Source organism: Enterococcus sp. DIV0660C (assembly GCF_017316125.1).
GTDB lineage: Bacteria > Bacillota > Bacilli > Lactobacillales > Enterococcaceae > Enterococcus_B.
On the sequence record NZ_JAFLWA010000031.1, the window covers coordinates 1 to 57,671 of the forward strand.

At 36.7% G+C, this 57,671-nt stretch carries 48 protein-coding genes, 13 tRNA genes, 1 pseudogene and 1 riboswitch (1 of these 63 running past the window's edge); of the genes and pseudogenes, 44 read left to right on the forward strand and 18 right to left on the reverse strand.

Annotation, left to right across the window (positions count from 1 at the left end):
* Positions 1 to 5: 5 nt before the first annotated feature.
* From DOK81_RS08130 to DOK81_RS08190, 13 genes are all read left to right on the forward strand, one after another.
* Positions 6 to 77: transfer RNA gene (locus DOK81_RS08130), tRNA-Glu, on the forward strand.
* A gap of 15 nt (positions 78 to 92) precedes the next feature.
* Positions 93 to 165, forward strand: a tRNA-Val gene (locus DOK81_RS08135).
* Between the two features lie 9 nt (positions 166 to 174).
* A tRNA-Asp gene (locus DOK81_RS08140) sits at positions 175 to 247 on the forward strand.
* A gap of 32 nt (positions 248 to 279) precedes the next feature.
* Positions 280 to 355, forward strand: a tRNA-Phe gene (locus DOK81_RS08145).
* Position 356: 1 nt separating this feature from the next.
* A tRNA-Tyr gene (locus tag DOK81_RS08150) sits at positions 357 to 437 on the forward strand.
* Positions 438 to 447: 10 nt separating this feature from the next.
* Positions 448 to 521, forward strand: a tRNA-Trp gene (locus DOK81_RS08155).
* A gap of 2 nt (positions 522 to 523) precedes the next feature.
* Positions 524 to 596, forward strand: a tRNA-His gene (locus DOK81_RS08160).
* Positions 597 to 606: 10 nt separating this feature from the next.
* Positions 607 to 678 (forward strand) — tRNA-Gln (locus tag DOK81_RS08165).
* Between the two features lie 34 nt (positions 679 to 712).
* Positions 713 to 783: transfer RNA gene (locus DOK81_RS08170), tRNA-Cys, on the forward strand.
* Positions 784 to 802: 19 nt separating this feature from the next.
* Positions 803 to 887, forward strand: a tRNA-Leu gene (locus tag DOK81_RS08175).
* A gap of 59 nt (positions 888 to 946) precedes the next feature.
* Positions 947 to 1,019, forward strand: a tRNA-His gene (locus DOK81_RS08180).
* Positions 1,020 to 1,029: 10 nt separating this feature from the next.
* Positions 1,030 to 1,101, forward strand: a tRNA-Gln gene (locus DOK81_RS08185).
* Between the two features lie 24 nt (positions 1,102 to 1,125).
* Positions 1,126 to 1,210: transfer RNA gene (locus DOK81_RS08190), tRNA-Leu, on the forward strand.
* 574 nt (positions 1,211 to 1,784) lie between these two features.
* Here DOK81_RS08190 and DOK81_RS12325 read toward each other — a convergent pair.
* The 9 genes and pseudogenes from DOK81_RS12325 to celB form a co-directional block, all read right to left on the reverse strand.
* The gene (locus DOK81_RS12325) at positions 1,785 to 2,075 is read right to left on the reverse strand and encodes a hypothetical protein (RefSeq protein ID WP_242589956.1); all 291 of its coding nucleotides are present in this window, start codon (positions 2,073 to 2,075) and stop codon (positions 1,785 to 1,787) included.
* A 1-nt stretch (position 2,076) separates the two neighbouring features.
* Entirely contained in the window at positions 2,077 to 2,352 is a 276-nt protein-coding gene (locus tag DOK81_RS12330) for a phage integrase SAM-like domain-containing protein (RefSeq protein ID WP_242589957.1), read from the reverse strand.
* Positions 2,353 to 2,743: 391 nt separating this feature from the next.
* Positions 2,744 to 2,868, reverse strand: a pseudogene (locus tag DOK81_RS08200) (site-specific integrase); the annotation flags it as partial.
* Between the two features lie 456 nt (positions 2,869 to 3,324).
* Positions 3,325 to 3,549, reverse strand: a complete 225-nt coding sequence (locus DOK81_RS08205) for a hypothetical protein (protein ID WP_206909950.1) — start codon at positions 3,547 to 3,549, stop codon at positions 3,325 to 3,327.
* Between the two features lie 566 nt (positions 3,550 to 4,115).
* Positions 4,116 to 4,643 carry an adenylate kinase gene (locus DOK81_RS08210; RefSeq protein ID WP_206909951.1) on the reverse strand — a complete coding sequence of 176 codons (528 nt, stop codon included), beginning with the start codon at positions 4,641 to 4,643 and terminating at the stop codon, positions 4,116 to 4,118.
* Between the two features lie 366 nt (positions 4,644 to 5,009).
* On the reverse strand, positions 5,010 to 5,630 hold the full coding sequence (locus DOK81_RS08215) for a dienelactone hydrolase family protein (protein WP_206909953.1): 621 nt from the start codon (positions 5,628 to 5,630) through the stop codon (positions 5,010 to 5,012).
* Between the two features lie 29 nt (positions 5,631 to 5,659).
* Positions 5,660 to 6,631 carry a ring-cleaving dioxygenase gene (locus DOK81_RS08220; protein WP_206909955.1) on the reverse strand — a complete coding sequence of 324 codons (972 nt, stop codon included), beginning with the start codon at positions 6,629 to 6,631 and terminating at the stop codon, positions 5,660 to 5,662.
* 129 nt (positions 6,632 to 6,760) lie between these two features.
* On the reverse strand, positions 6,761 to 7,480 hold the full coding sequence (locus DOK81_RS08225; protein WP_206909956.1) for a GntR family transcriptional regulator: 720 nt from the start codon (positions 7,478 to 7,480) through the stop codon (positions 6,761 to 6,763).
* 125 nt (positions 7,481 to 7,605) lie between these two features.
* Positions 7,606 to 8,874 (reverse strand): PTS cellobiose transporter subunit IIC, encoded by a 1,269-nt coding sequence (celB, locus tag DOK81_RS08230; RefSeq protein WP_206909958.1) that lies wholly within the window; start codon positions 8,872 to 8,874, stop codon positions 7,606 to 7,608.
* 150 nt (positions 8,875 to 9,024) lie between these two features.
* On the opposite strand from celB, the gene DOK81_RS08235 reads away from it, so the two are divergent.
* From DOK81_RS08235 to DOK81_RS08245, 3 genes are all read left to right on the forward strand, one after another.
* Positions 9,025 to 10,419: a glycoside hydrolase family 1 protein gene (locus DOK81_RS08235; protein WP_206909960.1), complete on the forward strand. Its 1,395-nt coding sequence runs from the start codon at positions 9,025 to 9,027 to the stop codon at positions 10,417 to 10,419.
* A 148-nt stretch (positions 10,420 to 10,567) separates the two neighbouring features.
* On the forward strand, positions 10,568 to 11,974 hold the full coding sequence (locus DOK81_RS08240; RefSeq protein WP_206909962.1) for a C69 family dipeptidase: 1,407 nt from the start codon (positions 10,568 to 10,570) through the stop codon (positions 11,972 to 11,974).
* Positions 11,975 to 12,041: 67 nt separating this feature from the next.
* Positions 12,042 to 12,482 (forward strand): universal stress protein, encoded by a 441-nt coding sequence (locus tag DOK81_RS08245; RefSeq protein WP_206909965.1) that lies wholly within the window; start codon positions 12,042 to 12,044, stop codon positions 12,480 to 12,482.
* A gap of 109 nt (positions 12,483 to 12,591) precedes the next feature.
* Here DOK81_RS08245 and cls read toward each other — a convergent pair whose 3' ends face one another.
* Positions 12,592 to 14,043, reverse strand: a complete 1,452-nt coding sequence (cls, locus tag DOK81_RS08250) for a cardiolipin synthase (protein ID WP_206909967.1) — start codon at positions 14,041 to 14,043, stop codon at positions 12,592 to 12,594.
* Between the two features lie 348 nt (positions 14,044 to 14,391).
* Between cls and DOK81_RS08255 the strand changes: the two genes are divergently transcribed.
* Positions 14,392 to 17,067, forward strand: coding sequence for a cation-translocating P-type ATPase (locus tag DOK81_RS08255; protein ID WP_206909969.1), 2,676 nt, complete (start codon positions 14,392 to 14,394; stop codon positions 17,065 to 17,067).
* 91 nt (positions 17,068 to 17,158) lie between these two features.
* Positions 17,159 to 17,905, forward strand: coding sequence for a class I SAM-dependent methyltransferase (locus DOK81_RS08260; protein ID WP_206909970.1), 747 nt, complete (start codon positions 17,159 to 17,161; stop codon positions 17,903 to 17,905).
* 94 nt (positions 17,906 to 17,999) lie between these two features.
* On the opposite strand, the gene DOK81_RS08265 is transcribed toward DOK81_RS08260, so the two are convergent.
* A complete protein-coding gene (locus tag DOK81_RS08265) occupies positions 18,000 to 19,160 on the reverse strand; it encodes a hydroxymethylglutaryl-CoA synthase (protein ID WP_206909971.1) in 1,161 nt (386 codons plus the stop codon).
* Between the two features lie 184 nt (positions 19,161 to 19,344).
* Here DOK81_RS08265 and DOK81_RS08270 point away from each other — a divergent pair, with 184 nt between their 5' ends.
* Positions 19,345 to 21,795, forward strand: coding sequence for a hydroxymethylglutaryl-CoA reductase, degradative (locus tag DOK81_RS08270; RefSeq protein ID WP_206909972.1), 2,451 nt, complete (start codon positions 19,345 to 19,347; stop codon positions 21,793 to 21,795).
* Between the two features lie 152 nt (positions 21,796 to 21,947).
* Complete coding sequence (locus DOK81_RS08275) at positions 21,948 to 23,327, forward strand: phosphatidylinositol-specific phospholipase C domain-containing protein (protein WP_206909973.1); 1,380 nt, start codon at positions 21,948 to 21,950, stop codon at positions 23,325 to 23,327.
* A gap of 85 nt (positions 23,328 to 23,412) precedes the next feature.
* On the opposite strand, the gene DOK81_RS08280 is transcribed toward DOK81_RS08275, so the two are convergent.
* The 3 genes from DOK81_RS08280 to DOK81_RS08290 all read right to left on the reverse strand — a co-directional run bounded on the left by DOK81_RS08280 (position 23,413) and on the right by DOK81_RS08290 (position 25,487).
* Positions 23,413 to 24,126: a hypothetical protein gene (locus DOK81_RS08280; RefSeq protein ID WP_206909974.1), complete on the reverse strand. Its 714-nt coding sequence runs from the start codon at positions 24,124 to 24,126 to the stop codon at positions 23,413 to 23,415.
* Positions 24,127 to 24,373: 247 nt separating this feature from the next.
* Complete coding sequence (locus tag DOK81_RS08285) at positions 24,374 to 24,619, reverse strand: hypothetical protein (RefSeq protein WP_206909976.1); 246 nt, start codon at positions 24,617 to 24,619, stop codon at positions 24,374 to 24,376.
* Between the two features lie 16 nt (positions 24,620 to 24,635).
* Positions 24,636 to 25,487, reverse strand: coding sequence for an aldo/keto reductase (locus tag DOK81_RS08290; RefSeq protein WP_206909978.1), 852 nt, complete (start codon positions 25,485 to 25,487; stop codon positions 24,636 to 24,638).
* 178 nt (positions 25,488 to 25,665) lie between these two features.
* Here DOK81_RS08290 and DOK81_RS08295 point away from each other — a divergent pair, with 178 nt between their 5' ends.
* On the forward strand, positions 25,666 to 26,670 hold the full coding sequence (locus tag DOK81_RS08295; RefSeq protein WP_206909980.1) for a nucleoid-associated protein: 1,005 nt from the start codon (positions 25,666 to 25,668) through the stop codon (positions 26,668 to 26,670).
* A gap of 97 nt (positions 26,671 to 26,767) precedes the next feature.
* Here DOK81_RS08295 and DOK81_RS08300 read toward each other — a convergent pair whose 3' ends face one another.
* Positions 26,768 to 27,121, reverse strand: coding sequence for a YxeA family protein (locus tag DOK81_RS08300; RefSeq protein ID WP_206909982.1), 354 nt, complete (start codon positions 27,119 to 27,121; stop codon positions 26,768 to 26,770).
* Positions 27,122 to 27,412: 291 nt separating this feature from the next.
* On the opposite strand from DOK81_RS08300, the gene tuf reads away from it, so the two are divergent.
* Positions 27,413 to 28,600 (forward strand): elongation factor Tu, encoded by a 1,188-nt coding sequence (gene tuf, locus DOK81_RS08305; RefSeq protein WP_010719593.1) that lies wholly within the window; start codon positions 27,413 to 27,415, stop codon positions 28,598 to 28,600.
* Between the two features lie 68 nt (positions 28,601 to 28,668).
* On the opposite strand, the gene mprF is transcribed toward tuf, so the two are convergent.
* Both mprF and DOK81_RS08315 read right to left on the reverse strand, forming a co-directional pair.
* Entirely contained in the window at positions 28,669 to 31,263 is a 2,595-nt protein-coding gene (gene mprF / locus DOK81_RS08310; protein WP_206909984.1) for a bifunctional lysylphosphatidylglycerol flippase/synthetase MprF, read from the reverse strand.
* Between the two features lie 12 nt (positions 31,264 to 31,275).
* Positions 31,276 to 31,992, reverse strand: coding sequence for an alpha/beta hydrolase (locus DOK81_RS08315; RefSeq protein ID WP_206909986.1), 717 nt, complete (start codon positions 31,990 to 31,992; stop codon positions 31,276 to 31,278).
* Positions 31,993 to 32,203: 211 nt separating this feature from the next.
* On the opposite strand from DOK81_RS08315, the gene DOK81_RS08320 reads away from it, so the two are divergent.
* The 16 genes from DOK81_RS08320 (at position 32,204) to DOK81_RS08395 (ending at position 51,298) form a co-directional block, all read left to right on the forward strand.
* On the forward strand, positions 32,204 to 32,836 hold the full coding sequence (locus tag DOK81_RS08320; protein WP_206909988.1) for a lysozyme family protein: 633 nt from the start codon (positions 32,204 to 32,206) through the stop codon (positions 32,834 to 32,836).
* Between the two features lie 182 nt (positions 32,837 to 33,018).
* Positions 33,019 to 35,331, forward strand: a complete 2,313-nt coding sequence (locus tag DOK81_RS08325; protein WP_206910111.1) for a cation-translocating P-type ATPase — start codon at positions 33,019 to 33,021, stop codon at positions 35,329 to 35,331.
* A gap of 181 nt (positions 35,332 to 35,512) precedes the next feature.
* The gene (dnaG, locus tag DOK81_RS08330) at positions 35,513 to 37,351 is read left to right on the forward strand and encodes a DNA primase (protein ID WP_206909990.1); all 1,839 of its coding nucleotides are present in this window, start codon (positions 35,513 to 35,515) and stop codon (positions 37,349 to 37,351) included.
* Between the two features lie 23 nt (positions 37,352 to 37,374).
* Positions 37,375 to 38,484: an RNA polymerase sigma factor RpoD gene (gene rpoD / locus DOK81_RS08335; RefSeq protein WP_206909991.1), complete on the forward strand. Its 1,110-nt coding sequence runs from the start codon at positions 37,375 to 37,377 to the stop codon at positions 38,482 to 38,484.
* Between the two features lie 266 nt (positions 38,485 to 38,750).
* Positions 38,751 to 40,964, forward strand: coding sequence for a cell division site-positioning protein MapZ family protein (locus tag DOK81_RS08340; RefSeq protein ID WP_206909993.1), 2,214 nt, complete (start codon positions 38,751 to 38,753; stop codon positions 40,962 to 40,964).
* 168 nt (positions 40,965 to 41,132) lie between these two features.
* Positions 41,133 to 41,996: a S1-like domain-containing RNA-binding protein gene (locus DOK81_RS08345; protein ID WP_206909994.1), complete on the forward strand. Its 864-nt coding sequence runs from the start codon at positions 41,133 to 41,135 to the stop codon at positions 41,994 to 41,996.
* 108 nt (positions 41,997 to 42,104) lie between these two features.
* Positions 42,105 to 42,563 carry a Fur family transcriptional regulator gene (locus DOK81_RS08350; RefSeq protein WP_277988522.1) on the forward strand — a complete coding sequence of 153 codons (459 nt, stop codon included), beginning with the start codon at positions 42,105 to 42,107 and terminating at the stop codon, positions 42,561 to 42,563.
* 105 nt (positions 42,564 to 42,668) lie between these two features.
* Complete coding sequence (xerD, locus tag DOK81_RS08355; RefSeq protein ID WP_206909996.1) at positions 42,669 to 43,556, forward strand: site-specific tyrosine recombinase XerD; 888 nt, start codon at positions 42,669 to 42,671, stop codon at positions 43,554 to 43,556.
* Between the two features lie 18 nt (positions 43,557 to 43,574).
* Positions 43,575 to 43,925: a GNAT family N-acetyltransferase gene (locus DOK81_RS08360; protein WP_206909997.1), complete on the forward strand. Its 351-nt coding sequence runs from the start codon at positions 43,575 to 43,577 to the stop codon at positions 43,923 to 43,925.
* A gap of 17 nt (positions 43,926 to 43,942) precedes the next feature.
* A complete protein-coding gene (locus tag DOK81_RS08365; RefSeq protein ID WP_206909999.1) occupies positions 43,943 to 44,713 on the forward strand; it encodes a segregation/condensation protein A in 771 nt (256 codons plus the stop codon).
* The gene (scpB, locus tag DOK81_RS08370) at positions 44,697 to 45,272 is read left to right on the forward strand and encodes an SMC-Scp complex subunit ScpB (protein ID WP_206910001.1); all 576 of its coding nucleotides are present in this window, start codon (positions 44,697 to 44,699) and stop codon (positions 45,270 to 45,272) included. The genes DOK81_RS08365 and scpB overlap by 17 nt, the downstream gene beginning before the upstream one ends.
* Entirely contained in the window at positions 45,272 to 45,988 is a 717-nt protein-coding gene (locus DOK81_RS08375; RefSeq protein ID WP_206910003.1) for a pseudouridine synthase, read from the forward strand. The genes scpB and DOK81_RS08375 overlap by 1 nt, the downstream gene beginning before the upstream one ends.
* Positions 45,989 to 46,070: 82 nt before the next feature.
* Positions 46,071 to 46,196, forward strand: a riboswitch (FMN riboswitch).
* A 123-nt stretch (positions 46,197 to 46,319) separates the two neighbouring features.
* Positions 46,320 to 46,925, forward strand: coding sequence for an ECF transporter S component (locus DOK81_RS08380; protein WP_206910005.1), 606 nt, complete (start codon positions 46,320 to 46,322; stop codon positions 46,923 to 46,925).
* Between the two features lie 390 nt (positions 46,926 to 47,315).
* On the forward strand, positions 47,316 to 48,836 hold the full coding sequence (locus tag DOK81_RS08385) for a YfcC family protein (RefSeq protein ID WP_206910007.1): 1,521 nt from the start codon (positions 47,316 to 47,318) through the stop codon (positions 48,834 to 48,836).
* Positions 48,837 to 48,966: 130 nt separating this feature from the next.
* On the forward strand, positions 48,967 to 50,307 hold the full coding sequence (locus DOK81_RS08390) for a M20 family metallopeptidase (RefSeq protein WP_206910009.1): 1,341 nt from the start codon (positions 48,967 to 48,969) through the stop codon (positions 50,305 to 50,307).
* A gap of 250 nt (positions 50,308 to 50,557) precedes the next feature.
* Entirely contained in the window at positions 50,558 to 51,298 is a 741-nt protein-coding gene (locus DOK81_RS08395) for an alpha/beta hydrolase (protein ID WP_206910010.1), read from the forward strand.
* 196 nt (positions 51,299 to 51,494) lie between these two features.
* On the opposite strand, the gene DOK81_RS08400 is transcribed toward DOK81_RS08395, so the two are convergent.
* The gene (locus tag DOK81_RS08400; RefSeq protein ID WP_206910011.1) at positions 51,495 to 51,716 is read right to left on the reverse strand and encodes a ferredoxin; all 222 of its coding nucleotides are present in this window, start codon (positions 51,714 to 51,716) and stop codon (positions 51,495 to 51,497) included.
* A gap of 31 nt (positions 51,717 to 51,747) precedes the next feature.
* Here DOK81_RS08400 and DOK81_RS08405 point away from each other — a divergent pair, with 31 nt between their 5' ends.
* From DOK81_RS08405 to der, 6 genes are all read left to right on the forward strand, one after another.
* Complete coding sequence (locus DOK81_RS08405) at positions 51,748 to 52,782, forward strand: helix-turn-helix domain-containing protein (protein ID WP_206910012.1); 1,035 nt, start codon at positions 51,748 to 51,750, stop codon at positions 52,780 to 52,782.
* Positions 52,766 to 54,175, forward strand: a complete 1,410-nt coding sequence (locus tag DOK81_RS08410; RefSeq protein WP_206910015.1) for an ATP-dependent DNA helicase RecQ — start codon at positions 52,766 to 52,768, stop codon at positions 54,173 to 54,175. Before DOK81_RS08405 ends, DOK81_RS08410 begins: the two co-directional genes overlap by 17 nt.
* Positions 54,176 to 54,241: 66 nt before the next feature.
* A complete protein-coding gene (locus DOK81_RS08415) occupies positions 54,242 to 54,859 on the forward strand; it encodes an SAG1386/EF1546 family surface-associated protein (protein ID WP_206910018.1) in 618 nt (205 codons plus the stop codon).
* 41 nt (positions 54,860 to 54,900) lie between these two features.
* The gene (gene cmk, locus DOK81_RS08420) at positions 54,901 to 55,578 is read left to right on the forward strand and encodes a (d)CMP kinase (RefSeq protein WP_206910020.1); all 678 of its coding nucleotides are present in this window, start codon (positions 54,901 to 54,903) and stop codon (positions 55,576 to 55,578) included.
* 150 nt (positions 55,579 to 55,728) lie between these two features.
* Complete coding sequence (gene rpsA, locus DOK81_RS08425; protein WP_206910022.1) at positions 55,729 to 56,961, forward strand: 30S ribosomal protein S1; 1,233 nt, start codon at positions 55,729 to 55,731, stop codon at positions 56,959 to 56,961.
* 186 nt (positions 56,962 to 57,147) lie between these two features.
* Positions 57,148 to 57,671, forward strand: partial view of a ribosome biogenesis GTPase Der gene (der, locus tag DOK81_RS08430; protein ID WP_206910025.1) — the start only. It continues 787 nt past the right edge of the window; 524 of the gene's 1,311 nt are visible here — the first part of the coding sequence; the start codon lies at positions 57,148 to 57,150; the stop codon falls past the right edge of the window.

The window sequence follows — 57,671 nt, forward strand, 5'->3', positions numbered from 1 at the left end:
AGGCGGGCCCGTTGGTCAAGCGGTTAAGACACCGCCCTTTCACGGCGGTAACACGGGTTCGAATCCCGTACGGGTCATAACAATTGAATTTTGGAGGTTTAGCTCAGCTGGGAGAGCATCTGCCTTACAAGCAGAGGGTCAGCGGTTCGAACCCGTTAACCTCCATAATGAGTTGGTTCCGTGGTGTAGGGGTTAACATGCCTGCCTGTCACGCAGGAGATCGCGGGTTCGATTCCCGTCGGAACCGTCATTATTTATTCGATTGATTTAATTTCATTTGGCGCGGTAGCTCAGTTGGTAGAGCAACGGATTGAAGCTCCGTGTGTCGGCAGTTCGATTCTGTCCCGCGCCACCATGGAGGAGTAGCGAAGTGGCTAAACGCGACGGACTGTAAATCCGTTCCTTAGGGTTCAGTGGTTCGAATCCACTCTCCTCCATTTTATTAATAGGGGTATAGTTTAAAGGTAGAACAGCGGTCTCCAAAACCGTTAGTGTGGGTTCAATTCCTGCTACCCCTGCCATGGCGGATGTGGCGAAGTGGTTAACGCACCGGATTGTGGCTCCGGCACTCGTGGGTTCGATTCCCATCATTCGCCCTTTTTTTATTGGGGTATAGCCAAGCGGTAAGGCAAGGGACTTTGACTCCCTCATGCGTTGGTTCGAATCCAGCTACCCCAGTTCTATAAAATTTATAGATTGATAATCGTATAATGGCGGTATAGCCAAGTGGTAAGGCAGAGGTCTGCAAAACCTTCATCACCGGTTCAAATCCGGTTACCGCCTTAGTACAATTTATCGACATGCCGGCGTGGCGGAATTGGCAGACGCGCTGGACTCAAAATCCAGTGCCCGTTAAGGGCGTGCCGGTTCGACCCCGGCCGCCGGTATTACTAAGGTGTTTTCATCTTAGTTTTTTATTGGGTAATTAAATAACATATGTATGATGGCGGGTGTGGCGAAGTGGTTAACGCACCGGATTGTGGCTCCGGCACTCGTGGGTTCGATTCCCACCATTCGCCCTTTTTTTATTGGGGTATAGCCAAGCGGTAAGGCAAGGGACTTTGACTCCCTCATGCGTTGGTTCGAATCCAGCTACCCCAGTTGATTTAAAGTAAGTTTTACTATGCCGGCGTGGCGGAATTGGCAGACGCGCTGGACTCAAAATCCAGTGCCCGTTAAGGGCGTGCCGGTTCGACCCCGGCCGCCGGTATACATCAATGAACCCCTAGTGTAAGTCTATCTTACATTAGGGGTTTTCTTTTTATATTATGTGAAAACAGTAGTACCTATGCTGTAATATCATATCTAACTTTTCTCTTTATTTTAGGAGAAAAAAGGAGAACTCCATTTTGTACCATTATTTTTTTACATTTTTCTTTTTAATTTGTCTCTTATAGTTTTTCAAATAAAAAGGATTGGTCATTATGTAAAAAGAAAGATAGCTAATACTATGTTCAAACTTGAATTACAACTCATTTTTTGAACTATTTAATTAAATTGATTCTGGTAACTATTTTTTACTCCATATTATGTTCTGTATGAGTGTACCTGCTGACTAGAAAGAATAGTAAACTTCATTCTACTTGAAGTTCTACTATTTTCTATATCTATACAATTGCATTATTCAATTTATCGGCTAAGTTTTGTTGCTTATTTGGGTAGAGGTGTCCGTAAATATCATAGGTCGTATTAATTGAGGCGTATCCTATGTGTTCTTTAATGATGAATGGATCTTCCTCATTATCAATTAAAAATGCTACGTGGGAATGTCTGAGATCGTGAATTCAGATTCTTTTGAGAGTAGAGCTACGTTCTACTATGTCATCATATTTCTTTGATACCTTGAAACGTGTCATGATTTCGCGGACGAATTGAAAGACTTGGAGTTTCCCTGTATCTGGTACAAAAGGTGAGAGAAGCTCTTTTTGCTTGTTCTTCCACTGATACAGTTCATCAACTAATTTGTGATTCAGTGTGATTTGGCGGCTTCCTGCGACTGTGTTTGGTGAGTTAATGACCATACGACTTGTTAAATGAATCAACGTCTTACTTACTTCTAAAGAGTCACCTCTCAAATCAATATCTTCCCACGTCAGTCTTAAAAGTTCTCTCCATACGCATACCCGTCAGATAGGCTACTTTGAAGAAGAGTTGAAAAGGGTACTCTTCTGGGGTAAAAAGCGTCATGAATTCTTGAAATTCCGTTGGTGTCCAGTAGTCCATCTTTTTCTTTTTGACTGGTAACTTTTTCAGTTGTTGGCATGGATTTTCTTTTAGTATCCCATGTTTCACTGCAACATCAAGTAATTTCTTCATCTGAATCATGAGTTTATTGATTGTGTTATTAGACAAGCCCTTGTCTGAAAGGGAAGAACGAAAAGTTTTTAGCTCTTTGTGCGTCAGTTTTTTCTATCTTTGCTTTTGCAAAATAGGTTTTGATGTGTCGATTGTAGTTATACTCTTGTGTCGCCATGTAGCTTTCTTTTCTTTGTTCCTCTGTGTCTATTTCTACCACCAATGCATATAACATATCCATTGACATGATACTTGAGGCAAAAGAGGTATCGCCTAATTGAGTAACTCTTAGATGATTTTCTAGCTCGATTGCTTCTTTGCGAGTAGGGATATTTCGTTTGATGATACGATTAGCTTGCCTGTGATAGGGTATTTGACGTTTGATAAATCGATTACGCTTGCCAGTAACAGGGTTAAAACCATCTGAAATATCTACAATCCATGTCCTTGTTGCTTTGCCAAGCTTGAAAAGATGGTGTAGTTTCTACGTCCAGCTTTGAAGCTGTCTAAGAGGGTATCCTGTACCTGTCTGAGTACGTTTGAATGTACGTTAGTCGTTTGTCTTTTTGCCATAATAATGGTCTCCTTTATTCGTTATATTTGGAGGAACTAGAAAAATAGCTCCTATTCTATTGCAACAAAGAAGCCAAGCATTGTCAGTAAAGGATTTCCGAGGTGCCAAAATCTTAAAAGGACTCCTGTTTACTTTTATTCCACCACTGACTCATCGTTATTTAACTTCTCTAAGTATTCTACTAGGCAAGATACCCCCATGCTAGATAGAAACAAGTACAGGGAGTTCATATAGCTATCATTCAAATTAAAAAGCACTAGGAATAGCTCTATATAGCCATTCTTAGTGCTTTTATATTAGTTTTTCATTCAATTCTCTTTGTACTACTAGAATCACTTGTGCTAGTATCAGTCGTATTGGTTGAATCATCTGTACTATCCTGTGGTACTACGGGGTGTGCTTTCACAGCAGCTAAGGCAGTATTGATTGCCTCAATATGTGGTTGAAAGATTGTTTCAGTAGAAGTGTTTGTAAATAAAGGACGAAGACTGTACTTGCGGATTATCAGCTAACGCTTGTTCACCTGCTTTGATTGCTTGGTCAAGAGCGTCCACATAGTGTGATTGATACTTGTCTTTATTCAAGTAAGGTTTGGCATCAGTAATGGTTTGTTCAAGTAAAGCTCTGTTGTCTTCATCTACAGTTGGTGTATCAGTGTACCAGTTAACCGCAAAGCTCAATTCATTAAGAAATGTTTTCTTGTGTAAAGGACTACTAAATATTTATTAATATAAGTAGCTAGTAAGTACCCCAAGTATGACTAATAGCGTGATAGAAGTAGGAAAGGTGGATACTACGCTTCCCAGTAATACGTTATTCAGTGATCAAAATAGCTGAAAGCCAAGTGTACCAAGAAATTTGGTCTTTTAGTAGGTGAAAAGTCGGTCGTACCAATGGATTGCAGTGGTAGTGGTGAGAGCAGAAGCTGCCTCATTGCTGATACCCGAGGATAAGCAACTTACCTTTGGTCTGGTACGATTGCCAGCTATGATTTATACCTTTCAAATTTGGGGTATCTGCTATACATGGTAACTTTAAGTGTCTTACTCGTTGGGTGGTGTGGATTTAGTATCTAACCTTGAGCTATGAAAAATACCTTTGGTTTTCTAGTGGTTTGATTTCTTTGTCTTTATTTATCATAATTGAAAATCTAAGAGTCTCATTGGTTGAAACCATTCTTTTCGTATCTATAAAAGTCCCTTCAATATTTATAATTGGAGGGACTTTTTTAATAAGAACTAGCTGGTTAGAATTGGATTTTATCAACAATTTTTTGGATGTTATAGGTGGTGTCAATTAGAATATAGTTACATTTAAATTTTTTGCACATCTCTAGGTTAAATATGTTATCTTCTAAGGTTGAACTACTTGTACAATAAGAATCATCAATTCTTTGCTCAATTGTACTTGCATATTTTTTGATTTCCGAAAAATTCTTTTTTATATAATCTTGACTTAATATCAAACAATAATGTTTAATGGATGATAAATATGAATCATCAAATGAATCTTTCCAATTGAAAGGTATATAGACGCCTTCAATTATTAGGTTTTGTTTATTTTCAATTGCTGTCTTAATTATCTCTTTCGTTATATTCCATAGGTATTCAGTCATAACTTTATCATCTTCTACGGTAAGCTTCGTACTATCGCTCCGAATTAATCCCATTTTTAAGTGGTCTAACGATAAGTATGGATAGTTGACTTTTTCAAGTAGCTTTTGAGAAAGTAATGTTTTTCCGGTATGGGAAGCACCTGATATTAAAATAATCATTATTTATCCTCCTAGTGAAATTTAATGTTAACTCTATTTTACCATGTTTATGTTTATACACTTCTTTTGTTTATATGTTTACAAAAATACCCCCACTATCTATGGCATGAAATAGTAGGCAAGAAGTAGGACAACTTATCAAAGGTGATTGAAAGCTAAAAGGAGGAAATACCTATTTTTTCATACTAGGCAGATTTCCTCCTTACATTAAATTAGCCATAATCTACTGAAATTACATTTGTCATACTGTCAGTATATTTATCAAGCGTTTGATTGCTAATAAAAACTTAAAACGGACAACAGCGATGAAAACTTAGAGACAAGACTCTTGATATTCTTTAATCGTTAATGCCCAAAGTACCAAAATCAATCTTTTTGTATTCTATGTCTTAAATTGTTCAACCATGTTTTTGCTGATTTTATCTCTGCCATTGTCAACTCGTGACCTTGATTGAAAGAATAGACCGAAGAATGACTACCACTACTTTCAAATGCGTTCACTAGTTCATCAAAAGATTCTTTCGAAACAATGGGGTCCTCCTTTCCATACGAAAGCCAGACCATTTGTTTTTTTCCATCAGTCGAGTGATTGTTTGCGCCAAGTGACATTGGGTGAAAAAAGATTCCCTTCGATAGCTCATGTTCTCTTTCTAGTAATAGATGGGCAGCGATGTTTGCTCCGTTAGAATAACCAAGTAGTATCCAGTCTTCTAAAGGAATGTTTTCTTCCGTACTAATCTCTTTAATTTGCTTTAGTAAGCTATCTGTTTCATTTTCTAAATTATTGAGATCGAATTGATTGAGACCATGTCGCTTAAAGAAACGATTCATTCCATTTTCTTGGATGTTTCCACGAAAAGATAAAATTGTGCTGTCTGGATCAATATACCTCGCAAGTTCAAGTAAAGAATATTCATCTCCACCTGTACCATGTAATAGAATAAATTTTGCTGCATTTTTTGTTCCTTGCTCAAAAATGTAGTTCATATTGCTCACCTCGAGTTATTGTTATTCTGTTAACGTTGTATATTCGCATCGCTTGTATCAAAAGGTCGAACTATTTCTTCGATAGCTAGCCGTTTTTCTTCAAAAGCGGGTGGTAAAGATAGCTTTTCTCCCGCATGTTCTTTTCTTTCATCTTCAAAAAAACCAGGACCATCTGTTGCCAATTCAAAAAGTACATGTGAAGAGGCTAAAAAGTATTCAGATTGAAAATAAAAACGATCAACAAAACCAGAATCAGGTAATTCTACTTGTTGAATTTTTTGAATCCAGTGGCGTAAAGCTTGTTTATCAGCAACTCGAAGTGCAAGGTGATGAATATTCCCAAAACCTTCGATTGCATTGGGTAAATCATTGCGGACCTCAACAACAATAGTGGCACCATTTCCACCTTCACCAACTTCAAATTGATGGAAATTTCCTTCTTTAGCAGTTTCATGAAATCCAAGTAATGTTTTGAGAATGTGTTCAATACTTTGTAATTGGCTGACTCGAACAAAAACTGGACCAAGTCCGATCAGTGCAAATTGAGTAGGGACATTACTTTTTTTCCAAGGCGTGCCAGCAGCAACTCCATGATTTTGTTGATCTGAAATCAATTGATAGGATTGGTTATCGAAGTCTTCAAATTCCAGGTATTTTTTACCAAAGCGTTCCTTGATATTTGAGTGAGTGATTTGATACTTTGATAAACGTTCATGCCAAAAATTTAGTGCAGAGTCGTTGGGAACACGGAAAGAGACACGAGAAATACTGTTTGTTCCTTTAGAGCCTTTAGATTGATAAGGAAAGTCAAAAAAAGTCATATCTGTTCCAGGTGCACCATTTTCATCGGTAAAATATAAATGATAAGTTTCGATGTCATCTTGATTAACGGTTTTCTTTGCCAGTCGTAGTCCCAAAATATCAGTAAAAAAACGATAAATTTTGGTAGCATTGGAAGTCATAGCAGTAACGTGATGTAGACCTTTAATCTGTGTATCCATAATTATTCCTCCGAAATATACTTACAAAAAGTAAGTTTTATTTTTACAAGTATAGTAAGAATCCACAGATAATGCAATTATTCTGTCCTTTTAACAAAATAAAAAACGGTACCCATGTTGGGTCCGTTTTTAATTTGATTGAACATCTAAAATAGAATAGCTACGTACATCAAAACGATTGCGACTTGTTGAATATTCAATTGGTTGGCCATCTTTTAAATAAACGATTTGTTGAACTTCTAAAATAGGATCAGTTGCAGAACAATTTAAGTATTCTTGATCGAACTCTGTGCTTTTATCTGCAGAAATTGTTCGGTAAGCACCAGCAAAAAAAATATTTAAAGACTGATGTAAATAATCATAGATAGAAGATAACAAGTGCTCTCGTTTTAAACCGGGAACTAGATGGACAGGCATATAGGTATGCTCTAAAATATATGGTTCATTTTCTAAAATTCGTAATCGTTGAATATTATAAACAGGTTGTTCAGGTTGAATCATTAAATGCTCTTGTATTTGTTCATTTGGAAATTCAACATCAAACTGGATAATTTGACTAGCCAAAGACTGTTGACGTCGCGCCATTTGATGACTAAGCCCTTCATATTCATTTGCTGGGGAAGTATCTTTTTTGAAAAAAGGATGGTTCAAAACTTTTGTTCCAGAACCTCTTTGAGAATAGACAAGTCCTTCCATTGCGAGAATATTGATTGCTTTTTTGATTGTCATTCGGCTAGCGTCAAATTCTTTTACTAGGTCAGTTTGATTTGGTAAAAAACTATCTGGTGGGTATTTTTTTGAGCGAATACGATCTCTTAACGTGTTCGCTATGTCTTCATATTTTGGCACAACATTCACCTCTCTTTGAGTATAGCGAAAGTTGGAACAACGGACAACTGCTAGAAGAGAGAAGTAAAAAGAAAAAGACCAAACTCATTAGAAACTATCCAATGTTTTGGTCTTCATGTTGTTTTTTAAATGTCAGTCACTGGTTGTTTATCTAAAACTTTCAGGAATGGATACCAAATGAGTCCAACAACAATGAAATCAATCACTTGTAAAAGACCACCTAGCCATGAATTAGTTGCAAGAATACCACTAGCGACAATGGGAACAGTCCATGGTACAGAAACACCTGTTGGAGGAGGAACAATCCCAGCTGCCATTACTAAATAATTCAATGTAGTAACCACAAGTGGTGCAATTACCCATGGTATCAAAATCGTTGCGTTTAAAACAATTGGTAAGCCGAAAATAGCAGGTTCGTTGACATTAAAAATACCAGGTGCAAGGGCAAGCCGACCAACGTCACGATATTGCTTTTTCTTTAAGAAGAACGCCATAATCAAAACCACGGCTAATGTCATTCCAGATCCGCCGAGACCAACAGTAAATGTTTCCATGAAAGGTTTTGTGATAATGTGAGGAAGTTCTTTACCAGCTTGATAGGCTTCCAAGTTATCTAACATTAAAGTATTCCAAATTGGATCCATTACAGAATTGACAATAATTTGTCCATGAAGTCCGAAGAACCATAGAAATTGAACAAAAAATAAAGCAAGTAGGGTTGCAGGTAAGCTACTACCAAGTCCTGTTAAAGGTTTTTGGATTACTTCGTAAATAACATCGTGTAAGTTAGTGTTAAATATACCAGTCACAAGTGCATTGACAAATAAGAAGACTGTTAATGTTACAACAGCAGGAATCAAAGCAGCGAAAGACTTCGTCACTGCAGGTGGCACGCCGTCAGGCATTTTGATTTGCCAACCACGTTTTGTAATCCGGCAATAGATTTCCGCTGCTAAGAAGGCAGCAATCATTCCAATAAACATTCCTTTTGCACCTAGGCGATCAAGTGTAAGTACACCGGAAACTTCTTCACCATTTGTTGTAGTCATAACAAATGGGGTAAGAATCAAGAAGCTAGCAAACGAAACAGCACCACCAAAAATGCCTTCGACGTCATAAGATTTAGATAAATAATAGCCAATACCAAATGTAACAAATACGGACATGATACTCATTGTCGCATTCTGTCCATTTCCAAAGAGAGTCGATAGCGTTCCTTTAGTCGCGTCATTGAAAAAAGGAAGATTATTGATCACCACGACTATTGAACCAAACATTGTTAATGGAAAAGAAAGCATAAAGGCATCACGTAAAACGGTCAAGTAACGATTTTGCCCTAAAATATTGGCTAAGGGCATGATTTTTTCGGAAAGTTTGTCCATAAATCCATTCATATTTTTCACCTCTAATTTTTTTGCAATCGATTACAAACAAAATATAGCACCGATTTATACAAATGTCTAGTCATTTGTATAAAAAGTATTGATTTTTATTTGATTGTCGGATAAGATAGCGTTATCAATTGAAAAGTGAGGACCTTTAACATGAAAAAATATAACTTTCCAGCTAATTTTTGGTGGGGATCTGCTGCCAGTGGCCCACAAACAGAAGGACGCATTGCTGGAGACGGTAAAGGTGAAAATATTTGGGATTACTGGTATGCAAAAGAACCTGAAAAATTTTTTAATGAGGTTGGACCAGATAAAACATCGCAGGTTTACACAAAATACAAAGAAGACATTCAGTTAATGAAAGAAACAGGCCATAATTCATTTAGAACATCTATTCAATGGAGTCGATTATTTCCAAATGGAACGGGTAATATCAATCAAACGGCGGTTGCTTTTTATCGAGAATATTTTCAAGAATTACGAGAAAACGGAATAGAACCATTTGTAAATTTATATCATTTTGATATGCCTTTAGCTTTACAGAAAAATGGAGGGTGGTTGAATCGTGAAACAGTAGATGCCTATGTGAGCTATGCGAAAAACTGTTTTGAGTTGTTTGGAGATCTTGTTCAAACTTGGTTCACGCATAATGAACCGATCGTCCCTGTTGAGGGCGGGTATTTGTATCAGTTCCATTTTCCAAATCACATTAGTTTAAAGGAAGCAGTCCAAGTTGGTTATCATGAAAATATTGCAAGTGCTAAGGCAATTCAAGCTTACCATCAAATGGGACTGGCAGGAGAAATTGGAATTATTTTAAATTTGACGCCAAGTTACCCAAGAGATAATGGTAATCCAGAAGATGTCAAAGCAGCAAAAATTGCGGATGCTTTTTTTAATCGTTCATTTTTGGATCCAGCTGTCAAAGGAGAATTTCCAGAAGATCTAGTTAAAATTATTCGAAATTTAAACTTGCTTCCTGAGATTGTTCCGGGAGATTTAACTTTGATAAAGGAGAACACTGTTGACTTATTAGGAATCAATTACTATCAACCACGTCGAATCAAAGCAAAAGAATCAACACCGGATAAGCTATCCTCACCAATGCCAGATGATTTCTTTGACAATTATGAAATGCCAGGTAGAAAAATGAATCCTTATCGTGGTTGGGAAATTTATGAAAAGGGAATCTATGATATTTTAACGAATACACGAAAAAACTATGGGAATATCAAATGTTTTATCTCGGAAAATGGTATGGGCGTCGAAGGAGAAGAACGATTTGTGAATGAGTTTGGTATGATCGAAGATGATTACCGTATCGAATTCGTTAAAGATCATTTGAAATATGTTCATCAAGCAATTGAGGAAGGAAGCAATTGTGTTGGTTATCATATGTGGACGTGCATGGATAATTGGTCTTGGACAAATGCGTATAAGAATCGTTACGGCTTCATCGCTGTCGATTTAGAGAAAGAAGGAGCGCGTACAATTAAGAAATCTGGTCATTGGTTTAAACAAGTAGCTGATGAGCATGGATTTGATTGAGCAATTGACTGGATAAGTTAGACATGTGAGAAACTGGAGAAACGCTCAAAGATTTTCTCCAGTTTTAGTTTTTGCTAGGCTATCATTTCACTTCTGAGATTATTCGCAGTAGACTAATACTAGAGCAAATGAGAAAGAAGTGAAAAATATGCGAAACAAAGTAAAAAGTTCGTGTACAACGATTTTAGTTGGGAAAAAAGCGAGCATCGATGGGTCAACAATGATTGCTCGAAATGAAGATAGTGAGAAAGCAATCGAACCCAAACGTTTTATTGTTGTCCAACCAGAAGCTCAACCTAAAGTCTATGAGTCCAAGATTAGTCATGTATCAATTCCTCTGCCTGATAATCCTTTACGATACACAGCCACACCGAATGCCGATGATTCAATCGGAATTTGGGGCGAAGCAGGAATCAATCAAGTGAATGTGGCGATGACAGCAACGGAAACTATTACCTCAAATTCACGAATTTTGGGTGTAGATCCTTATGTCGAAAATGGTATCGGGGAAGAAGATTTGTTAACAATTGTTTTACCTTATATTACTAGCGCGCGCGAAGGAGTTATACGACTAGGACGGTTATTAGAAGAGTATGGAACCTATGAACCAAATGCTCTCGCTTTTTCAGATAATGACGAAATCTGGTATTTTGAAACAATCGGTGGTCATCATTGGGCAGCAATCAAGATTCCTGATGAAGCGTATGTGATTGCACCAAATCGAATGAATATCGATAGTTTTGAGGTTGATTCAGAAAATACCATGTGCTCTGAAGATTTAGTCGAGTTAATTGAAAGCTATCACTTGAATCCTAATCCAGAAGAAACACTTAATTTACGTCATATTTTTGGGAGTACCACAATCAAAGATCATCATTATAATAATCCACGTGCTTGGTATGGTCAAAAGTATTTCACGCCAGAAATCGTACAAGATCCAATGGATGACAATCTGCCGTTCATTTGCTATGCAAATCGAAAAATATCAGTTGAAGAGATCAAATTTGTTTTGAGTTCACATTATCAAGATACCGTGTTTGATGCGTATGGCACAGGAACAGAGCAACAAAGGAAAAGCTTCCGACCAATTGGCATCAATCGTAATATCCAATGCCATATTTTGCAATTGCGAAATGATGTTCCTAAATCAATTTCTGGTATTCAATGGTTGGCATTTGGACCGAATACATTTAACGTGTTGGTTCCTTTTTATACCAATGTTGAACAAACACCTGCACGTTATTCAGAAACGTCGACTAGCTTCGATTTTAATCATCCTTATTGGTTATTCTGTATGGCAGCATTGATTGGTGACTATGATTACGACCGATTTACCGATATTTATGCGGACTATGAACAAGAAAGTATGGCTTCTTTTAGAAATAAACAGTTGCTAGCTGATGCACAAGCAACAAAGAATTTTAGTACTGGCTATTTAGAAGAAATCAACCAACAGCTTGCAGAAGAATGCTATGATCGAACAGTTGCCTTATTAGGCAAAATGCTTGAAAAGGGAGCTACACACATGACTTTGCGTTTTGATCTTGGTGATTAAATCGTGACCACATTGGTTGTCCCAAGAAAAGAACAGTGATAAACTTAAGAAAAGGGAGGCGTTTACAATGACGGACACATATCAAAATATTTTGGTTGCAATTGATGGCTCAGAAAAAGCAGAAAAGGCATTTCTTGAAGCAATTGCGATTGCGAAACGAAACCAAGCAACTTTGCACATCTTATATGTTAATGAAGTAACAGGAAATTATTTTGGTGATTTTGCGTTTGTAACAACTAATTTACAAGCAGAGCTCGATGAAGTAGCAGAAAATCAAATGAAAGCTCATCGGAATTTAGCAATTGAAAAAGGGTGGACAGATATTGAAACGTATATCCTCTATGGTTATCCTAAAACACTTATTGCTAACTTCAATGAGTCAAAAGAACCAATTGACTTGATTATTATGGGATCAACTGGGTTAAACGCAGTGGAACGTGTCTTAGTAGGATCAACTACCGCATATGTCGTGAACCATGCACCATGCAATGTGTTAGTAGTAAAATAAAATAGAAAATAAAAAAGCAATCAACAACAATTGACGAAGGGTGAACCAATCAATGGCTTCACGATAAGATACGTCGATTTGTTGGATTGCTTTTTTTATTTTGTCTTTTTTATAAAATAGGTGATAGTAGTCGGGAAATTTGTTGTTTGAATAACAGCCAGGTAGACATTTCTTTGACTGTTTCTGTTGTCATAGTAGAACAGTTTTCTTCATCTTCAAGAAATTTATCAGAAAGTTGTTCTAAAAATTCATGGTCATAAATGACTGCACTGGTTTCAAAGTTTAGACGATAACTGCGGATATCTTGATTGGCGGAACCCACCATACAGATTTCATCATCCATGATCAATGTTTTCGCGTGTAAAAAACCAGCTTCATAAACTAAAATCTCAATGTTTTCTTTAATCAATTGGCGTGCATAATATTGTGTAGCACGGTAAATGAATGGATGATCGGGTTTATTTGGAATCATGATTTTGACATGGACACCTGAAGCAGAAGCAATTTTTAATGCAGCAATCACGCTCTCGTCAAGAACCAAATAAGGTGTCTGAATCCAAATTCGTTTTTTTGCTGAAGTAATTAGTTTGATAAAGGCTAACTTGATTTGTTCACGCTCATTATTTGGACCACTTGAAACTAATTGAATATCAACATTGCCATTTTGCTCGTTATTTTCGTCCACTTTCTTGAAAAAATAATCCAAATGATAGCCAACCTTTTTTTCTTCTGAAACGGAAACGTTCCAATCCATTAAAAATCGAAGTTGCAACAACGACGCAGCAGCACCGAAAATTCGAATGTGAGTATCACGCCAGTAACCGAACTTTTTGGTCGTATAGACGTATTGATCGGCAATGTTAAAGCCGCCAGTATACCCAATTTTTCCATCAATCACAACGATTTTTCGATGATCATGATAGTTTAAACGAAAACGAAGTAATGCTTCTTGAGAAGTTAAAAAGGTTTGCGCTTCTCCACCATTGGCGATGAGTTGATTAAAATCTTTTGCTTTTGTACCATGTGAACCAAATGCATCATATAGTAGGCGAACTTGAACTCCTTGGGCAGCTTTCTTTTCTAATAAACGTAAAACCTGATTGCCGATCTCGTCAGTTACAAATGCGTAATACTCAATATGGATAGAGTGCTTAGCCTCTTCAATATCGTTTAACAAAGAAGTTAACTTTTCTTGTCCATCAGTTAATAATGTAAGTCCATTTTTGCGAGTTAAAGGCATCTGATTCAAGGATGAGAAGAAGTCAACGAAGGCTTGTTTTTCGACTTCATTTGTTTGAGAATCGTAGAGCTCGATGGTACCATCTCGAAAATTCTGGAAATTTTCTAGCTCCTTTAAATCACTTTGTCGTAAGTAGAATTTTTTCTTGTCCGTTAAACCACGTCCAAAAAATAAATATAGAACAAAACCAACAACAGGTAGCGCAAATAGCACGAGTAACCACGCCCAAATGGCTGCAACATCGCGTGGCTTGATTAAAATAGTTATCAATGCAAAAACAGCATTAATTAAATAAATTGCTGAAACAATAAATCCTACCAAATAATTTTCCTCCTTTATTTCAATAGTGATAGTATAACATGAGTCGAAAAATAAACCTACGCGTGACCACTGGTTTCAATTACGGAAAATCTAGCAAATTGGCTGAACAAACGGAATAAAATAGTTGCTTTTTGTCATTTAATACGATAGGATAATAATACAGTTGAATATCTCCTTAGGGGAGTAACCGGCAACAAATTGTTGCGATAATATCAACAGTAAGTTAACCGATGGTTTTCTGGTATTGTATGAAATGGTGAGACCTAAGACAAATGTTGATTTGTCTTGGGTCTCTTTTTTTTCAGGCAAATGATGCCAGAAGCAAAAAGATTAAATGGGGGATGAAATTTGGAAAACAAGGAACAAGCACAACGAGTGATCTATCAAGAACCAATTGATTCGTTGATGCAGCAAACACACAGCTCAAATGAGGGTTTGAGCACGACGCTTGCAAAAGAAAAACTAGAAAAAGACGGGCTAAATCAACTGAAAGAAGCACCAAAAAAACCGACTTGGAAGTTATTCTTAGAAACATTCAAAGATGCGATGGTAATTGTGTTACTGATTGTTGCGCTTATTCAAATGATCATGGGAGAATACGTTGAATTCTTCGTTATTTTTGCAGTATTGATGCTTAACTCGGTTATCAGTGTGGTACAAGCAAAAAAGGCAGAAGGTTCATTAGAAGCATTAAAAAGTCTCTCGGCACCCGATGCTCGTGTCATTCGCGATGGTAAAGAAAAAACAGTGCCGGCCAAAGAACTAGTAGTTGGTGATTTAGTATTACTTGAAGCAGGAGACTATGTTCCAGCGGATGGTCGTTTAATCGAAGCCGGCTCGTTACAAGTAGATGAAGGTATGTTGACAGGTGAGTCGACTGCAGCTGAAAAAGAGGTTGTTGAAATCACAAATACTGTTCCGATAGGTGATCGTGTAAATATGGTCTTTAGTGGAACAATCGTGACTTACGGCCGTGGGAAATTCTTGGTTACTTCAACTGCAAATAACACTGAAATCGGACAAGTGGCTGGATTGTTAGAAAGTACAACAGAACAAACAACACCACTACAACGTGGACTAGACAAATTTAGTAAGAAGCTAAGTTTAGCCATTCTTGCTTTATCATTGTTGATTTTAGGCATCCAACTATTACGTATTTTCCTTGGTGAAGGTACTGGTGACTTAACTGCTGATATTGTCAGTGCTGTAATGTTTGCTGTAGCTGTTGCTGTAGCTGCAATTCCAGAAGCTTTGCAATCAATTGTTACAATCGTGTTATCTTTAGGAACAAATAAAATGGCTAAACGTCATGCGATTATTCGTAAGTTACCAGCAGTAGAAACATTAGGCTCAACAAGCATTATTTGTACGGATAAAACCGGTACTCTGACCCAAAATAAAATGACTGTTGTTGATTATTACTTAGCCAATGGTGACTCAGGAGACTTTACGGATAATCCGGAAAAATGGTCTGCTGATGAACGTCGCTTGATTGAAATCTCTGTGTTAGCAAACGATGCTTCAATCAGTGAAGACGGAACAAAACTGGGTGATCCAACTGAGGTTGCTTTTATTGATTTTAGTGAAAAATTAAATCAACCATATCAAGAAATCCGTTCAAACTTCCCTCGTGAAGCAGAGTTGCCATTTGATTCAGATCGTAAATTGATGTCAACGGCGCACACATTTGATAATGAGAAATATTTGCTAGTTAAAGGTGGACCAGATATTGTCTTTAACCGTAGTAAAAAGGTTTTGTTGAATGGTGAAGTTGTGCCGATGACAGATGAATTGATGACAAACTTCCAAAATCAAAACGAAGCGTTTTCTAATCGTGCTTTACGTGTGTTGGCTTTTGCTTATCGTCCAATCGATAACTTAGACTTAACATTTGACGACGAAAATGATCTTATTTTAGTTGGGATTTTGGCAATGATTGATCCACCAAGAAAAGAAGTAACGCAAGCTGTTGAAGAAGCACGTAGTGCAGGAATCAAAACAGTGATGATTACTGGGGACCACAAAACAACTGCGGTTGCAATTGCTAAGGAAATCGGCATTTTTGAAGAAGGAAACCAAGCGTTAACTGGTACAGAACTAGATGCTTTATCCGAAGATGAATTGATGAATATCTTAGAAAATGTGACTGTTTACGCACGTGTTTCGCCTGAAAATAAAATCCGAATCGTTCGCGCTTGGCAAGCAAAAGGACATATTTCTGCGATGACAGGTGATGGTGTCAACGATGCCCCTGCATTGAAACAAGCAGACATTGGGATTGCTATGGGAACTGGTACAGATGTTGCCAAAGATGCTGCGGCAATGGTCTTAACAGATGATAACTTTGCTTCAATCGTGAGTGCGGTAGAAGTTGGACGTAATGTGTTTGATAATATCAAAAAAGCTGTTGCTTATTTATTTGCTGGAAACTTAGGTGCCATCATTGCAATCATCTTTGCATTGGTTGCTGACTGGTCAAATCCATTCACGGCACTACAGTTGCTTTTCATCAACTTAGTAAATGACTCTTTACCTGCGATTGCTTTAGGAACAGAAAAAGCAGAACCTGCGACAATGAGTCGACCACCTAGAGATCCAAATACAGGTATCTTTACAGGCAGAACGCTGATTTCAGTAACTTATCGCGGAATTTTGATTGGTGTCGCTGTTATCTTTGCTCAGTGGTTAGGGATGCAACATTCACCTGAATTTGGCGTAGCAATGTCATTTACAACTTTGATTTGGTGTCGTACATTGCAAACATTCCCAGCACGTTCCAATACACAAACTGCATTCCAAGCTGGCTTCTTCTCAAATAAAGTTGTCTTGCTTGCGGTAGTTGTATGTAGTGCTTTGTTTAGCTTAACAATGATTCCGGGTCTCAAAGAAGTCTTTTCTATTCCGTCAGCCTTTGGCGTATCAGAAGTCTTGACGTGTTTGGGTCTGGCAGTTGTAACAATTCTTTTAATGGAAATCACAAAATTGATTATTGTTCGTGTCCAAAATGGAAAAGTAACAGAATAGCGATTGATTAATCACAAACTAGTTAGATAAAAATAAAAAGAAGTGTGCTAGTGATTAGCATACTTCTTTTTTGAAATTAAGGATGAAAAAAATGGATGAAGTAGCATGGGATGAATTTGCTGAAGAATATTACATTATTCAAGAAGAGTCACAGACTCCAATCGTCACAGATCTTGTCGATTACTTATCTAAGGAATCTGTTTTGCCTGCAGCCTCACTAGCAGATGTAGCAGGAGGGGCAGGCCGTTACCTACCTGCACTTGCTGAACAGGTTGGCAAGTACGAGCTAAGCGATTTTTCAGCAGCAATGTTAAAGTACGCGCAACAAAAAGCAAAACGTTCTAAAGTGTCAAATGTGGTGTTCAAGAAACAAACGTTTGATGCATTCTTGAATTCAGCGAAGCAGTATGAAGTGATTTTTTCAGCGTCAAATCCAGCTTTTACTGAAATAGCACAAGTGGAAAAGCTAATGAGAAAAGCAAAAAAATGGTGCGTCATGGTACGAGTAATCAAATCAGAAGATGATCTTTTTACAATAATCGATGATGCGTTAGGCTTAGCAGTGGAAGACCCAAACGTTACACCCACTATCAGTAATCAGATAGAAGCATTTTTACAGAGTAAAAAAATTTTAGTTAAGAAAAAAGACTTTACGTATCAAATCAAGGAAACGATCTCAAGAGAATTATTGACTGAATATTACGAATCAGAGATGACAGCTGAATTGAAAGAAACAATCGAAAAGTTATTTAACAAAAAAAATGAACTTATCAGTACAACGACCGTAACTTATCGGCTGTTACTTTGGCAGATAAAAGAGGGTTCTCCAAAAAATTAACAAGGATAGATCTAATTTATCTTTTTAGCGTATATATAATTGAAAGCAAAAGCTCCATACAAATCAAAAAAGATTTGTACGGAGCTTTTGCTGTTTATTCTACTTCTTTATAATAACGAATATCGTTTTCTACTTTATAAATTGAAAATGGCACGTCACTGTTGTATTCTGCCTGTTGGCCATGCTCTGGTAGAACTTCAGTAAAAATTTGTTCATATTCTGCTACAGAAACTTGTTGGCGATTATCAAATAAAGCTTGATGATCTTCTTTGTCTAGGAAATCTTGGTAATTTTTTTCCAAAGTTCCAGTAAAAAATTCGCTGACTGCTCCAGAACCATAACTAAATAGCCCAACGCGGTCACCGGTACGTAAAGCTGTTGAATTTTCAAGCAAGGAAATCAAACCAAGGTAAAGCGAGCCAGTATATAAATTACCAACACGACGACTATACTGGATACTTTCATCATAACGGGTCAATAAACGTGATTGGTTTTCTTCATCTGTTTCAGCTAAAACACTTTGTAATGCTTTTTTTCCCATTTTTGTATAAGGAATGTGGAAGCATAATGCTTGATAGTCTTCCAAGGTCAAACCAGTTTGTTTTTTATGTTGTTGCCAAACTTTTTGGAAAGACTCGATATATGTCGCATTTGATAACGGACCATCAACAACAGGAAATTCGCTGTAATCTGGGCGCCAGAAATCATAGATATCTTCCGTTAAAAAGACACTGTCATCTTCAATTGAAAGAATTCTTGGATTTGCAGTGACCATCATAGCTACAGCTCCAACACCTTGAGTAACTTCTCCGCCAGTTGCTAAACCATAGCGAGCAATATCACTGGCAATCACTAAAACTTTTCGTTCAGGATGATTGCGGACGTATTCCTTGGCCATATGTAAAGCAGCGGTTCCCCCATAACAAGCTTCCTTTACTTCGAAAGAACGAGCAAATGGTTGGATTTTTAATAAACGATGAATAATGACCGCACTTGCTTTTGAATGGTCGACACCGGATTCTGTTCCGACGATGACCATGTCGATTTGTTCACGGTCTTCGTTTGTAACCAATTTACTAGCAGCATTCGCGCCTAAAGTGATGATGTCTTCTGTTGCGCGGTTAACCGCCATTTGATCTTGTCCAATACCAATATGATACTTGGCAGGATCATCTCCACGACTTTCAGCTAGCTCAGTCATGTCTAAATATAAATTTGGAATAAAAAAGGAAAGACGATCAATCCCGATTTTCATTTCAACACCTCTTCACTCATAATTAAAACTTACTTTAATAAAGTATCATAAAATCTTTAAAAGAAATATAAAAAAGACAATATTTAAGGATTGTTAAAATTTTCAAGTGGAAAAAATGATCGAGAGTGGTGAGCTATTTGTTTTTACTTGAAAGAATGTTATATTTTTGTAGGAGGTGGCTTACTTGAAAGAAGTCGTAATTATAGATGCTGCAAGAACCCCCATAGGTAAATACCGTGGGAGCTTGAGCCGTTATTCTGCTGTCGAATTAGGAACATTGACTACGAAAAAATTATTGAAAAAAGCTGGTATCAGCAAAGAGCAAATTGATCAAGTCATTTTTGGAAATGTTTTGCAAGCCGGTAATGGCCAAAATGTTGCTAGACAAATTTCAATCAACAGTGGGATTCCCACAAGTGTACCCGCGATGACTGTCAATGAAGTATGTGGTTCAGGAATGAAAGCAGTTATTTTGGCACGTCAATTGATCCAATTAGGTGAGGCACAAGTCGTTATCGCTGGTGGGACGGAAAGTATGTCCAGAGCACCTTTGCTTCAATCTTATGAATCTGAAACAAATAGTTATGGTGAACCAATTTCAAGCATGGTCAACGATGGATTAACCGATGCTTTTTCAAATACTCATATGGGATTAACAGCTGAAAATGTTGCCCAACACTATCACGTGACTAGAAAAGAACAAGATGAATATGCACTTGCTTCTCAACTTAAAGCAGCTAAAGCAACCGAAGCCGGAATTTTTACGGAGGAAATCATCCCTATTGAAATTACGGAATCGCAATGGCTAGCAACAGATGAATCTGTTCGTGGGAACAGCACGATAGAAAAATTAGAAACACTGCGTACCGTATTTGCTGAAGATGGGACAGTAACAGCAGGAAATGCCTCACCATTAAATGATGGAGCCTCTGTATTGATCTTAGCTTCAAAAGAATACGCTATCGCAAATGATCTTCCTTATTTAGCAACAATCAAAGCAGTAACAGAAGTTGGCATCGATCCATCAATGATGGGGATTGCGCCAATTACTGCTATCAATCATTTGATGGCTAAAACGGATGTTTCTTTAGCAGAGATTGGTTTATTTGAAATCAACGAGGCTTTCGCAGCTTCTTCATTTGTTGTGAATCAGGAACTCCAGTTGGAAAGTGACAAAGTAAATATTTATGGTGGTAGTATTGCTTTAGGTCATCCAATTGGTGCAAGTGGTGCTCGAATTTTGACAACTTTAGGCTACGGATTATTAAGAGAAAAAGAGCGTTACGGAATTGCTTCATTATGTATCGGTGGTGGGCTAGGATTAGCGATGCTGCTGGAAGCAAATTTAGAACTGAATGAGGAGCAGTCTCTGCAAAAAAAAAAGTTCTATCAGCTGACGCCAATGCAACGTCGGGAGCAGTTAGTTGAAGAAGGAGCGTTAACGGAGAATACTGCCGACCTATTTGCGCAACAAACTTTACCTGAGGAAATAGCGAATCATCTGATTGAAAATCAAATCAGTGAAGTTGAAATTCCATTAGGAGTCGCTCAACATTTTCAAATTAATGGAGTTAAAAAATGGATTCCAATGGCTACAGAAGAACCTTCAGTGATTGCAGCAGCCAGTAATGGTGCGAAACTATGCGGAAATATCAAAGCAGAAACACCACAGCGATTGATGCGTGGACAAATTGTTCTAGCCGGTCAATCGGAGTATCAAGCAATCATTCAAGCACTTGAAGAACGTAAAGAAGAATTGATTTTGTGTGCAAATGAGAGCTATCCTTCAATTGTGAAACGTGGTGGTGGTGTAAGGGAAATTACAAGTCGTGAGTTTCAAGGAGAAGAACTAGCTTACTTGTCAATTGATTTCTTAATTGATGTAAAAGATGCCATGGGAGCCAATATTGTCAATGCCATTTTAGAGGGCGTAGCAACAAAAATTCGTGGATGGTTTCCAGAAAGAGAAATTTTATTCAGTATATTAAGTAATCTAGCTACTGAATCTTTGGCGACAGCTCGTTGCACGATTCCATTTGAGCGTTTCGCTTCTGATCGTCAAATGGGCGAGCAAATTGCAAAAAAAATCCAACAAGCGGCAGAATACGCGAAATTAGATCCTTATCGTGCAGCAACGCATAACAAAGGAATCATGAATGGAATCGACGCAGTTATTTTAGCAACAGGTAACGATACTCGGGCAACTGGTGCAGCTATCCATGCTTATGCTGCTAAAACTGGCCGCTACGAAGGTTTAACACAATGGCGTGTAACTGAGAGTGGCTTGGATGGAAAAATCACGTTACCGTTAGCAGTTGCAAGTGTTGGTGGCGCATCAAAGGTGTTGCCAAAAGCTGCAGCTTCTTTTGAACTACTAAAAGTCGATTCTGCAAAAGAACTTGCACAACTAATTGCAGCCGTTGGTCTAGCTCAAAACTTGGCAGCATTGCGTGCTTTAGTAACGGATGGTATCCAAAAAGGACATATGTCACTTCAAGCAAGAGCATTAGCGATGACAGTGGGTGCTAAGGGCAGTGAAATCGAGCAAGTGGCCCAGATACTAAGAAGTATGGAAAAAATGAACCAAGAGATTGCGAAGAAAATATTAGCGGAACTTCGGCAAACAAAAGAATGAAATATTTTTGATCGATAGAAAAAACTGAGGCAAATTTCTTGCCTCAGTTTTTTTAAAGAACACTAACATTACTTAAGTTATTCCTTTTGTTATTGATTTGGTAGGTGATAAAATAAAGAGGAAACAAAAATAAATAACGAAGGAGAGAAGCGATGGAAAAGAAAATATGGGGATGGTTGTTAGTAGGGGTTATATTTTTGGGCTGTGTCTTGCCGGCTGTAAAGGTAGACGCGGATATGTTTGATTATTATTGGGAGGGGCGAGCAAGAAATCAAACTTGGATGAGCGACCTCAAAGATAATACACGTTTATCAGAACTGTCAATCCCGGGAACACATGATTCAGCATCACATGGGATCAAGAACAGTACAGGACTCGGATATGCTAAGACACAAAGTATTGACATCACTCGGCAATTAAATAATGGCATTCGGTTCTTAGACGCACGTGTGTGTGAAACAAATGGTTCGTTTGCAATGCATCATGGTGTGTATTACTTAAATTCAATGTTTGGAGATGTCCTGAATAGCGTCACAAGCTTTCTTAGAAAAAATCCGGGCGAAGTTGTGTATATGCGCTTAAAACAAGAGAATAGTTCAGTAAGTGACCAAGTATTCAATCAAGTTTTAAACGAAAAATACCTGAAAAATAGTTGTTGGAAAGACTTCTTTTATTATGGGCGTAGTAATCCAACTTTGGGAGAAACTAGAGGGAAAATTGTTATTTTACGTAATTTTTTAGGAAATAGTGTGGGAATTCCTTACCCAAGTCAATTTGATATCCAAGATTATTGGGATCCCGCAGATCCTGCAGATAAACGCTGGGCGATTGAACAGCAATTGGCAAAAGCCGCAAAGAGTCAAGGAACAGATAATATTAAGTATATTAATTATTTAAGTGCATCAAATTTCTTTTACCAAATTAAAGGTTTTGCAGAAAAAATGAACCCATTCACTGTAAATTATATCCGAAATAATCAAGTGAAACATGTGGGCATCGTAGCGGCTGACTATCCAGGTAGTGAATTAGTGAATACCATTATTGATCTAAATAACCGATTACTAAAAAATCCAGAGAAACATGGCGAATATTCTAGTTCAATTGTGACGATTCAAACACTATTGGACACGAATAAAGTGATTGATTGGTATAAAAGTTTTAATAGTGGAATTATCTACCCTAATAACAATGGAAGTAATCAAAAATGGCAAATGTGGTACGATTCAAACGCAAAAGCCTATCGCATACATACATATGACTATGGCCATCTTGCATTAAGACAAGCGACTACGCCTTATAATACCTCAAGATATAATGTGGTGATTGAAGGTGCGGATGACAGTAACAGGGGGTTGTGGCAACTCATTCCAGCAGGAGAACATGGCAAGAACAAGGTATACTACTTGAAAAATTGTGCAAGTAATCTTTATTTAGATGTAAAAAGCAGTGTGCATGATCCTTCAGGTGAGTTGATTACTTTCCCATATACGGGAGAAACAAATCAAAAATTTGTGATAAATGTAATCAGATAAGAAAAGATGACCGCCATGTCTATCCTTTCATTAGATTTTTTGTCTAACGAAAGAGATAGACGCATGGCGGTCATCTTTTTTCTTATTAGCGATTAGCAATAGGCATTGCTGCAAATTGTTCAATCAATGGTACAAGTGTTAATTTCACTTTGTATTTTCGTTCAAGTGCTTTTTCAATGGTAAATTCGTTGACTGTTGTCATTGAAATTTCAGCGAGTTTACGAGGTTCATCTGTTGTTTTTTCAAAGATGATTGCAGTATCTGCTGTTTTTTCAACATAGAATTTTGGATATTCTGCAACAGCGGCTGCAAACTGATCAAAGTTCAAGTCAGATGTAGCTGCTGGCGCTTTTTCAGTGACAGGTTCTACGTTGACTTCTTCAGTTGCAACTGATTTTTCTTTTGTTTCTTGCGCTTCAGTAGCAGGAGCCACTGGTGTTGAAACAACTTCAGCAGTTGGTTCATTGTTTTTCATTCGTTGGTCGTTCCAGTAAGAAACGATTTCGATCAATAGGTTATCGCGAAAACGTTCAAAGATATCTTTTTCGCCAGAACGAATACGTTTCAACACGCTCGTAAAGTTATCATCAATTGGCACGTTGATGCGAGTGGATTCATTTGAATTTCCAGCCAACCCAATTGTTAAGATCTGACGATTCTTTGGATCAAGCATTACTTGTAAGGGTAAGCCATAACGACGTAAACTTTCTTCTTCTAATGAATTGAATAGTTGACTTCTAATTCCATCTAAAGAGGGACGAAATTGATTTAATAATTTTTGTTTTTGTTTTTTCTTCATATTTTTGATTTCTCTCCTTCACTCATACCTTATCGATTATAAGAAAAATTTTGCCAATTGAAAAGGATTTAAAGGAAAAAACTTATGTAAGTACGCATAATGTTCCAATAATCGTTCTTTTTTGTCGAAAATTTTTGTTTTTTTAGATTAAGGGGGGAAACCAATAAAAAATTTTCCCTCAAAAAATAAGAAAAGAAGAGAAAGGGTCAAAAAAGAAAGCTTGGACAAAAAATTGTCCAAGCTTTCTTTACTCTTTTGGTAGTAACGCAAAAACGTTTAGTTCTGGTGAGTAGATAATTTCATGATCTTTCCAGTGAGTCACCATCAACGAATGATCCAAGCGTTTTTTGATCTCTTGGATTTTTTGATTATGTGACATATTTCTGGCTGGAAAGTGTTGGATTTTATCTGATTCAATCAAAAAGATAAAATCTGGATGAAATGTCTGAAGAATCTCTTCGGGTAATTCTTCTAATCTTTGGATAGGGTTCATACTTTCACCTACTCAATTAAAATTCAGTTGTATCAGGATTTTTAGCTTTACCCACGACGCCATCTAATGAATCGATTTGTGCCATTTCTGTTTCAGTTAATTCAAAGTCAAATAATTCTGTATTTTCTTTGATTCGACTTGGTGTGACCGACTTAGGTAAAGGTAAAAAACCATGTTGTAATGACCAGCGTAAGGAGATTTGTGCGATTGTTTTTCCATGGGCTTCAGCAATTGTTTGCATTTCAGGAACATCAAAAATTTTCCCCGTTCCTAAAGGACTGTAAGCTTCAAGAATCATATCATGTTGCCGAGCATAGTCCACGACTTCCGGTTGTAGTTCACCAGGTGCTAAGAAAATTTGATTCACCATTGGCATGATGCTTGCTGTTTTGGCTAAAGCATCTAAATGATGAGGTAAGAAATTACTTACACCAATTGCTTTGATTTTACCTGCTTCATATAACTCTTCAAAAGCACGCCAAGTTTCAGCATTTGCTTTTTCCCAGTTTTCACGGAAGGTAATTGGATTTGGCCAATGAATAAGAAAAAGATCAAGATAGTCTGTTTGTAGTTTTTCTAAAGACTCTTCAAAGGAAGACATTACTAGATCATAGCTATGATTGGTATTCCATAATTTCGTTGTTAAGAAAATCTCTTCTCTAGGAATACCACTTTCTTTGATTGCTTGACCAACACTTTCTTCATTTTTGTAGCCTTGTGCTGTATCAATATGACGATAACCAGCTGCTAATGCTTCTTTCACAGAGGCAACAGCTACATCGCCATCAGGGGTTTGCCAAGTACCAAAACCAACGACTGGGATTTCATAACCATTTGCTAAACGATACGTGCTTGTTAAGTTTTCCATATTCACATCTCCATTTCTCTTTTCTTTCTCTAGTTTAGCGCATTTTTTACAAAAAGTAAGGCCTCGTGCTTTGATTTTTCTAGCGAAAAAGGAAAAAGAAATATGGAGAAAAAATCTTTTTGATGATGCTAGCTTTTTTTTATTTTTTCAGTACACTAGAAAAGAAGGGAATGAGCACATGGATATTTATTTAAAGAAGGCAATCTTGCATATTATTGATCGTGAAACAGGTTCACCTGTTTTTTCACAAAAAGAATTGGACTTGACGAAGGACTTCATTCGTGATTTTTTGCAAAAAAAAATTCAAAAAATTTCTTCTGCGCAAACTAAAACGGGGCATTTGGCAGAAGACAGCGATTTTGCTAAAAGTATCCAACACTTTTCTGACGATTTTATCGTAGCGAGTGAAGAAATCGTAACGCGCTGGTATGAAATCTATCAAGAAAGTGAAGAAGCACCAAGCGCTGATGTATTTATTGTGATGTATGAAATAGATACAGAATTATATGTAGCACTATTAAAAGTAAACTATCGTGAATCATATACTCATTTTGTTGAGGCAGATGAAACGGGAATTGAAAACAAATTGATCTTGAATCGTGCAATTTTAGGCTCTAAATCTCAAAAAGCAGATGAAGCAATTGCAGTCAATCTGCGGGAGTTATCTTATGAACTCTTGGAGAAAAAATATGAATTTTCTGGAAAAAAAGAGTGGTACTTCTCAGAAAAAGTGATCGAAAGTGTACCAGCACCTTCGTTAGAACAAAATGTCAAAGTGATCCAAAAAGTGGCGAAACAAATAGGAAAGAAATTTGAAACGGAAGAGTTTGATATGGTTGCAGATTTGAAAGAAGCTGTTTACGATACCATCGAAGAAAAAGGTCGTCTTGATCACGAAATGATTGCTGAAAAAGTATTCAAAGAAAATATCTCTGCTAAGATGGCTTTTAAAGAAGAAGTACAAGAACATGGTTTTGTTCCAGAAGCAATTCCTGTAAGAGAAGTACAAGAAATCTCAGAGAAAAAATTTGGCAAACAAAAGTTCAAATTATCTAATGGAATTGAATTGATTGTTCCAGTAGATGTTTATCGTAATCCAGATTTGATCGAATTTGTGAACAATCCAGATGGAACAATCTCTGTAATGATCAAGAATGTCGACGAAGTGTTGAATCGACTATAAGAAAAGTCAGATCGTTCCACGATAAGTGAAATAGAAAGCAAGAAAAAAAGCAGTTCAGATATATCTGAGCTGCTTTTTATTTCAAGATCATGAAACGTTACTCCATTTTTTCTAATGCTTCTTTAGGAACATCAGTTTCTTTGACTTCTTCCCAACTCATGACGCCTTTACGTGGATTGACCTTAAGTTTTAAATAGGCGTTTAGCTTTAAAGGCCGTTCTCTCGCTTCATTTAAAGTAACTTGTTTCGCTTCCCCATTTTTATTGTAAGCATTTTGTTTATACGTATATGTGGTATAGGATTCTCCGTTATCAGAGCGTTCAGTATGCTTTTCCCCATTTGTAGTAATTTCAGTATAGTAAGTTTCGCCACCATAAAAATAATTATAAGCGAACATACTTCCACCAATAAAGACGGCTAGTAGGGCAACTAATCCAATTATTTTTTTCATATTTTTCACCTCTGTTCTCTATTATTCCTGAAAAAATGTGATTCGTCTATTGAATCTTCTCAAACTAGTTTTATTTATAAAAAACTATACAAAAAAGGACATTAGAAAAGCGAATGTACACGAAAGTGTTCTTAGTTGACTTTGACCAATTTTGACGTATAATAATCATTGTTCCAGTCTTACAAAAAGTAAGGAGGACATATTCGTTTTTATTTTACAAAAAAAGGACTATAATAAAAACGTGAGAGCTGAAAGTTCAGTGATCTATATTATTTAGGAGGTTTGTAAATTATGGCAAAAGAACATTATGACAGAAGTAAACCACACGTTAACATTGGTACCATTGGACACGTCGATCATGGTAAAACCACTTTAACTGCTGCAATCACAACAGTATTAGGGAAAAAAGGCCTAGCAAATCCTCAAGACTATGCAAGTATTGATGCAGCTCCTGAAGAACGTGAACGTGGAATTACAATTAATACAGCACACGTAGAGTATGAAACAGATAAACGTCACTACGCACATATTGATGCACCAGGACATGCGGATTACGTTAAAAATATGATTACCGGTGCAGCTCAAATGGACGGTGCAATCTTAGTAGTATCTGCTACTGATGGCCCAATGCCTCAAACTCGTGAACACATTTTGTTATCACGTCAAGTTGGTGTTAAATATCTAATCGTTTTCTTAAACAAAACAGATTTAGTTGATGATGAAGAATTAATCGACTTAGTTGAAATGGAAGTTCGCGAACTATTAAGTGAATATGGGTTCCCAGGTGATGATACACCTGTAATCAAAGGTTCAGCTTTGAAAGCTTTACAAGGTGATCCAGATGCTGAAGCCGCAATCATGGAATTGATGGATACAGTTGACGAATATATTCCAACTCCAGAACGTGATACTGACAAACCATTATTATTACCAGTGGAAGATGTTTTCTCTATTACTGGTCGTGGTACGGTTGCATCAGGTCGTATCGATCGCGGTGCTGTTCGTGTTGGTGATGAAATTGAAATCGTTGGTATCAAACCAGAAACTCAAAAAGCAGTTGTTACAGGTGTTGAAATGTTCCGTAAAACACTTGATTATGGTGAAGCAGGAGATAACGTAGGTGTACTACTACGTGGGATCCAACGTGAAGATATCGAACGTGGACAAGTAATTGCTAAACCAGGTTCAATCACACCACATACAAAATTCAAGGCAGAAGTTTATGTATTGACAAAAGAAGAAGGCGGACGTCATACACCATTCTTCAATAACTACCGTCCACAATTCTACTTCCGTACAACGGACGTAACAGGTACAATCGTATTGCCAGAAGGTACAGAAATGGTTATGCCTGGCGATAACGTAACAATCGACGTAGAATTGATTCATCCAGTCGCAATTGAAAATGGTACAACATTCTCAATTCGTGAAGGTGGACGTACTGTTGGTTCAGGTATCGTTACTGAGATCGAAGCATAAACACGTTTAAAAATAATCTGAACACAACTAAAAAGGATTCCAGAAATGATTTCTGGAATCCTTTTTTGCTATTTTTTAAACCATTTTTTCAATCCTTTTTGTAAAGGACTCATTTTTCCACTTTTTTCAACAGGAGCATTGTCGATAATCAGTAACGCAATCATGACATACGCAATCCAACTATCTCGAGAATAAAGGGTATATCGAGGTGTCCAATGTGTTGCATATTTTTCTTTGTATTCACGTAATCCATGGAAAGAATAAAAATGGGAACCAAATTCATAAACCAAGTAAGCAATTCGCTCTTGAAGAAAACTTTTTCTAGACGTTCCCACATTCGAAAGAGGGGCCATTCCTAGGTTGAACCATTGAATCCCTTGCTCTTTCATATGAGTGAACAAGTGGATGAATAAGAAATCCATGCTACCAGAAGGCGCCTTTTTTGGATCATAACGCATCAAATCGATTGTTCCAACTTTGTTATCTGTATAAGTTGGCATAATATTTGCAAAGGCAACTATTTCTTTTTCGGAATTTCGGACAACAGCAATAGGTCCACGTTGAAGATAATCTTCAGCAAAAAATCCTAGCGAAAACCCTTTTTCTTTACGACTGCCGAGCCAGTTATCGGAAATTTGTTTAAATGTTTGCATTTGTTCTACAGAAAATGGAGGCGAAAGGACTTCAAAAGTAAATCCATCACGTTCGATTCGATTAATGACTGCCCGAGTACCCTTCATTTTCTTCCCAGAAGTAGTGAATTCAGGTAGTTCAACGTACGCTTCTTCTCCCATTTTGATGAAATCATAGCCTACGTCATGGAGAATCATTACAAGTTCTTCACTTGACTCATAAAAAACAGGTAAGTAGCCAAGACGATCCGTTTCTGTAATAAATGCTTCAATTGCTTTTGGAAAATCTTCCTTTTTCCCAGAAGGATCCCCCATAACAACACACTTATTATTATAAGAGGCAAACTGTAATAATACAGTTGGTTCACCATTTGATTCGTAAGTGAACATCCGTTTATCTTTCAAGAAAATAAGTTGACTATCGGAATTCCCTCCATAATTAGCCAGCACGGCTGTTGCTTTTTCTTCATCAAAAACTTCACCCACTAATTTCTTTTTTCCCTGTAAGAAATGAACAAAGAGGATCATGATCAAGCTAACCGTAACAATTGCTAAGAAACCAGAGAGCCAGATTTTTTCAGATGGAAATAGAAAGAATGAAATAAAGTGATGCTTCCGATGGGGAAATATCGGCAGATTATAGACGCCAATTACCAGATATAAAATGGTTAATGTGCCAATCAACAAGCCATCGACGGTTAACCATTCCCAAGAATAAACTAGTTGTTCGCGAAAAAGCTCATTTTTTGAAGCAATGATGATCACTAATAATAGGGTCAAGAAAATTGATCCAGTCAAGGTGAAATCACCAAGGATAACATACAGTAACGCAAGACCTACAATGATAATTGTTGGTAAATAGGCACGAGTGACTCGTGCAGCGATTCCGCGTCCCATAATCAATAATAAGAAACCTAAAATAATGCTTGGAAACTGAACGATAAAATGGAATTTTAGTGGATTCAATGTGTGCAACCAATGAAACTCCGAAAAAGCTTGTGGAATTGTAGCTGATAATACGAGCATGATGCCAGAAAAATAAAGTAAAACAACAACAATTTTGTGCGCAATTTCTGTCGCCAGTTGTCTAGGAATACCAGAATAGCGCTGATTGAAAGAGGCACCGATATTTTTGAAGAAAAAGACGATACCCAATAAAAATGGAATAAAGTAATAAAAAATCCGAAAAAGTAAAATCCAGACCACTACGATTTCACGAGGAATCCCGATTGCTGATAACCCGAGAATCATCATTACATCGAAACTTCCAATCTCACCGGGAATCATCGATACGATCCCAATCACAGAAGCCGCAATAAATAAAGGAATTGTCTGCCATAAATCAATCGGAATCTCCATTAAAAAACCGACCGAAAGAAAACTTAGCAGGACACCTGTCCATTCTAAAAAAGAAACAAGCAGTAATTGCCCGCGTAGCTTCCAAGTCAAACCACCCAAGTATCCTTCTTTCTTTAAGGTAGTGACTAACAAGACAACTGGAAAATATAGCCCACCACCAATTAACCAAATCCAATATTGTTTGATGAAGGGAGTCACAGGAGTAAAAAGCACCAGCAAAAATGACAATAAACTATAGATAGAGAGTCCTGCCATCAAAAATAAGAAAATTTTCGAAAGGGCCTGCATGACTTTCTTTCCATCTTTTTTCTGTCCATAAAGTTCTGAACGAAGACCGATACTTACAAAACCACCAAAACCTGCTACATTGTTAATCGTATTGATCAACCAACTTGTTTCGAGTAAATAACTCCACGACAATTTTTGACCTAATAAACGATTTAAGATTACATCATAACCAATCATTGGTGCGACACAAAGTAATCCAATGATGAACATCAAAAATGTTTTCCAAATCGGGATATTGGAAAAAGTCTGAGCTAGCTGATCGACAGACAACGTCTTACCGATTGATAAGAGTTCTCCAAAAATAATCACAACAACAGAAATTAAAAAAATTGTTTTAAATAGTCCTAAATGATTCTTAAACCATTGAAGGGCTGTTTTTAACACATAAATCACCTACTATTCTTCTAAAAAATTTAGTACTTCTTGATTGAATCTTTTTGGATCCTGACGCGCTAATTGATGGCCACTTCCCTTTACAAGTACAAAGGAAGCGTTAGGCAAAGTTTTTGCTAAGAAAAGCGAGTGCTTGAGCTTGATCACATCTTTTTTCCCAACTAAAATCAGTGTCGGACAAATAATTTTGCTTAATTGTGTTTCAGTCAAACCAACATTATGTAACAGTAAAGAAATCACTGCTAATTTTTTTCGTAATTTTGGCCAAAACAAGGAAGCAATCCAAATCATGCCGTAGTGAAGATAGCTAGCAACCAATGGAAGTAGGCGGACACCCTGAACTAAAGTGTTTCCGGAATTCAAAATCAAACGATGAACATTTTTTGGATACGTACTTGCGAAAACCAAAGCTAAATTAGCACCATCGCTAAATCCTAAAATATCCACTTGTTGGATATTTTCCAAAACTAATATCGTCGCTAAGTCTTCTGCCATTAAATTGAAGCTCAAATTAGCGGATTCGTTAGTTGAATGACCTTGACCGCGACTATCAATTAAATAAACTGTGAAATGTTGTTCAAAAAGTGGAACTTGTTGTGAAAAAAAAGTTCCATTGCCCCCATTACCGTGGAGCAAAAAAAGAGGGAATCCACTACCACTTTTTTCATAATAGATTTGACTGCCGTCTGCCATTTTTGCATATTTCTTTTCTTTTTTCACATAATCACCTACTGTTTAAAGTATAACGATTTTTTCTGTTTTTAGACAATTGTTTTTCTTGAAACTTATCGATCAATTTTGTAAGTTGACAAATTTTATGGGAAAATTTCATTTTTTATTAAGTAATTTACAGAAAACAAATAAGAAATGGCGAATCTTGAAAAGAAATAGTAAGATAAAAAAAGATGTCTAAATAACTAGGTGATGTATGATGAAGAAAAAAAGATTTTCAATAATGAAAGCTTTCTTTTTTACGATACTACTCGTGCTCGTTGGAGGCGCAATTTTTTTTGCTAATCGAACGTACCAATCTGTAAAAAAGGTAGAAGCTTATCAAACAGAAATAACAGAAGCTACACAAAAATACCAAATGGAAAATGACGAAACTTTAATCAAAGCGATTATTTTAACGGAATCAAAAGGTTCTGGAAAAGATTTGATGCAGAGTTCTGAAAGTGCGCATGGTGAAACGAACGTGATTGATGATCCACAGGAAAGTATCAATCAAGGTGTGAGCTATCTGGCAGAAATGATCGCGGAAGCTAAAAAACAGGGGTGTGATTTAGCAACTGCCATCCAAGCGTATAACTTTGGTAAGGATTATATTGCGTATGTAAAAGAAAACGGTGGTGAAAATACAGTCAAGTTAGCTGAAAAATATTCTAAAACAATTTTGAGTCCATTGTTAGGAAATGAGGAACAGACACAGTACCGCTATTGGCGAGTCCAATCTGTTTTGTACAATGGTGGCTATCTTTACCATAATGGAGGAAACATGTTCTATGCGGATATTGTGATGATGAATGAAAAGATAATCCAAGCATATGAAAAAATATTTAATTAAGTAAAGGTGAAAGTATCATCTGTCTAAATTTTTATTTAGACAAATTTGAGAAACAGACTTTATTTTTTTGAGTGGAGAATCTGTTTGAACCCTAAAAAAACAAGTTGTTTTTAAGTCAGGAAAACGCTAGACTTAAAGACGTGATTATTTTTGAAAGTTGGCGAAAAATGGAAAATAAAAAAATGATGGGTCTAACACAGGAAGAAGTTAGACAAAAGCTGGCTTTAGGTCAGCAAAATGACTATCAAGAAGATGCTTCAAAAACAACTAGACAAATTTTCAGCGATAACATTCTGACATTATTCAATTTTCTGAACTTTGGGATTGGTGTCTGCTTACTTTTAGTTGGTGCTTACTCCAATATGGCTTATATCGCCATCATTGTCATGAATATCGTTATCGGAATCTATCAAGAGATTCATGCACGAAATCTTGTTAGAAAATTGTCGATCGTTTCTCAATCTGAAGTAACGGTTGTGCGTGAGGGAAAAGAGCAAGCAATTTCAACAAAAGAGCTTGTGCTGGATGATTTAGTAAAAATTGGTGCGGGAGAACAGATTCCTGCAGATCTGCAAGTGCTGAGTGGTCGAGCAGAAGCAAATGAGGCTTTATTGACGGGCGAATCGGATCTTATCGTTAAGGAAGCTGGAGCAGAATTACTCTCTGGGAGTTTCTTAACAAGTGGTTCAGTTTTTGCGAAAGTGATTCGGGTTGGAGCAGACAACTATGCTGTTCGTTTAACGAGCGAAGCTAAAAAACATAAAAAAATTCAATCTGAATTAGTTGACTCAATCAGAAAAGTATCGAAATTTACCAGTTTTGTCATTATTCCATTAGGGATTATTTTATTCTTGCAAGCATTATTTATTAGAGATGCGTCAATCAAACTATCAGTTGTTGCTTCAGCTGCTGCGTTACTAGGAATGTTGCCAAAAGGATTGGTATTATTAATCAGTATTGCTTTGACAACTGGAGTTACAAAGTTAGCAAAAAAACGGATACTTGTTCAAGACATGTATGCAATTGAAACCTTAGCTCACGTCGACACACTGTGTTTGGATAAAACAGGAACAATCACGGAAGGGAAAATGAGTATCCAGCATGTAGAAGCATTAGATAAACGTTACGAAAAAGCAATTCCAGAAATTATTGGGACTTATTTAGCAGAAAGTAATGACAATAATGTGACGATGCAGGCTTTACGTAATTATTTTGCGGTTTCCAATCGCTATCAAGTAGAAGAGGTCTTAGCGTTTTCTTCTGATCGAAAATGGGGAGCAATGGAATTCCCTGAATTAGGTGTAGTGTATGTTGGGGCACCAGAACGATTAGTTCCACAAAGTCAGTTACCAGAACGATTGATGTCTGCACAGGCAAATGGTTATCGTGTCTTGATGTTAGGCGTTGCGCCTCATCAAAAATTATCTGAGGATAAACCAACCGGTGTTGAACCCATTGCTTTATTTGAAATTGACGACCCTATTCGGAAAAATGCACCAGAAACATTAGCTTATTTACATGAAGAAGGTGTGGATCTAAAAGTTATTTCTGGTGATAATCCTTTTACTGTTTCTAATATTGCGAGACGTGCAGGCTTGCCTAATTATGATGCATATATTGATCTTTCAGATTTAATGAACGAGGAAGATGTTCGAAAAGCTGCGCATGACTATACAGTTTTTGGTCGGGTAAGTCCTCAGCAAAAGAAAACTCTTGTCAATGAGTTAAAAGAGAGTGGTCGGACAGTTGCGATGACAGGGGATGGCGTAAATGATGTATTAGCACTTCGTGAAGCTGATTGTAGTATTGCCATGGCGGAAGGCGATGGGGCAACTCGCCAGATTGCTAATTTAGTTTTACTTGATTCAGATTTCACGACATTGCCAGAAGTTTTGTTTGAAGGCCGCCGAGTGGTTAACAATGTGACTAAAGTTTCGGGAATTTTCTTTATCAAAACAATTTACTCCTTCATTTTGTCTATCATATGTGCGATTACAGCAGTTGGGTTCCCGTTTATTCCAATTCAAATCACATTAATTGATCTAGCTATTGAAGGGTATCCGTCATTCTTCTTGTCTTTTGAGCAAGATAAACGAAAAATAAATTATCGCTACTTGCCGACAGCGCTGATCAATGCTTTACCAAATGCAATTTTGGTTGTCTTAAACGTTGTGACGGTTTATCTGTTGGGACAACGATTGGACTGGTCAAATGGTGAAACGACAACATTGATGTATTATTTATTGATTGGCATTAGTTGTTTAGCTGTAATCAAAGCATGTTATCCTTTCAATCCACTACGAATTTTCTTAGCTGTAACGACAATTGTTGGGATCTATGTAGCAGCGATGCTTTTCCATGGCATTTTAGAAGTAAACTTAGGCGTGGGAAATCAACTTGGTTTATTCGTTGGGTTCATGGCAATAAATATTGTTCTTCGTCTAGCGTATTGGCGTGCGAATATTCAAGAAAAGCTATTGAATAAGTTTGCTTAAATGATTCATTAATTTGTTAGAACGTTATACTTGAAAAAGAACAGGAATATGATACAATCAAACATGTATAATTGTGTCCTTTAAAATCGCGCTGATTTCGGTTGGTGCGATTTTTTACCGGTTATTCTCCTGATAGATTTACTCGATTTTTATGGAGTATACAAATGAGGGGGTGGAAACAATGGTTCAGCGAATTCCTCAGGAAGTGATTGAAAATATTCGAAGTCAAACGAATATTGTTGAGGTGATTGGACAATATGTTCAATTAAAGAAATCTGGGAAAAATTATTTAGGACTTTGTCCCTTTCACGAAGAAAAAACACCTTCGTTTTCCGTAGCTGAAGATAAACAGATCTTTCATTGCTTTGGCTGTGGAAAGGGTGGAAACGTCTTTACTTTTCTTCAGGAACTTGAAGGATTGACTTTTCCAGAATCAGTTGTAAAGGTCGCAGAATTTGAACAAATTCCCTTAGCAGATCAATGGAAACAACAAACATATGTTGTTAATGAAACAGATTCAGCTACTGGCAAACTACTCGTGGCACATGAAAAAGCTGTAGAAGTTTATCACCATATGTTGTTACACACGAAAGCCGGACAGCCTGCACTTGATTATTTACTGAAGCGTGGTTTGACAATGGAACTGATTGAAACGTTTAAGATTGGTTTCGCACCAAATGAACGTTCCTTTTTAGTTCAAGTGTTCAATAATGAGTCATTATCGAGTGATGTCTTTGAACGTTCAGGATTGTTTATCAAGCATGATGATGGTAATTTCTCTGATCGATTTTATCAGCGTATTATGTTTCCAATCAATAATCCACAAGGACGAACGATTGGTTTTTCTGGTCGATGGTTAGCACCAGAGAAAGGGCAAGAAAAAGATCAACCTAAGTATTTAAATAGTCCAGAAACAGAACTATTTAATAAGCGCCAAGTTTTATTTAACTTGGATAAAGCAAGAAGTGAAATCCGAAAAAGTAATGAAATACTACTGTTTGAAGGATTCATGGATGTGATTGCAGCCTGGCAAGCTGGAATCAAGAATGGCTTAGCTTCAATGGGAACCAGTTTGACTGCTCAACAAATCCAGCAAATGGAGCGCTTAACAAAAGAGCTTGTATTTTGTTATGACGGTGATCAAGCAGGGTTTGAGGCTACCAATCGTGGAATCGAACTTCTACGTGAAAATAGTCGATTGCAGTTATCTATCGTGGTTGTGCCAGAAAAACTGGATCCCGATGAATATTTACGAAAATATGGTGAAGCATCCTTTCAGGAATTGATTCAACATGGTCGTGAAACAGTCTTTACATTTAAAACACGTTATCTGAAACAAAATAAGAATTTAGATAACGAAAAAGATAAGTTAGATTATCTCCAAGAAGTGTTGATTGAATTAAGTAAAGTAGTCTCACCAATTGAGCAAGATATGTATCTATCACAGCTAACAAGTGAATTTCAAGTTAGTCGTGAAACGATTCAAAAACAATTGCGTGAGTTGAAACGAACAAACCGACAAGAACGGCAACGAGCTGCCGAACCGAACATGCCAGTGGTAAAGCAGGAGTTACCGCAACAAAAACAACCGCTGACACAAGTTGAAAAAGCGGAGCAAATGCTGTTGTATCGTGCGTTCAAAGAAATCTCAGTTCGGAATCTTCTAAAAGAACAAGAGTTTCAATTTATCCATGATGAATATGCAGAAATCTATTTTTTATTTGATGCTTATTTATCACAATATGAAGAGTTTAACCTTGCAGACTTTTTAAACTTTTTGCAAGATGAAAAAATTAGGCGTTTAGTGGTTGAGATTGCTTATTTGCGAGTGGCCGAAGAAAGCTCTACGCGCGAGATTCAAGATTTACTGGCTGTTATCAGTAAATCTGGCTTAGCTGATAAAATAATCGAAAAAAAACAATTGCAGCAAGAAGCCAGGCGTACAGGTAACAAACAGTTAGAATTAGAATTGACAATTGAGATCATTAATTTAACGAGACAGTTAAAACAAGCCAAATAGCTACTTGAAGGGGGCCTTCTTTTATGGCAAATGTAACGGATAAGAAAAAATATGAAGCAGCAGTAACAGCTTTCATCAAAGAACACAAACCTAAAAGACAAGTTGTTTATGACGATTTATCAAACCAACTTGCTACACCATTCACATTGAATGCTGAGGAAATGGACAAATTGATCCAAAAAGTTGAAGATGCTGGAATCAGTGTTGTTGACGAAAATGGTGAACCATCAATCCACAGTTTAAAAAGTGGTGAGAAAAAAGCTGAAAAAGCAAAAACAGAGGATCTATCTGCACCAACTGGTGTAAAAATCAATGATCCAGTTCGTATGTATTTAAAAGAAATCGGCCGAGTTTCCCTTTTAACAGCTGAAGAAGAAGTAGCACTTGCCTTAAAAATCGAAGAAGGCGACCAAGAAGCTAAACAACGTTTAGCTGAAGCAAACTTACGTCTAGTTGTAAGTATTGCGAAACGCTATGTGGGTCGTGGTATGCAGTTCTTAGATTTGATCCAAGAAGGAAATATGGGTTTAATGAAAGCCGTTGAAAAGTTTGATTACCGTAAAGGATTCAAATTCTCAACTTATGCAACTTGGTGGATTCGTCAAGCAATCACACGCGCGATTGCTGACCAAGCACGTACGATCCGTATTCCAGTTCATATGGTCGAAACAATTAATAAATTGATTCGTATCCAACGTCAACTACTCCAAGATTTAGGTAGAGAACCAACACCTGAAGAAATTGGAGCAGAAATGGACCTACCTACAGAAAAGGTACGCGAAATCTTAAAAATTGCTCAAGAACCTGTCTCATTGGAAACACCAATTGGTGAAGAAGATGATTCACATCTTGGAGACTTCATTGAAGACCAAGAAGCTACAAGTCCTGCTGAACATGCAGCTTACGAATTGTTAAAAGAACAATTAGAAGATGTGTTGGATACACTGACTGACCGGGAAGAAAACGTGTTGCGTTTACGTTTCGGTTTAGATGATGGTCGAACAAGAACCTTAGAAGAAGTAGGGAAAGTTTTCGGCGTAACACGTGAGCGTATTCGTCAGATTGAAGCAAAAGCCCTAAGAAAATTACGCCATCCTTCACGTTCAAAACAATTAAAAGATTTCTTAGAATAAAAAACAAAAAGCTGACACAAAACAAATCAACGTTTTGTGTCAGCTTTTTAGTTGATCAAATAAAAAAATTACGTAATATCTATTTTCTAATACTTATGATGGAATTTAAAAATATTTTTTAATACAAAAAAAATTTTTAGTCCTTATTTTTAACGTTCGATTTACTTATTTGTTAGAAAATCGTAAAGATAAACTATTGGCTGATAGGTCAGAATGTGATAGATTAAATGTTAGCGTTAAACTTAGTTAAAGGAGCCGATCACTAAGTGAAAAAAAAATGTCCAAAATGTGGATCGAAAAAGATTAAAGGTCAAAAAGTTTGCCCAGATTGTGGCTTTAGCCTTGAAGAAAAAGATCAGCACATTCAAAATAAACGAGATGTTATCGAATCGAAAGACCAATCTCTTGAACAACTTCCTGAAGAGAATAACCAACCAGATTTTCCAGATACAGAGTTAAATGACCCAATTGAATGGTCAGAACTAAAAGATTTACCACTTGAATCAGTTATGGAATTGTTTGATGCCTCGGAAAAGTCAGAAGCAGCACCGGAAAAAGAAACTGCGGGTGAACGATTGGAAGAAAAGAAAGAGAAAGCTGTCAAGCCTATGAAAAAAAATCGAGATAAGCAACCAAAGGATCAAAATGAAATCAACACTGAAAAAGGACTTTCAGTTGATGAAGTAGTTGAAAAAGAAAAACAAGAACGTATTACACAACTAAAAGAAAATGTAAAAAAAGAAGATGATCAATCAATTCTTGCAGCCTATATCCAAGCACATCGTGAAGACGTGGATGAAGAACAATCAAAAGAATTGATGCAAATGATCCATGAAAAGATTGCTGCTAATCAGACATCTGAGATTGCAGAAGGTGCAGCAGATAACAAAGAAGAAAACAGTGCTGACACGGAAGCTGTCGTGTCTACTTCTGCTAAAAGCGACGACGAAAAAGGAGAAAAAATAGAACGTTCAGAAGAGTTGGTCACGAAAGAAAAATCTGCTGTGCCAGCTGTTGAAGGGCGGGAATCTAAAGTTGACGAAGCGGAAAAAACAGCAGAAGAACCAATAGCTGTTTCTCAGAAACAATCAGCAAAGGATGAATCTTTAAAGCTTGCTAAAGTAGGTTCAAATGAGCATTTAAAAAAAGCTTCAAAAAAAGAAGAAGTGAATTCTCCCGAATATGATGCTACTGTGAATCAACCAGTAGAAGCGGACGAACCAACTGAACAAATGACTAAAAAGCCTGCTGTAGCGTCTGTTAAAGCAAATCAAGAAGCTGGAAAAGAACCAGCAATGATAACTCCAAACCCAGAACAACCAACTGGAAAATCCAAAAAAGTTAAAAAAGGACCTTACCTACTGTTAGCTGCAGTTATTTTACTAGGTGTTGGTGGTTGGGCATACTATGACAATCAACAAAAAGTCGAAGCTGAACGAATTGCTGAGGTAGCCAGACAAGAAAAAAAAGTCTCTGAAATCAAAAAGGAACTAGCTAGTTTTTACTTTGGTGATAAAAATGAATTCATTCGTACAGACCACTTGAATCAAGATTTGTCGAAAATCAAACAAGAGTTAAACGAAGTTGATTCTACAAAAGATTATCAAGAATTGAATGAGACGTATGATGATATTCAAGCAAAGATAATCAATATCAAAAAAGTAAATGATTTGTTTATTGACCCAGTAATTGAAGATGATCATTTAGCCGAAAAACCAGTGCTAAGAAATACTGATAAAATCGAAGCAATTGAAACCGATGATTCAGATTTTGGTGAACTTATTCAAAAGGCCCAGCAAGAAGCGCAGAAACAACTCGAACAAATTGAAACAGCTGAAGAAAAGACAAAAGTTGTTTACCAAGATGAAAAAGTTGTTGAATCAGCTACGCGGGATCAATACAAAACAGCGAAAGAAGCTGTTGATAAAATTGTAAACAAAGAACTTGCCGATTCTTTCAAGCAACAATTAACAAAAGTAGATCATCAATTATCGGAGAAAGAAAAACAAGCAGCTGAGAAAAAAGCTGCAGAAGAAAAAGAAAAACAAGAAGCAGAGCAAAAAGCAAAAGCAGAACAAGTTGCTGCGGCTCAAGCAGCTCAAGCAGAAAAAGCAGCTCAGGAAGCTGCAAAAGCAAACACAGCTTCTAGTAACACAACTGTTGGCTCAGGCTCAACAGCGAATCAACCGATCATGGGAACAAATGCAAGTGATGTTGCAGATAGTTCCAACGCAGCGTGGAACTGGGCATCTGGAGTAAGAGAAAGTGTCATCGCTACTTGTATTCAACGAGGCTATATTGTTGACGGCGGCTATAAGTTAGAAAAGGCACAAATCAGAAATGGTGAAGGCTACTACAATCTTTACGCAACTTCAACTAAATCTTCGCTAATGAACGGTATCGGTGAAAGTGCTTTACCATTTTATATCGTAACAATCAACTGTAAAACAGGTTGGTTTGGTGGAAATGGAAGTAACTAAAAAATTACTAATTAAACAAGCGAATGGCTTAGGCGAATCTAGATAGATGATCGCCTAAGTTTTTTTATGCCTTACTGCTTGGAACATTGTTCTTGGTGAAAGCTGTATGTTATGATAGCAGAGAAAAGTGATGGGAAAACAAAGCCTTTCAATTAAAAGGAGATCGAAATGAATAATTTATTAGCAAATATATTTACAGGAATTATTATTGATGAAAATGAAAAAAATTATTTTGTCCAAAAGAATGGACAAACTTTTGGTTTAAGCAAATCAGAAGGCGAGCATAAAATTGGTGAAGCGGTTGAAGGATTTGGCTATCAAAATCAAAAACATGAAAACCGTTTAACAACGTTGATTCCTAAAAGTCGCATTGGTCATTATGCTTTTGGAACAGTAACAGCAACTAGAAGAGATCTAGGTGCTTTTGTGGATATTGGCTTACCAGATAAAGATTTTGTTGTTTCTTTAGATGAATTACCAACAATGACGGAATTGTGGCCTAAAAAAGGAGATCGATTAATGATTGCCTTGAAGGTAGATGCAAAAAATCGTATTTGGGGTGAGCTTGCGGACGAAAAAATCTTTAAATCATTGAGTAAGCAGGGGAATGAAGAACTAAAAAATAAAGATATTTCGGGAACGACTTATCGCTTGAAATTAGCAGGAACGTATGTCTTGACCGATGATTTTTATGTGGCGTTTATTCATCCGTCTGAACGTTACCAAGAGCCGCGCTTAGGTGAACATGTAAGTGGTCGTGTTGTTGGTGTTCGACCAGATGGTGTTTTAAACATCTCTCTGAAACCACGCGCCCATGAAGCAATTAGTGATGATGCACAAATGATTTTGACGATTTTAGAACGTTCGGCAGAAAAACAATTACAATTTACGGACAAATCAGATCCAGAAGATATTATGAAAACTTTTGGAATCAGTAAAGGTGCTTTCAAACGTGCAATGGGAAATCTGATGAAGCAAGGATTGATTAAGCAAGAAGACGGTGTGACGAAATTAATCGAAAAATCTAATTGAGAATATCTTGCATGTTTTTCTTAACTAGCTTATAATTATTATAATTTAACAGAGTATTATTATTTACTTATTTATAATTATTATAAATTGTTGGAGTTGAATTAATGAATGAATGCTATATTAGCAATGAAGAAAACGAAACAACAATTACATGAATCAGGTTTTAAATTGACTCCGCAGCGAGAGGCGACGCTACTTGTGCTCTTAGAAAATGAAAAGGAGCATCTGTCTGCCGAAGAGATTTTCTTTTTAGTTAAGAAAAAAAGTCCAGAAATTGGTCTTGCAACGGTTTACCGCACGTTAGAAATTTTGACTGATTTAAAAATTGTCGATAAAGTAAGCTTCAATGACGGATTAGCTCGTTATGATTTACGAAAAGATGGTGCGAAGCATTTTCACCACCATTTACTATGCCTTAATTGCGGTGCTATTGAGGAAGTCGAAGAAGACCTTTTGGGAGAAGTTGAAGAAGTTGTTGAAAAAAGATATCATTTTTTAGTGAAAGATCATCGTTTGACCTTTCATGGAATTTGTCATAACTGTCAAGAAAACGAAAAGAGAAAGTAGCCCGTCTGTTGAAAGACGGCTTTTTCTTTGTGCAGATAACGTAAATGGACTATCGAAATAAAGGTGTATCTGATATGATAGAGAAAGCATGAGGTGGGTTATAGTATGAAAGAAGAATTAAGTGAGTACCTTCATTATTTGAATATTGAACGTGGACTTTCTGCCAATACGCGTAAAAGTTATGAACGCGATTTGGAACAATATTTGCATTTTATGGAAGAAAAGAAGATTACCTCTTGGCAAATGGTCGATCGTTATTTAGTCATTCAGTATTTAGAAAAATTACATGAAGAACAAAAAGCGACTGCAACAATTACTCGAATGATTTCTAGCTTAAGAAGATTTCATCAATTTTTGCGACAAGAACGCTATACGGACCATGATCCTATGCAACATATTGATACACCAAAAAAAGCACAAAAATTGCCAAGTACATTGACGCTTAAAGAAGTCGAAATATTGATTGAAACCCCGGATACTTCAAAAACATTAGGAATTAGAGATCGGGCAATTTTGGAAGTAATGTATGCAACTGGCATGCGGGTTAGTGAATTGATCAATCTAAAACTTGGGGATCTTCATCTTTCTCTTGGCTTACTACAAACAATTGGTAAGGGAGATAAAGAACGGATCATCCCTTTGGGAGATTATGCAATCCAATGGCTAGAACGTTATTTGGATGAGGCACGTCCATTGTTGGTGAAAGATACTTCTGAACTACATGTATTTGTAAATAACCATGGAAAAGGACTTTCTCGACAAGGAATTTGGAAGAACTTAAAGCAATTAGTACAGCAAGCAGGTATTCGTAAAGACGTCACACCACATACTTTACGTCATAGTTTTGCTACGCATTTGTTGGAAAATGGAGCTGACTTACGGACGGTACAAGAATTATTGGGACATGCAGACATCTCAACAACACAAATCTATACACATATCACGAAAAAAAGAATGACAGATGTTTACAAGCAGCATTTTCCAAGGGCTTAATTAGAGGAAGGTGAAATAATGTTAACACATTACCGAAAAGAGAACCGAAAAATTGCAATGGGCTTGTTAAGCTTTCATAAAAAATTATCGGATCAAGCAGATTTGTTAAAAGAAATCGATGTTTATGAAGCAGAAAATAAGTATGAACTATTTTTCTTCACTCCAGAAGACTCGACGAACATCCAAGGGATCATCGGTATTGAATGGATAGGTAAGGATCAATTGATCATTCATGATATTTCGTTGAATCCTTCTTACCGAGGAGAAAATATGGGCTTTCTGATGCTAAATGAGCTTCAGGAAAAATACCCCGAAGTGACCTTTTTAGCAACTGAAGTTACGAAACCTTACTTATCTAAATGGCAATGAAGCATAACTAAGAAAGAGTGAAACATTTGACTGAAATCAATATTAAACTAGATATTTTTGAAGGGCCATTGGATTTATTGCTTCATTTGATTCAGCAAATGGAAATTGATATTTACGATATTCCAATTGCGACGATTACGGAGCAGTACATGAACTATATTCACACGATGAAAACGATGGAGCTAGCGTTAGCTGGAGAATATTTGGTAATGGCAGCCACACTAATGGCAATCAAAAGTAAAACATTACTGCCCGTTCAGGAGTTAGCAATTGAAGATGATCTGATATGGGAAGAAGATCCACGTGACGAATTGGTCACACAACTTTTAGAATATCGAAAATATAAGTACGCAGCGGAAAAGTTGATTGAAAAAGCTGAGGAACGCAGTTTATATTATTCGAAAGAACCAACTATGGTAGAAGACTTGGCAGAAAAAGAATTGCCTCTCAAACGTGGGCAAGTAAAAAAAGTCGATTTATTTCGAGCCATGCAGGCTATTTTAGAACGAAAAAAATTTTCACAAAAAGTGGAAAAAACGATTGCCCCAGATGATACGACAATCGAAGAACGTATGAGTTTTATTAAGGAAAAGTTAGTAAACAGTCAATCAGGCTGTACATTTGAATCATTTTTTGAAGCCCCAACAAAAGCAGAAGTTGTGACGACCTTCATGGCATTACTTGAACTGATGAAAAATGGGCAGATTTTTGCTGAACAGGCAGAAAATTATGATTCAATCATGCTTTATCCAGTAGTAGGAGATACAACGAATGACAAAATTAAGTGAACTAGAAGCTATCCTTTTCGTTGCCGGTGAAGCAGGAATTGGCAGTGATGAGTTAAGTTATTTATTGAATATTGATAAACAGGAATTATCTGAACTGATTGTGGCCTTAGAAAAAAAATATCAGGCGACTCTTGATTCAGCGTTACACATTTTCGAAACAGAAGACCATTTCGTCTTAACAACAAAAAAAGAATTAGCACCACTTTTAAAAAAATATGCACAAGGTTCATCAAATACGTTATCACAAGCAGCAGTAGAAACGTTAGCAATTATTGCTTACAAACAACCAATTACACGTACAGAAATCGAACAAATCAGAGGTGTCCAAGCTTCTGGTCCCGTTCAGCGATTGGTTGCTCATAAATTAATTGAAGAAAAAGGACGCGTGGAAGGACCAGGTCGTCCAATTTTGTATGGAACGACAGGTTATTTCCTTGATTATTTTGGTTTAAAAGACTTAACAGAGTTACCAGACACACAAGAACTAGAAAACGCGTTAAAAGATGATGCATCATTGGATTTGTTTTTTGATGGAGTGAGCGAAGGAGAACAAAAGTAATGGAAAGATTGCAAAAAGTAATTGCACACGCCGGAATTACTTCTCGAAGAAAAGCAGAAGAATTTATTTTGGCTGGTCGGGTAAAAGTCAATGGCACAGTTGTGAGAGAATTAGGTGTAAAAGTGGGTAAACACGATGTTGTCGAAGTAGACGAAGTACCTATTTATCAAGAAGAATATGGGTATTATTTACTTTATAAGCCTAAAGGAGTTATTTCTGCAGTATCAGATGATAAAAACCGAAAAGTGGTTACAGATTTATTGCCGATGGTAAAAGAACGAATTTACCCTGTCGGGCGCTTAGATTATGATACATCTGGTATTTTACTATTAACAAATGACGGCGAATTTGCACAACGTTTGACGCATCCAAAGCATGAGGTTGATAAAATGTATGTGGCAAAAGTAAAAGGGATTGCTACAAAATCAGTATTATCTCCTTTAACGAAAGGTATTAAATTAGAAGGACGAAAAACGGCACCTGCTAAAGTTCAAATCTTATCAGTGGACCCTAAAACGAACCATAGTATTGTTGAGTTAACAATTCATGAAGGGCGTAATCACCAAGTAAAAAACATGTTACAGGCAGTTGGTTTACCCGTGCAAAAACTAAAACGAGAAAGATATGGGGATTTGACTCTTCAAGGGTTACGTCCGGGAGAATATCGTGAGCTAAATAAAAAAGAAATCAGTACGTTACTAAATCATTCAAAATGATAGCTTACTTTTTGTAAGAGATAAATGTTGCATTTTTTTCAAGGCTATGTATAATGTAAGTGTAAACAAAATAATATAAAAGGTTCGTCTTCAGGGGCAGGGTGCAATTCCCGACCGGTGGTTATAGTCCACGACCTATTTCTTTAGGAAATAGCTGAATCGGTGAAATTCCGGTACCGACAGTATAGTCTGGATAAAGAAGATAGAGCTTATTTGACTAATCATTTATCAGATAACTCTAACTCTATTTTCCCTGCGAAAGTAGAGTTTTTTTGTTTGAAAAATTAGTTGGATAGTTCGCTGAAGAGGAGTCCTAACAGGAGGATTTCAAATGAAGAACACACGGGTACAAAAAATGGTTATGGTAGCGATGTTCGCTGCAATCGGGTTAGTTTTGCAATTTATTGCTTTCCCAATTATGCCGGCATTTAGTTTTTTAAAAATTGATTTTAGTGATATACCTGTCTTGATTAGTATGTTTTTATTTGGCCCTGTAGCTGGTGTAGCTACGGCTTTCTTACGCTCGCTGTTACATCTGGTGACAACAGGATTTTCACCAGACAATCTGGTTGGGGATGCTGCAAGTTTCTTGGCAACGACTATTTTCACGTTACCAATTTTCTACTTCTTCAAAAAAAATAAAAAACATGCAAATAGAAATAAAATTCTGGGCGTTGTTTCCGGAACTTTAGCAATGACGCTTTTTATGAGTGTCGCAAACTATTTTGTTATTACACCATTATATCTGATGTTCTTTGGATTGAATGCAAATCAAATGCTAGGTATGCCACTAGTAAATTATGTGTTGATCGGGATTGTTCCATTTAATTTAATCAAAGGATTCATCGTTAGTGCTGCTTTCTTAGTTTTACATGCTAAGCTATTACCTTGGTTGAGTCGTAAACAACATGCTTTAGAACAAAGACATACGATTTAAAAATGAATATTCAAAAGGGCCAGTAATTTTTTGGTCCTTTTTTTTTGAAAAAAAATGCAATAAAACCGCAAATGTAAACGTTTTATTAGTTGTTATTGAGTATTTTATTTTTTTATGTATAAACATGAATTTGTAATAAATGAATGTGAGATTCTTCTCTTTTTGAATGACGAATAGGTTTGTTTACAAAACAAAGAGACAGGCTACAATTACTTTGAAAGAAGTATCTTAGATGAAAGGAGGCAATGAGTCGTCACTATTAATGGATTTTTGAACAAAAAGTATCATTTATTTGAGATATTATTTTTGTTCTGCCGCTCTTTTTGATAAAATAACAATGGAACCAATATTACTTGATTCTAAAAATGAAAAAGGGAAAGGAAGAAGAAAATGGAACAAAAAAAGAAAAAATTTCAGATGCCGTCAGCGTATACGGTCTTATTCATTATCATTGCAATTATCGCTGTCCTTACTTGGTTCATTCCAGCTGGTCACTATAGTGTAGATGATGCAGGCAATATCATCGCTGGATCGTATCAACGAGTAAAACAAAATCCACAAGGTCTTTGGGATATTTTTATGGCACCAATCAATGGGATGTTGGGGGTTGAAGCGGGTGAGTTAACAAGTGCGACACCAGCAGCTATTCCGATTTCATTCTTTATCTTGATCGTGGGTGGATTTTTAGGAATTATCAATAAAACGGGTGCATTAGATGCCGGAATCGCTTCTGTCGTTAAGAAATTTAAAGGCAAAGAAAAAATGTTGATTCCTGTTTTAATGATTTTATTCGCTTTAGGTGGTTCAACTTACGGAATGGCCGAAGAAACAATTCCTTTCTATGCGTTACTAATTCCAGTTATGATGGCTGTTGGTTTTGATACTGTAGTAGCCGTTGCAATCGTTTTAGTTGGTTCGCAAGTAGGTTGTTTGGCTTCAACAGTTAATCCGTTTGCCACTGGGGTAGCATCACAAGCTGTTGGTATCTCTATGGGTGAAGGAATTGGCTTACGTTTCTTAATGTTTGTGATCTTATTAGGTATTTCAATCATTTATGTTTATCGTTATGCTTCAAAAATCGAAAAAGATCCAACCAAGTCTTTGGTTTATAACCAACGACAAGAAGACATGAAACACTTCGATATCGAATCGATTGGCCGTCAAGAAACAATTACAAGCAAACAAAAATCTGTTAACATTTTATTCTTTATTACTTTTGGTATCATGATCATCAGCTTGATTCCTTGGACAACATTGAATGAAAACTTTACTATTTTTGAATCATTAACAAACTGGCTAACAGGTCTTCCTGTAATTGGTACAGTATTAGGGATTGATATGTTACCACTTGGTGACTGGTACTTCCCAGAAATCACTATGTTATTCCTAGTTATGGCGATCGTTGTTGCATTCACATACGGTATGAAAGAATCTGAATTCATTTCAGAATTCTTAGCTGGTGCATCAGACTTGATTGGTGTAGCAATCGTTGTTGCTGTTGCTCGTGGTATTCAAGTTGTTATGAACAATGGTTTGATTACAGATACTATTTTACACTGGGGAGAACAAGGGTTGAGCACATTATCTTCAAGTGTGTTCATCATTATCACGTTCATCTTCTATATCCCAATGTCATTCTTGATTCCATCAACATCAGGCTTGGCTGCGGCTACAATGGGGATTATGGGACCTATGGGTGAATTTGCTGGTGTAGGTAAAGACTTAGTTATCACTGCTTATCAATCTGCTTCTGGATTGGTTAACTTGATTACTCCAACTTCTGCTATTGTTATGGGGGCTGTTGCGATTGCTCGTTTTGACATCTCAGTTTGGTGGAAATTTACTGGTAAACTAATTGCTATTTTATTCGTAGCTATCTGTGTGATTCTCGGCGTTGCAGCAATGATTTAGTTTTGCCTAGACAAAATGATTGGAAACATCTATCATTGAATAATAAAGTAAACAAAGCTAACTGAGTTGGCTTTAAGAAGACTCGGTAGGCAAACTATCGGGTCTTTTATCTTATTAGGAGGTAAGTGTAATGAAACAATTTGTTACAAAAGAACATCATGAACAAGCGTTACAATCACTTAATGAACTAATCAGAATCCCTTCTGTATTAGATGAAGAGGATACTGGGAAAGGACATCCTTTCGGGACAAAAGTTGTTGAAGCATTAGACAAAGTGTTAGCAATCAGCGAAGAATTAGGATTCCGCACATTCAAAGACCCAGAAGGCTATTATGGTTATTCAGAAGTTGGTTCTGGTGATGAATTGTTTGGTATTTTGTGTCACATGGATGTTGTTCCTGCTGGTGATGAAAAAAATTGGGATACAAAACCGTTTGATCCAACTGTAAAAGATGGTTGGTTGATTGGACGTGGATCACAAGATGATAAAGGACCATCAATCGCTGCAATGTATGCTGTCAAATCATTGATGGATGCTGGTATTGAATTTAAAACACGAATTCGTTTTATTTTTGGGACAGATGAAGAAAACTTATGGCGCTGTTTAGATAAATACAACGAAAAAGAAGAAGGAATCACACAAGGTTTTGCACCAGATGCTGAATTCCCATTGATTTACGCTGAAAAAGGATTATTACAAGCTTATCTAACTGGTCCTGGCACTACTGATTTTTCTGTGAAAGCAGGTGGCGCATTAAACGTAGTTCCTGATGCGGCTCCATATTCTGGTGAAAAATTAGAAGAAGTGAAAGAAGCATTGAATAAACTTGGTTTTGATTTTGAAGATCATGGTGATTCAATTATTGTTCTTGGAAAAAGTATCCATGCGAAGGACGCACCAGAAGGCGTGAATGCAATTTCACGTTTGTCTATGGCTTTAGCTGAAGTCTTCGATTTTGCACCAATTGATTTCTTAGGCAAATTGGTGAAAGAAAATGCAACCGGTGAACATGTTGTTGGAAAAACGAAAGATGAGCAATCTGGCGAATTAACAATGAACTTTGCTAGCTTAGAAATCACACCAGAACAAACAAAAATTGGTGTGGATATGCGTATTCCTGTAACATTCAAAAAAGATGATCTGGTAGCAAAATTAGCTGAAACAGTGAAGAAATATGAATTAACTTATGAAGATTTTGATTTCTTAGATTCGTTATACGTGCCACTAGATAGCGAATTAGTAAAAAATCTTTTGCAAACTTACCGTGATATCACTGGTGACATGACTGAACCATTTGTATCAGGTGGAGCAACTTTTGCTCGTACAATGAATCAATGTGTGGCATTTGGCGCAATGTTCCCAGATACACCAGATTTCATGCATCAAGCAAATGAACGTTGGGAATTAAGTAGTATGTATAAAGCTATGGAAATTTATGCTGAAGCTGTTTATCGCTTGTGTGCGAAATAAGCTATTTGTGAGAGAAGCATTTTACTCAAAAAATAAGAAAAATGATTAGAAATTATTTTTGAATTTTTGAGTGATTTGTGCTTATTTTAAAGGAATGACTTATTGAACACTAGTTATTCAAAAAGGAGATGTGATAAGATCTTATCACATCTCCTTTTTTATTTGTTTGGAATAATTAAGAAATTATTTTCGTCATTTTTTTGAAATACACGTATAATAAGCTAAAAGAGGATTAAAGGAGGATGGTAGCTTGAAAAAATTAGGAAAAATATTCTTAGGTATACTGATTGTTTTAAGTTTGATTGGTGTTGGAAGCTATTATTATTTAAAAGAAAATACTTATGAACCAAGCCAAACTGCATTAACATCCAGTAAAAAAGCAATTGATAACAAGGAATACCTTTTATTTGAAAGTCCAAAAAAGAAACTTGCAAAACAACACCCAATCATTATTTTTTACCCAGGTGCTTTAGTTGAGCCAACAAGTTACAGCGTTTGGGCAAGAAAACTTTCTGAAACTGGCTATGACGTGGCAATCGTCAAAATGCCACTTAATCTAGCGGTACTAGATAAAAATCGCGCAGAAAAAGTGATTAAAGATTTTCCAGATCGTACCTTTGTTTTTGGCGGTCATTCGCTTGGTGGAGTAATGAGTAGTCGGTATGTTTCTCAAAATGTGACAGATAAGAATAAAGGTATCTTTTTCTTAGCGAGTTATCCTGACAAAAATGGGACATTATCTCAGTCAAAAATTCCGGTACTTTCAATTACTGCATCAAAAGATCAAGTATTAAATCAGGAAGCATATGAAGATGCTAAACAATATTTGCCTACGCAAACAAAGTACGTGGTGATTAATGGCGGAAATCATAGTGGGTTTGGTTCGTATGGTGAACAGAAAAAGGATGGACAAGCCGAAATTACGAATGAAGACCAGCAGATCGTCCTTGTGAATACGATTGAAAACTGGTTAAAGCAAAATGGTTGGTAGTTCGTTACTTTCAATCATTAGTAAATAAAAACGTGAGCCTAGCGAAACAGTTTGAAAAAGTAGCAACTGAGCTAACTTTTTTGAGAAGTTTCTGACTGGACTCACGTTTATTTTTGAGCAAAATTTTTGCTCGTTCTATCTTGATAGACAAATTCGTCTATAAAATTCATAATTGATTTGTCGAAGGAATGATAAATTATTTTTGTTCTTCCAAGAGTATTGCTCGAACGGGACACTTCTGATAGGCTTTCTTTACATACTCAGTTTCTGCTTTGGTGACGAATTGTTGATGTGCTTCTGGTTCTTGTGCAAAGAGCACGATTCCTTCTTCATCGTAATCAAAAATATCAGGAGCCTCAATTTGACACAGGCCGCAAGCGATACAACGTTCGGGTACAAGTTTACATAATAATGACATGTTTAACCATCCTAACTTAAGGAGAATTGCTATGCTTTTATTTATTCTATCTTTATTTCCCTCAAGAAACAAGTTGAGGATCAGTTCTTTTTATCAATTATTGACAGGTAAAAAAACAACTTCCGTATTGATTTTTGGATTCTTAAACCAATTGTTGCCGGCACACAATAGTTTACCAGAACTAACTCAGAAAACCTATCAAGAACGATTAACTGAGTTAGAAAAATCAGGTTTGATTCAGATTGAAGAAAATGAAGTTTTCTTGACGTCAAAAGGGAGAGAACGTCAAAAAAAATTGAATGTCTTATATCCTGATTTACATTTTGATCTCTATGGTAGAAATTGGGAAGAGGCATGGCGATTGGTAAAATTCGCTATTCAAGTCGTTTCTTATTTAAATGCGCATCAGTCAGAATATTTACCAGCAGAAACCAGCCCATTTTATACTACTAAAATCAAAACGTGGTTAGTCCATAGTGGCTATTCAAAAGAACAGCTAGCTGATACAATTTATCACGAATTATCGACTTGTTTAGGCAAATTAACGAAGGAACAAGCTAATTTATTAGCCAATCAGTTTTCTGGTTATGAACAAATCGGGTTACTGCCCTATCAACTAATTGAGACGAGTGAGGATGAAACGACAGTCTATTTGCAACAGGCACAAGCTGTTCACGCTTTTTTCAACCAATTGCAACGGTTTCCAGATTTTTTATTCAGTCAGTTGTTGTTACCTATTTTGGAACAAAATTATAATCAAAGTATGCTAGTCACGCGACAACTTTTTCTTCAAGGGCATTCTCTCTCTGAAATCATGACATACCGTCATTTAAAAAAAGGGACAATAACGGATCACTTAGTTGAATGGGCATTGTTTTTAGACGATTTTCCATTTGATCAGCTGATTTCGAAAGAGACCAACCAATTATTAGCGAGTCAAGCGACACCTGTCCAAACTTGGCGTTATCAAGAATTAAACAAAACGGGTACACTTGATTATGGTGAATTTCGTTTTTACCAAATACGAGCTTTAAAAGGAGGACGAAAAGATGAATTTAACAGCTGAGTTAAAACGTTATTTTGGTTTTTCAACTTTTCGCCCAGGTCAAGAGGAAATTATTCAAACATTGCTGAACAAAGACAACGTATTAGCTGTGCTGCCAACGGGAAATGGTAAAAGTTTATGTTATCAGTTAACAGGTTATCTATCAGAAGGGTTGGTCGTTGTGGTTTCACCATTGCTATCACTAATGGAAGATCAGGTTATGCAGTTACAAAAAATGGGCGAAAAAAGAGTTGTTGCCTTTAATAGTTTATTGACCTTTCCAGAACGTAAATATGTTATGGAGCATTTATCTCAATATAAATTTTTATTCTTAAGTCCGGAAATGTTATTGCAATCAGAAATGTTAACCCAATTAAAAAAGCAAAAAATCGGACTTTTCGTAGTTGATGAGGCACATTGTGTTTCACAATGGGGTGTCGATTTTCGCCCAGAATATCAACGTTTGGGCGAAGTAAGAACCCAATTGGCGATTCCAGTGACCTTGGCACTTACAGCTACAGCAACAAATGCAGTCCAACGAGATATCGAGACCGTGTTATTTACAAACAAACCAAAAATCGTTAAGCATTCAGTGAATCGAGAAAATATTGCTTTATTTGTAAGAGAAACGACTCAAAAGACGGAAGAGCTAGAAGCGATTATGAAAGAAATAAAGGGTGCGACCATCATTTACTGTGCAACAAAAAAAGAGGTGGAGCGTTTATATGCAGAATTACGTGGTCGCTTCGCTATTGGCTATTATCATGGTGGTCTAGATGCGAGCCAAAGACGCCAATTACAGCAACAATTTTCTCAAAATCAATTGCAATTTTTAATTGCAACAAACGCATTTGGCATGGGGGTAGACAAAGCGGATATTCGTTATGTTATCCATTATGATTTACCAGATAGTCTGGAAAATTATGTGCAGGAAATCGGACGTGCCGGACGTGATCAGAAGCCAAGTACGGCCATTTTGTTGTACCAAACAGGAGATGAAGTGATACATCATTTTTTTAATCAATTAGCGAAAGAGCAACGTCAGGGATTTGAAGTTTACTTAGCACATGCGCAGGAGCTAGAACGTCCCTTTGATGAACTCCAACAAAAATGGTTAGAAATTGTCAAAAAAACAAATCAACCGGATCGATGGATGGAAAAATTAAAGCTTCAAGAAAAAGAGAAACAGTTTCGTTTATATCAAATGTTACGATATATCCATGCAACTACTTGTCGCAGAGAATTTATTCTGAATTATTTTGGCGAAAAATTAACAGCAAAACCCAAAAATTGTTGTGATTTTGACGAAGCAACATGGTTTCTTCCAGCAGAAACAAAAGTAAGAACAAGTCATTTTGAGAATAACTGGGAAGAGATTTTACTAAATTTATTTAAAAAAAACGTAGAGGGATAATTTTTTTCGGCATGGCCCATTTTCCTATGGTATAATACTCACGAAAGAAATTAGGAGGTAGCAAAGGTGAGCAGAAAAGATAGACATCAATCATCAGAAAATAACGAAACACAAGAACCGTGGGAGCAACCGATTTATGATACTGAAGATGAAAATTCTTCAAGAAGCTCTCAAAGACAACAAAAGAAAGGAAACACTGTTTTCTTATCAATCTTTTTGTTTTTATTAGTACTTTGTATCGCAATCCCTGCAGGAGCTTACTTCTGGATTAGAAATGGTTCAAGTAATAATGCAGCAAGTTCGACTTCAACATCGACAACTTCATCAATCGTGGAAAGTTCAACCATGAGTTCAAAAGAAGAGTCAACAACTGTCTCTTCAACTACTGCAACAGTTCAAAGTTCTGAAACTGTAGAATCAAGTATTATTGAACCAGAAACTTCAAGTTCAGTTGCACCAGTTACACCACCAGCTTCAAGTGAAACAGTCACACAAGAAACAGAAACAACACCTTCTTCATCAACAGAAGCAGTGGCTGGTTCAACGACAGTTGTTCAAGCGGGTGAAGGACCAAAACAAGTAGCTGAGCGTGCTGGAATCACGATTGATCAATTGTTCCAATTAAATGGAATGGACCCCAACAGTTATATGTTATATCCTGGACAGGAATTACGAGTGAAATAATGTGAGCCGCATTTTGCGGCTTTTTTTTGAGGAGCGTTTTTATGACAAAGATTAGTATTGCAATTGATGGGCCGGCTTCTTCTGGCAAAAGTACTGTAGCAAAAATTTTAGCGAAAGATTTTCAGTATATTTACACCGACACAGGAGCTATGTATCGAGCAGTGACCTATCTGGCAATCAAGCATCAAATTTCTTTTGCTGACGAAGTTGGGTTAGTTACTTTGATTAAAGAAAATCCAATTTCTTTCCAACAAAAAGCAGATGGCCAGCATGTGTTTGTTTCAGGACAAGATGTGACAGCTGAAATTCGTCAGCCTGATGTGACAAAAGCTGTTTCAGAAGTTTCAGCACATGGAAAAGTCCGAGAAGAGCTTGTTGCTATTCAACAACAAATTGGTGAAGATGGTGGCGTGGTAATGGATGGACGTGATATTGGAACAGCCGTTCTACCGCATGCAGAGATCAAAATATTTTTAGTAGCAAGTGTTTCTGAACGGGCACAACGCCGTTACAAAGAAAACCAAGAAAAAGGGATCCCAACTGATTTAGAAACCCTAACAAAAGAAATTCAAGAACGTGATCATTATGATTCGACACGTGAAATTTCTCCGTTGAAACAAGCAGAAGATGCCGTACGAATTGATACAACGGGAAAATCTATTTTAGAAGTGGTAGCAATGATTAAAGAAGTTGTTTCCGAAAAAGGCTATCAATTATAAGGCTTGGTTGAAAAAAAAACGATGAAATAAGCGGAAAGTTGAGAATTTTCAAATAAACCGGGCGAAATCGCTTTATTTTTTTTTAAGAATCAATTAAACTTAAATTAATACCGTACTTACGGCATAATGTTGGTTAGGAGGACAAGTGTTATGACAGAATTTGATCAAAATCAAGCAGATAGCAATCAGTCAATGGAAGATGCAATGAAGAGCGTCCAAGAAGTTAGTGTTGGCGATGTAGTTAAAGGTGAAGTTTTAGCTATTGAAGACAAACAAGTAATTGTTGGAATTGAAGGTGCTGGCGTTGAAGGTGTCGTTCCAGCAAAAGAATTATCGACATTACCTGTAGATGACATTGATGAGCTTGTTCATGTTGGCGATCTTTTAGACTTAGTTGTTATTAGTACAATTGGTAAAGATAAAGAAAACGGAAGTTATTTATTATCCAAACGCCGTTTAGATGCAAAAAAAGTTTGGGAAGATATCGAAAAAGATTTCCAAGCTGGTAAAATTATCGAAGCACCAGTAACAAACGTAGTTAAAGGTGGTTTAGTTGTTGATGTTGGCGTACGTGGATTTGTACCTGCATCAATGGTTGAAGATCACTTTGTAGCTGATTTTTCAGAGTATAAAGGGCAAACGTTGAGCTTCAAGATTATTGAAATCGAACCATCAGAAAATCGTTTGATTCTTTCTCATAAAGCAGTGGTTGAATCTGAAAAAGAAGAAAAGAAAAAAGAAGTATTAACTGCTATTCATGAAGGTGATGTCATTGAAGGACGTGTTGCACGTTTGACTGACTTTGGTGCTTTTGTTGACTTAGGTGGAATTGACGGACTTGTTCATGTTTCAGAAATTTCTCATGGTCACGTAGCAAAACCAAGTGATGCATTAGCTGTTGGGGATGAAGTAAACGTAAAAGTTTTATCAATCAACCCTGAGCAAGAACGTGTTTCACTATCAATCAAAGATACATTACCTGGACCTTGGACAGACATTGAATCAAAAGCACCAGTTGGAGCTGTTTTAGAAGGCACAGTTAAACGATTAACAAGCTTTGGCGCTTTCGTAGAAGTTTTCCCTGGGGTAGAAGGTCTTGTTCATATTTCTCAAATTTCACATAAACATATTGCGACACCTCATGAAGTACTTCAAGAAGGTCAAACAGTTGATGTGAAAGTATTAGAAGTTAATCCAGATGAACATCGAATTGCTTTAAGTATCAAAGCTTTAGAAGAAAAACCTGCTTCTGAAGAAGAACCAAAAAATATTGAATCCTATGAATTGCCAGAAGAAAATACTGGATTCACAATGGGTGATATTTTAGGTGATGCGTTAAAAGAAGAAGTGGAAGAAACGACGGGCGACGAATCAGATAAATAATTAAGTCATGTAATTTAAGACCAAGACGAAAGTGACAGCTTTTGTCTTGGTCTTATTTTTTCGTTATTGATTAGTGATAATCAAGAAAAATCTAAAATAGTTGGAGGAATTGATTAACTAAGCTTGAAAGTTTGGGGTTCATTCGTTAAACTAAGTAGGATTGGAAACTTGTGAGGAGGAAAAAATATGGCAAATCCAACAATTGCAATCGTTGGCCGTCCGAACGTCGGTAAGTCTACGATTTTTAACCGCATCGCTGGCGAGCGTATCTCGATTGTCGAAGATACTCCAGGAGTGACTCGTGATCGTATTTACGCAAAAGGCGAATGGTTAGGTCGTGAATTCAGCGTGATCGATACAGGCGGGATTGATTTAGGTGACGAACCATTTATGGAACAAATTAAGCATCAAGCAGAAATCGCGATTGATGAAGCAGATGTGATTATTTGTGTAGTTAGTGGACGAGAAGGTATCACTGACGCGGATGAAATGGTTGCAAAGATTTTATATCGTAGTAATAAACCTGTTATCTTAGCAGTTAACAAAGTAGATAATCCTGAAATGCGTAATGATATTTATGAATTTTACGCATTAGGACTAGGTGATCCATACCCTGTTTCTGGGAGTCATGGTCTAGGAATTGGTGATATTTTAGATGAGGCAGTCAAATATTTTGCCACTGACACGGAAGAAGAAGACGATGATACCAT

Bases quoted from the DNA above. Each gene is read 5' to 3' on its own strand.
- DOK81_RS08210 (WP_206909951.1), bottom strand. From the start codon at position 4,643: ATGATTATTTTAATATCAGGTGCTTCCCATACCGGAAAAACATTACTT.
- DOK81_RS08215 (WP_206909953.1), bottom strand. From the start codon at position 5,630: ATGAACTACATTTTTGAGCAAGGAACAAAAAATGCAGCAAAATTTATT.
- DOK81_RS08220 (WP_206909955.1), bottom strand. From the start codon at position 6,631: ATGGATACACAGATTAAAGGTCTACATCACGTTACTGCTATGACTTCC.
- celB (WP_206909958.1), bottom strand. From the start codon at position 8,874: ATGAATGGATTTATGGACAAACTTTCCGAAAAAATCATGCCCTTAGCC.
- DOK81_RS08235 (WP_206909960.1), top strand. From the start codon at position 9,025: ATGAAAAAATATAACTTTCCAGCTAATTTTTGGTGGGGATCTGCTGCC.
- DOK81_RS08240 (WP_206909962.1), top strand. From the start codon at position 10,568: ATGCGAAACAAAGTAAAAAGTTCGTGTACAACGATTTTAGTTGGGAAA.
- DOK81_RS08245 (WP_206909965.1), top strand. From the start codon at position 12,042: ATGACGGACACATATCAAAATATTTTGGTTGCAATTGATGGCTCAGAA.
- DOK81_RS08260 (WP_206909970.1), top strand. From the start codon at position 17,159: ATGGATGAAGTAGCATGGGATGAATTTGCTGAAGAATATTACATTATT.
- DOK81_RS08265 (WP_206909971.1), bottom strand. From the start codon at position 19,160: ATGAAAATCGGGATTGATCGTCTTTCCTTTTTTATTCCAAATTTATAT.
- DOK81_RS08275 (WP_206909973.1), top strand. From the start codon at position 21,948: ATGGAAAAGAAAATATGGGGATGGTTGTTAGTAGGGGTTATATTTTTG.
- DOK81_RS08280 (WP_206909974.1), bottom strand. From the start codon at position 24,126: ATGAAGAAAAAACAAAAACAAAAATTATTAAATCAATTTCGTCCCTCT.
- DOK81_RS08285 (WP_206909976.1), bottom strand. From the start codon at position 24,619: ATGAACCCTATCCAAAGATTAGAAGAATTACCCGAAGAGATTCTTCAG.
- DOK81_RS08290 (WP_206909978.1), bottom strand. From the start codon at position 25,487: ATGGAAAACTTAACAAGCACGTATCGTTTAGCAAATGGTTATGAAATC.
- DOK81_RS08295 (WP_206909980.1), top strand. From the start codon at position 25,666: ATGGATATTTATTTAAAGAAGGCAATCTTGCATATTATTGATCGTGAA.
- DOK81_RS08300 (WP_206909982.1), bottom strand. From the start codon at position 27,121: ATGAAAAAAATAATTGGATTAGTTGCCCTACTAGCCGTCTTTATTGGT.
- tuf (WP_010719593.1), top strand. From the start codon at position 27,413: ATGGCAAAAGAACATTATGACAGAAGTAAACCACACGTTAACATTGGT.
- DOK81_RS08320 (WP_206909988.1), top strand. From the start codon at position 32,204: ATGAAGAAAAAAAGATTTTCAATAATGAAAGCTTTCTTTTTTACGATA.
- DOK81_RS08325 (WP_206910111.1), top strand. From the start codon at position 33,019: ATGATGGGTCTAACACAGGAAGAAGTTAGACAAAAGCTGGCTTTAGGT.
- dnaG (WP_206909990.1), top strand. From the start codon at position 35,513: ATGGTTCAGCGAATTCCTCAGGAAGTGATTGAAAATATTCGAAGTCAA.
- rpoD (WP_206909991.1), top strand. From the start codon at position 37,375: ATGGCAAATGTAACGGATAAGAAAAAATATGAAGCAGCAGTAACAGCT.
- DOK81_RS08345 (WP_206909994.1), top strand. From the start codon at position 41,133: ATGAATAATTTATTAGCAAATATATTTACAGGAATTATTATTGATGAA.
- DOK81_RS08350 (WP_277988522.1), top strand. From the start codon at position 42,105: ATGAATGCTATATTAGCAATGAAGAAAACGAAACAACAATTACATGAA.
- xerD (WP_206909996.1), top strand. From the start codon at position 42,669: ATGAAAGAAGAATTAAGTGAGTACCTTCATTATTTGAATATTGAACGT.
- DOK81_RS08360 (WP_206909997.1), top strand. From the start codon at position 43,575: ATGTTAACACATTACCGAAAAGAGAACCGAAAAATTGCAATGGGCTTG.
- scpB (WP_206910001.1), top strand. From the start codon at position 44,697: ATGACAAAATTAAGTGAACTAGAAGCTATCCTTTTCGTTGCCGGTGAA.
- DOK81_RS08375 (WP_206910003.1), top strand. From the start codon at position 45,272: ATGGAAAGATTGCAAAAAGTAATTGCACACGCCGGAATTACTTCTCGA.
- DOK81_RS08380 (WP_206910005.1), top strand. From the start codon at position 46,320: ATGAAGAACACACGGGTACAAAAAATGGTTATGGTAGCGATGTTCGCT.
- DOK81_RS08385 (WP_206910007.1), top strand. From the start codon at position 47,316: ATGGAACAAAAAAAGAAAAAATTTCAGATGCCGTCAGCGTATACGGTC.
- DOK81_RS08390 (WP_206910009.1), top strand. From the start codon at position 48,967: ATGAAACAATTTGTTACAAAAGAACATCATGAACAAGCGTTACAATCA.
- DOK81_RS08400 (WP_206910011.1), bottom strand. From the start codon at position 51,716: ATGTCATTATTATGTAAACTTGTACCCGAACGTTGTATCGCTTGCGGC.
- DOK81_RS08405 (WP_206910012.1), top strand. From the start codon at position 51,748: ATGCTTTTATTTATTCTATCTTTATTTCCCTCAAGAAACAAGTTGAGG.
- DOK81_RS08410 (WP_206910015.1), top strand. From the start codon at position 52,766: ATGAATTTAACAGCTGAGTTAAAACGTTATTTTGGTTTTTCAACTTTT.
- cmk (WP_206910020.1), top strand. From the start codon at position 54,901: ATGACAAAGATTAGTATTGCAATTGATGGGCCGGCTTCTTCTGGCAAA.
- rpsA (WP_206910022.1), top strand. From the start codon at position 55,729: ATGACAGAATTTGATCAAAATCAAGCAGATAGCAATCAGTCAATGGAA.